Origin of the sequence: Enterococcus raffinosus (assembly GCF_018917525.1) — a bacterium.
GTDB classification, from domain to species: domain Bacteria; phylum Bacillota; class Bacilli; order Lactobacillales; family Enterococcaceae; genus Enterococcus_A; species Enterococcus_A raffinosus_A.
In genome coordinates, this window is sequence record NZ_JAHLOS010000001.1 from 172,825 (window position 1) to 230,495 (window position 57,671).

49 protein-coding genes, 1 riboswitch and 1 other annotated feature (2 of these 51 only partly in view) are annotated in these 57,671 nt (G+C 40.4%); of the genes, 40 read left to right on the forward strand and 9 right to left on the reverse strand.

Annotation, left to right across the window (positions count from 1 at the left end; translation table 11 throughout):
* The 4 genes from KQI58_RS00835 to KQI58_RS00850 all read left to right on the forward strand — a co-directional run.
* Positions 1 to 2,927: the 3' portion of an InlB B-repeat-containing protein gene (locus KQI58_RS00835; protein ID WP_216405630.1), read on the forward strand. Its footprint begins 6,274 nt before the window's first position; the window shows 2,927 of its 9,201 coding nt (coding positions 6,275-9,201); the start codon falls outside the window, past its left edge; it ends in the stop codon at positions 2,925 to 2,927.
* Between the two features lie 75 nt (positions 2,928 to 3,002).
* Positions 3,003 to 3,137 carry a DUF3789 domain-containing protein gene (locus tag KQI58_RS00840; protein WP_216405632.1) on the forward strand — a complete coding sequence of 45 codons (135 nt, stop codon included), beginning with the start codon at positions 3,003 to 3,005 and terminating at the stop codon, positions 3,135 to 3,137.
* A gap of 507 nt (positions 3,138 to 3,644) precedes the next feature.
* Positions 3,645 to 5,066, forward strand: coding sequence for an immunoglobulin-like domain-containing protein (locus KQI58_RS00845; RefSeq protein WP_216405634.1), 1,422 nt, complete (start codon positions 3,645 to 3,647; stop codon positions 5,064 to 5,066).
* Between the two features lie 188 nt (positions 5,067 to 5,254).
* On the forward strand, positions 5,255 to 7,027 hold the full coding sequence (locus KQI58_RS00850; protein WP_216405636.1) for a hypothetical protein: 1,773 nt from the start codon (positions 5,255 to 5,257) through the stop codon (positions 7,025 to 7,027).
* 200 nt (positions 7,028 to 7,227) lie between these two features.
* On the opposite strand, the gene KQI58_RS00855 is transcribed toward KQI58_RS00850, so the two are convergent.
* Positions 7,228 to 8,124 carry a LysR family transcriptional regulator gene (locus KQI58_RS00855; protein ID WP_216405638.1) on the reverse strand — a complete coding sequence of 299 codons (897 nt, stop codon included), beginning with the start codon at positions 8,122 to 8,124 and terminating at the stop codon, positions 7,228 to 7,230.
* Positions 8,125 to 8,359: 235 nt separating this feature from the next.
* On the opposite strand from KQI58_RS00855, the gene KQI58_RS00860 reads away from it, so the two are divergent.
* The 7 genes from KQI58_RS00860 to aroD all read left to right on the forward strand — a co-directional run bounded on the left by KQI58_RS00860 (position 8,360) and on the right by aroD (position 17,885).
* On the forward strand, positions 8,360 to 9,589 hold the full coding sequence (locus KQI58_RS00860; protein ID WP_216405640.1) for an MFS transporter: 1,230 nt from the start codon (positions 8,360 to 8,362) through the stop codon (positions 9,587 to 9,589).
* A gap of 23 nt (positions 9,590 to 9,612) precedes the next feature.
* Positions 9,613 to 10,788, forward strand: coding sequence for a Gfo/Idh/MocA family protein (locus KQI58_RS00865; RefSeq protein ID WP_216405643.1), 1,176 nt, complete (start codon positions 9,613 to 9,615; stop codon positions 10,786 to 10,788).
* A gap of 155 nt (positions 10,789 to 10,943) precedes the next feature.
* Complete coding sequence (locus tag KQI58_RS00870; RefSeq protein ID WP_216405644.1) at positions 10,944 to 12,257, forward strand: citrate transporter; 1,314 nt, start codon at positions 10,944 to 10,946, stop codon at positions 12,255 to 12,257.
* Between the two features lie 17 nt (positions 12,258 to 12,274).
* Positions 12,275 to 14,398 (forward strand): hydantoinase/oxoprolinase family protein, encoded by a 2,124-nt coding sequence (locus KQI58_RS00875; protein ID WP_216405646.1) that lies wholly within the window; start codon positions 12,275 to 12,277, stop codon positions 14,396 to 14,398.
* Entirely contained in the window at positions 14,376 to 15,023 is a 648-nt protein-coding gene (locus tag KQI58_RS00880) for a hypothetical protein (protein WP_216405648.1), read from the forward strand. The genes KQI58_RS00875 and KQI58_RS00880 overlap by 23 nt, the downstream gene beginning before the upstream one ends.
* A 23-nt stretch (positions 15,024 to 15,046) precedes the next feature.
* Positions 15,047 to 17,104, forward strand: coding sequence for an FAD-dependent oxidoreductase (locus tag KQI58_RS00885; RefSeq protein WP_216405650.1), 2,058 nt, complete (start codon positions 15,047 to 15,049; stop codon positions 17,102 to 17,104).
* A 34-nt stretch (positions 17,105 to 17,138) separates the two neighbouring features.
* Entirely contained in the window at positions 17,139 to 17,885 is a 747-nt protein-coding gene (aroD, locus tag KQI58_RS00890) for a type I 3-dehydroquinate dehydratase (RefSeq protein WP_016181396.1), read from the forward strand.
* A gap of 339 nt (positions 17,886 to 18,224) precedes the next feature.
* On the opposite strand, the gene KQI58_RS00895 is transcribed toward aroD, so the two are convergent.
* Complete coding sequence (locus KQI58_RS00895) at positions 18,225 to 19,124, reverse strand: oligosaccharide biosynthesis protein Alg14 (RefSeq protein ID WP_216405652.1); 900 nt, start codon at positions 19,122 to 19,124, stop codon at positions 18,225 to 18,227.
* Positions 19,125 to 19,308: 184 nt separating this feature from the next.
* Positions 19,309 to 19,839: a folate family ECF transporter S component gene (locus tag KQI58_RS00900; RefSeq protein WP_216405654.1), complete on the reverse strand. Its 531-nt coding sequence runs from the start codon at positions 19,837 to 19,839 to the stop codon at positions 19,309 to 19,311.
* A gap of 35 nt (positions 19,840 to 19,874) precedes the next feature.
* Positions 19,875 to 19,971, reverse strand: a riboswitch (THF riboswitch).
* A gap of 179 nt (positions 19,972 to 20,150) precedes the next feature.
* Here KQI58_RS00900 and KQI58_RS00905 point away from each other — a divergent pair.
* The 3 genes from KQI58_RS00905 to KQI58_RS00915 all read left to right on the forward strand — a co-directional run bounded on the left by KQI58_RS00905 (position 20,151) and on the right by KQI58_RS00915 (position 22,386).
* Complete coding sequence (locus tag KQI58_RS00905; RefSeq protein ID WP_216405656.1) at positions 20,151 to 20,873, forward strand: hypothetical protein; 723 nt, start codon at positions 20,151 to 20,153, stop codon at positions 20,871 to 20,873.
* 28 nt (positions 20,874 to 20,901) lie between these two features.
* On the forward strand, positions 20,902 to 21,630 hold the full coding sequence (locus KQI58_RS00910; protein WP_216405660.1) for a hypothetical protein: 729 nt from the start codon (positions 20,902 to 20,904) through the stop codon (positions 21,628 to 21,630).
* A gap of 240 nt (positions 21,631 to 21,870) precedes the next feature.
* Positions 21,871 to 22,386, forward strand: a complete 516-nt coding sequence (locus tag KQI58_RS00915) for a ClbS/DfsB family four-helix bundle protein (RefSeq protein WP_216405661.1) — start codon at positions 21,871 to 21,873, stop codon at positions 22,384 to 22,386.
* A 58-nt stretch (positions 22,387 to 22,444) separates the two neighbouring features.
* Here the strand turns inward: KQI58_RS00915 and KQI58_RS00920 are convergent, their stop codons facing one another.
* Positions 22,445 to 24,352 carry a M13 family metallopeptidase gene (locus tag KQI58_RS00920; protein WP_216405663.1) on the reverse strand — a complete coding sequence of 636 codons (1,908 nt, stop codon included), beginning with the start codon at positions 24,350 to 24,352 and terminating at the stop codon, positions 22,445 to 22,447.
* Between the two features lie 98 nt (positions 24,353 to 24,450).
* On the opposite strand from KQI58_RS00920, the gene KQI58_RS00925 reads away from it, so the two are divergent.
* The 7 genes from KQI58_RS00925 (at position 24,451) to lepB (ending at position 30,434) form a co-directional block, all read left to right on the forward strand.
* Complete coding sequence (locus KQI58_RS00925; RefSeq protein WP_216405665.1) at positions 24,451 to 25,002, forward strand: hypothetical protein; 552 nt, start codon at positions 24,451 to 24,453, stop codon at positions 25,000 to 25,002.
* A gap of 122 nt (positions 25,003 to 25,124) precedes the next feature.
* A complete protein-coding gene (locus KQI58_RS00930) occupies positions 25,125 to 26,096 on the forward strand; it encodes a ribose-phosphate diphosphokinase (protein ID WP_216405667.1) in 972 nt (323 codons plus the stop codon).
* A 69-nt stretch (positions 26,097 to 26,165) separates the two neighbouring features.
* On the forward strand, positions 26,166 to 27,317 hold the full coding sequence (locus KQI58_RS00935; RefSeq protein WP_216405669.1) for a cysteine desulfurase family protein: 1,152 nt from the start codon (positions 26,166 to 26,168) through the stop codon (positions 27,315 to 27,317).
* Positions 27,318 to 27,383: 66 nt separating this feature from the next.
* Complete coding sequence (locus tag KQI58_RS00940) at positions 27,384 to 27,731, forward strand: DUF1831 domain-containing protein (RefSeq protein ID WP_216405671.1); 348 nt, start codon at positions 27,384 to 27,386, stop codon at positions 27,729 to 27,731.
* A gap of 312 nt (positions 27,732 to 28,043) precedes the next feature.
* On the forward strand, positions 28,044 to 28,688 hold the full coding sequence (locus KQI58_RS00945) for a hypothetical protein (protein WP_216405673.1): 645 nt from the start codon (positions 28,044 to 28,046) through the stop codon (positions 28,686 to 28,688).
* A 447-nt stretch (positions 28,689 to 29,135) separates the two neighbouring features.
* Entirely contained in the window at positions 29,136 to 29,741 is a 606-nt protein-coding gene (locus tag KQI58_RS00950) for a metallophosphoesterase (RefSeq protein ID WP_216405675.1), read from the forward strand.
* Positions 29,742 to 29,891: 150 nt separating this feature from the next.
* Positions 29,892 to 30,434, forward strand: a complete 543-nt coding sequence (gene lepB / locus KQI58_RS00955) for a signal peptidase I (protein ID WP_216405677.1) — start codon at positions 29,892 to 29,894, stop codon at positions 30,432 to 30,434.
* A 46-nt stretch (positions 30,435 to 30,480) separates the two neighbouring features.
* Here lepB and KQI58_RS00960 read toward each other — a convergent pair whose 3' ends face one another.
* Both KQI58_RS00960 and KQI58_RS00965 read right to left on the reverse strand, forming a co-directional pair.
* Positions 30,481 to 31,857, reverse strand: a complete 1,377-nt coding sequence (locus KQI58_RS00960) for a PH domain-containing protein (protein WP_216405679.1) — start codon at positions 31,855 to 31,857, stop codon at positions 30,481 to 30,483.
* Entirely contained in the window at positions 31,857 to 32,231 is a 375-nt protein-coding gene (locus KQI58_RS00965) for a GntR family transcriptional regulator (protein WP_216405682.1), read from the reverse strand. Before KQI58_RS00965 ends, KQI58_RS00960 begins: the two co-directional genes overlap by 1 nt.
* 183 nt (positions 32,232 to 32,414) lie before the next feature.
* Between KQI58_RS00965 and mnmA the strand changes: the two genes are divergently transcribed.
* The 4 genes from mnmA to KQI58_RS00985 all read left to right on the forward strand — a co-directional run bounded on the left by mnmA (position 32,415) and on the right by KQI58_RS00985 (position 36,642).
* Positions 32,415 to 33,533 carry a tRNA 2-thiouridine(34) synthase MnmA gene (gene mnmA, locus KQI58_RS00970; protein WP_216405684.1) on the forward strand — a complete coding sequence of 373 codons (1,119 nt, stop codon included), beginning with the start codon at positions 32,415 to 32,417 and terminating at the stop codon, positions 33,531 to 33,533.
* A gap of 126 nt (positions 33,534 to 33,659) precedes the next feature.
* On the forward strand, positions 33,660 to 34,382 hold the full coding sequence (locus KQI58_RS00975; protein WP_216405686.1) for a LytR/AlgR family response regulator transcription factor: 723 nt from the start codon (positions 33,660 to 33,662) through the stop codon (positions 34,380 to 34,382).
* Positions 34,379 to 35,686 (forward strand): sensor histidine kinase, encoded by a 1,308-nt coding sequence (locus KQI58_RS00980; RefSeq protein WP_216405688.1) that lies wholly within the window; start codon positions 34,379 to 34,381, stop codon positions 35,684 to 35,686. Before KQI58_RS00975 ends, KQI58_RS00980 begins: the two co-directional genes overlap by 4 nt.
* Before the next feature lie 113 nt (positions 35,687 to 35,799).
* Positions 35,800 to 36,642, forward strand: coding sequence for a CPBP family intramembrane glutamic endopeptidase (locus tag KQI58_RS00985; protein WP_216405691.1), 843 nt, complete (start codon positions 35,800 to 35,802; stop codon positions 36,640 to 36,642).
* A 44-nt stretch (positions 36,643 to 36,686) separates the two neighbouring features.
* Here KQI58_RS00985 and KQI58_RS00990 read toward each other — a convergent pair whose 3' ends face one another.
* Entirely contained in the window at positions 36,687 to 36,935 is a 249-nt protein-coding gene (locus tag KQI58_RS00990) for a hypothetical protein (RefSeq protein ID WP_253295712.1), read from the reverse strand.
* Between the two features lie 60 nt (positions 36,936 to 36,995).
* Positions 36,996 to 38,243 carry a multidrug efflux MFS transporter gene (locus KQI58_RS00995; protein ID WP_216405693.1) on the reverse strand — a complete coding sequence of 416 codons (1,248 nt, stop codon included), beginning with the start codon at positions 38,241 to 38,243 and terminating at the stop codon, positions 36,996 to 36,998.
* Positions 38,244 to 38,615: 372 nt separating this feature from the next.
* Here KQI58_RS00995 and KQI58_RS01000 point away from each other — a divergent pair, with 372 nt between their 5' ends.
* Both KQI58_RS01000 and KQI58_RS01005 read left to right on the forward strand, forming a co-directional pair.
* Positions 38,616 to 38,987, forward strand: coding sequence for a DUF1033 family protein (locus KQI58_RS01000; protein WP_216405695.1), 372 nt, complete (start codon positions 38,616 to 38,618; stop codon positions 38,985 to 38,987).
* Positions 38,926 to 41,001, forward strand: coding sequence for a DNA topoisomerase III (locus KQI58_RS01005; protein ID WP_216405696.1), 2,076 nt, complete (start codon positions 38,926 to 38,928; stop codon positions 40,999 to 41,001). Before KQI58_RS01000 ends, KQI58_RS01005 begins: the two co-directional genes overlap by 62 nt.
* Before the next feature lie 41 nt (positions 41,002 to 41,042).
* Here the strand turns inward: KQI58_RS01005 and KQI58_RS01010 are convergent, their stop codons facing one another.
* On the reverse strand, positions 41,043 to 41,987 hold the full coding sequence (locus KQI58_RS01010) for a ketopantoate reductase family protein (protein WP_216405698.1): 945 nt from the start codon (positions 41,985 to 41,987) through the stop codon (positions 41,043 to 41,045).
* A gap of 144 nt (positions 41,988 to 42,131) precedes the next feature.
* Between KQI58_RS01010 and KQI58_RS01015 the strand changes: the two genes are divergently transcribed.
* The 13 genes from KQI58_RS01015 to KQI58_RS01075 form a co-directional block, all read left to right on the forward strand.
* Positions 42,132 to 42,626, forward strand: coding sequence for a TetR/AcrR family transcriptional regulator (locus KQI58_RS01015; protein WP_216405700.1), 495 nt, complete (start codon positions 42,132 to 42,134; stop codon positions 42,624 to 42,626).
* A gap of 94 nt (positions 42,627 to 42,720) precedes the next feature.
* Positions 42,721 to 45,399, forward strand: coding sequence for a sigma 54-interacting transcriptional regulator (locus tag KQI58_RS01020; RefSeq protein ID WP_216405702.1), 2,679 nt, complete (start codon positions 42,721 to 42,723; stop codon positions 45,397 to 45,399).
* Positions 45,400 to 45,519: 120 nt separating this feature from the next.
* Positions 45,520 to 45,837 (forward strand): PTS sugar transporter subunit IIB, encoded by a 318-nt coding sequence (locus tag KQI58_RS01025; RefSeq protein ID WP_016181419.1) that lies wholly within the window; start codon positions 45,520 to 45,522, stop codon positions 45,835 to 45,837.
* A gap of 23 nt (positions 45,838 to 45,860) precedes the next feature.
* Positions 45,861 to 46,190 carry a PTS lactose/cellobiose transporter subunit IIA gene (locus KQI58_RS01030; RefSeq protein WP_253295713.1) on the forward strand — a complete coding sequence of 110 codons (330 nt, stop codon included), beginning with the start codon at positions 45,861 to 45,863 and terminating at the stop codon, positions 46,188 to 46,190.
* A gap of 11 nt (positions 46,191 to 46,201) precedes the next feature.
* On the forward strand, positions 46,202 to 47,344 hold the full coding sequence (locus KQI58_RS01035; protein ID WP_216405705.1) for a GNAT family N-acetyltransferase: 1,143 nt from the start codon (positions 46,202 to 46,204) through the stop codon (positions 47,342 to 47,344).
* A gap of 18 nt (positions 47,345 to 47,362) precedes the next feature.
* On the forward strand, positions 47,363 to 48,619 hold the full coding sequence (locus KQI58_RS01040; RefSeq protein ID WP_137439774.1) for a PTS sugar transporter subunit IIC: 1,257 nt from the start codon (positions 47,363 to 47,365) through the stop codon (positions 48,617 to 48,619).
* An 85-nt stretch (positions 48,620 to 48,704) separates the two neighbouring features.
* On the forward strand, positions 48,705 to 50,093 hold the full coding sequence (locus tag KQI58_RS01045; RefSeq protein ID WP_216405707.1) for a glycoside hydrolase family 1 protein: 1,389 nt from the start codon (positions 48,705 to 48,707) through the stop codon (positions 50,091 to 50,093).
* A gap of 18 nt (positions 50,094 to 50,111) precedes the next feature.
* Positions 50,112 to 51,203: a DUF871 domain-containing protein gene (locus KQI58_RS01050; protein WP_216405708.1), complete on the forward strand. Its 1,092-nt coding sequence runs from the start codon at positions 50,112 to 50,114 to the stop codon at positions 51,201 to 51,203.
* Between the two features lie 80 nt (positions 51,204 to 51,283).
* Positions 51,284 to 51,509 (forward strand) — a binding site (T-box leader).
* A 200-nt stretch (positions 51,510 to 51,709) separates the two neighbouring features.
* Entirely contained in the window at positions 51,710 to 52,351 is a 642-nt protein-coding gene (locus tag KQI58_RS01055) for an amino acid ABC transporter permease (RefSeq protein WP_216405710.1), read from the forward strand.
* Between the two features lie 14 nt (positions 52,352 to 52,365).
* Positions 52,366 to 53,001: an amino acid ABC transporter ATP-binding protein gene (locus KQI58_RS01060; protein ID WP_216405712.1), complete on the forward strand. Its 636-nt coding sequence runs from the start codon at positions 52,366 to 52,368 to the stop codon at positions 52,999 to 53,001.
* Positions 53,002 to 53,025: 24 nt separating this feature from the next.
* Entirely contained in the window at positions 53,026 to 53,853 is an 828-nt protein-coding gene (locus tag KQI58_RS01065; RefSeq protein ID WP_216405715.1) for an amino acid ABC transporter substrate-binding protein, read from the forward strand.
* 106 nt (positions 53,854 to 53,959) lie between these two features.
* Positions 53,960 to 56,371, forward strand: a complete 2,412-nt coding sequence (locus KQI58_RS01070; RefSeq protein ID WP_216405717.1) for a DNA translocase FtsK — start codon at positions 53,960 to 53,962, stop codon at positions 56,369 to 56,371.
* A gap of 296 nt (positions 56,372 to 56,667) precedes the next feature.
* Positions 56,668 to 57,671: the 5' portion of a BglG family transcription antiterminator gene (locus KQI58_RS01075; protein ID WP_216405718.1), read on the forward strand. It continues 943 nt past the right edge of the window; the window shows 1,004 of its 1,947 coding nt (coding positions 1-1,004); its start codon is at positions 56,668 to 56,670; its stop codon lies beyond the right edge, outside the window.

A 57,671-nucleotide genomic window follows, 5' to 3' on the forward strand; every position in this document is an offset into this window, starting at 1 on the left:
GCTGGTCAACCACAGCGGCAGGAGCAGCAAGTTATGCAGACAAAGCTTCTGTATCCAATTTAACAGCAGATGTCAATGGTGAAGTAGAACTCTTCGCTGTATGGAAAGCAGAGGAACAAACGATCCAGTTTGATGTCAATGGCGGTGATGTCACAAGTAAGCCGAATGATATTAAGAAAGACACTGCAAATACCGTTGACCTAAGCAAGGTGAAGGCACCAACTCGCACTGGTTATACCTTCAAGCATTGGTATAAACAAGGTGATGACAGTAAAGCGGATGTGGGCAATTCAGTAACGATGCCAGCAGGCGGACTGACCCTAGTCGCAGAATGGGAAGCGAATAGTTACAAGGTTTCCTTCAATAATAACGGCGGAACTGGAACAATGTTAGATCAAGACTTCACCTATGACACGGAGCAAACCTTAACAACCAATAGGTTTAGTCGAGTGGGTTATGCCTTCCAAGGGTGGACTACCAGCAGTGTCGGCTTTAAAGAATATGATGACGGAGAAAACGTTGAGAATCTTACCGCTGAGGCGAATGGTATGGTGACGCTCTACGCGGTATGGAAAGCAGAGGAACAAATGATCCAATTTGATGTCAATGGTGGGGATGTTTCAAGTAAGCCAGATGATATCAAAAAAGATACAAATACAACAGTTGATTTAAGAGATGTAGAGAAACCGACTCGTACGGGTTATAGCTTCAAGCATTGGTACAAACAAGGGGACGCAAGTGAAACAAATATAGGTGCTTCGATCAAGATGCCGGCAGGTGGACTGACCTTAGTTGCCAAGTGGGAAGCCAACAGCTACAAAGTTTCCTTCGATAATAATGGCGGTACGGGTACGATGACGAATCAAAACTTCAAGTATGACACGGTTCAAAACTTGAAGGCGAATACCTTTACCAAAGACGGCTACAGCTTCCAAGGCTGGTCTAAGACGAAGACGGGTGCGTATGCGTACCTTGATAGCGCGTCTGTCAAGAATCTGACCGATGAGCAGGATGGTACGGTAACACTTTATGCAGTCTGGAAGGCAGACAGCCAAGTGGTCCAATTCGATGTGAATGGCGGCGATATCTCGACTAATCCAGGCAATATCAGCGGTGATACTGACAGTACGGTGGATCTGAAGGATGTCACAGCACCGACGAGGACAGGTTATACCTTCAAGCATTGGTATAAACAAGACGACACGGATAAGACGGCAGTCGGTAATTCGATCAAGATGCCAGCGGGCGGCGTGACGTTAGTCGCTGAATGGCAAGCGAATATCTACACGATCAACTTCCACAAAAATGGCGGAACAGGCTCGATGACTGCTCAAAGCTTTAAATACGATGAAAGCAAGAAACTGACGAAGAACAGCTTTGAAAAAGACGGCTATACCTTTGTCGGCTGGGCAACGGCTGCAAATGGTTCATCTACCTACACCGATGAAGAAATTGTGTCAAATCTGACGGACCAAAAAGCTGGAACGATCGATCTGTATGCCCTATGGTCAGCAAGTGCCCAAGTCATCCAATTCGACGTGAATGGCGGCGATGTTACTTCGAAACCGGGTAATATCACAGGTGATACGGATGATGTGATCAGTCTGAGTGGCGTAGCGGCACCGACACGGACAGGCTACACCTTCAAGCACTGGTATAAAAAAGGCGATGCAGCAAAAGCAGATGTCGGAACTTCAGTGACGATGCCGGCAAAAGGCATGACCTTAGTCGCTGAATGGAAAGCAAATACCTATAAAGTCAAGTTCAATGCCAATGGCGGAACGAAAACGATGAGTGATCAAGCCTTTGTATATGATACCGCTCAGACTTTGAGTGGAAATCAATTTGAACGTCCAGGCTACAGCTTCGCTGGCTGGGCAACTACAGCGACAGGCGCAGCAAGCTATGCAGACAAAGCTACTGTTTCAAACTTAACTGCGGATGCTGATGGTGAAGTGGAACTTTTCGCTGTTTGGAAAGCTGATAAGCAAACGATACAATTTGATGTAAATGGGGGCAATGCTTCATCTAAGCCTGTAGACATTTTTTCAGAGACAGATAGTAATGTTGATTTGACAAAAGTCAGTGCACCAACACGTACGGGCTACACATTTGGTCATTGGTATAGACAAAATGATACAACGAAATCACCAGTCTTTGGAAATATTGCAATGCCAGCAGGCGGAATGCGCTTAGTTGCAGACTGGAAGGCAAATAACTACACGGTACAGTTTGATGCAAACGGCGGTAGTGGAACAATGAACGATCAATCTTTTGTTTATGATATTGAGCAAAGATTAACAGTTAATAGCTTCTCTCGGCCAAATTATGATTTTGTTGGTTGGTCAAACCGGAAGAATGGTCCAATTTCTTTCACTAATAAAGAAATTGTCAAGAATTTGACGACTATTGAAGATGGAAGTCAAACCTTATATGCGATTTGGAAGTTGCAAGAAAGTGTTATTACTTTTGATGTCAATGGTGGTGATGAAAAGAGCAGGCCGGAGGATATTCGCGCACAGATTGGAACAACTGTAAGCTTGAAGCAGGTTAAGACTCCTACTCGTTCTGGTTATACATTTACTGGCTGGTATATTGGGACAACCAAAGTTGGTGATTCTGTCGAAATGACTGAGAACGGTATGAAACTGGTCGCACATTGGTCACCGAATGATGTGAATGCTCCTGATGAAAGAGGTACTGGTTCAGGAAATGGATCTGGGACTAGTACGAAGACGAACAATGCGAATGTTTTGGCAAAATCTGGAGTAAGTGGCAAAGCGACTTCAACTAATACTAAAGCCTTACCACATACCAACGATACACCAACGATTGGGATGTCAGTAGTCGGAGGACTGTTTACTTTATTGGCATTTTTTGGTTTCAAAAAGAAAAAAGAGGATGACTCTGAAACAGAATCTGAATAATTTAAATTAAACGGAGAAAGGATCACGAGCTTAGCTAGCGATAGGTAAGCTTGTGGATTCTTTTGGAGGAAAAGTATGAGTATTGTAATTGGCCTTTTGCTATTTCTATTTGGTGGATTTGTGGGTGTGGCAGTAATGAGCATAGTGCAGATTGGTGCTGCTGCAGACAGAGACGCAAGTAGCTTACATGATTTATCGAAGAAAGAGTAAAATTTAATTAAAATGATAATTCAAAAGAATATTGACCTTTATTTCTGAGGATTTCGGTCCTTTTAAACTTGAATAAATACAAAGGGGAAAACTATGGATATAACTTTTTTTACAATTGTTCTAGGTATAGCGATAGGATTAGCTGATACTATTCCGATGATAAAGCAAAAGATAAATATTTATTACACTGTTTCGGCATTTCTATTTCATTTGATTATGCCAACTATTGTCAATAATGTGCTCGTCAAAAACGCATGGTGGCAATCTACCATTCTTTATTTTGTGCTAACTTTGCCATTGTCTATACTTGTTTTTAAGAACGATAAAAAGGACTCTGTCATTATGACAGTGACATCCATTGTTGTTGGAAGCATAGTTGGCTTGATACTAATGTAGTTGAAAACCTAGTAAGAGAACATAGTGAACAAATCATTTAAGAAACTATTTTAGCTGAATAGTGATTTTTCAAGAAAATACTGATGTAATCAAAAAGGAGAATGAAGAAAAATGAAAAAGTGTAAATTTTTGGCTTCGATAGCTTTCCTAGCAATCATGGTGGGAGTATATCCAAGTCAAAGCAACTTGGCTGCAGAAAGTGAAACTGTGCAAGGCAGTACTGCTGAATCAAGAGTATTAGAGTCTAATAGCGGGAACATAAAGAGTAATATTAAAGAAAATAATCAGTTACTTCCTAAAATTATTGGGGCCAAGGATAAAACAATAAAAATAAATCAAAAGTTTAATCCTAAAGAGAGTATCACAGCGTTTGATCCTAAAGACGGTGATTTGACGGATAAGATTCAAATATCTGGTATCGTTGATACTAGTAAAACAGGGAAATATAAATTGACTTATTCAGTAGTAAATTCACAAGGAGAAAAAGCTCTGCAAAAAATTACTATTGATGTTCAGGCGGATGAGAGTCCGAAATATCGGGTAGAGATCACCGATTTTTCACTTCCATTGAAGTCAAATTTCAGTAAAGAGATCCAAAAGCGAGTGGTGATCAAGGATAATTATAACAAAACGATTGAAAATAAAGGAATTAAAGTATCTGTAGAGGAAAATACTCAGTATAACGAATTGGGTATTTTACCAGTGAATTTTTTAGTGAACATGGTTGATGGAACGATTTTAGAAGGTAAAGTAAATATTACAATTTATAGTGGAATTCGTATTGTCGAACCAAGAGTTGGCTATACCCATACTGGTTCTATTTATGAAGATGCGATTGATTTCATGAAGTATATTGAGGCCTATGAAATTGATGGTCAAGGGAATGAAAAGCGATTAGGTGCTTATGATGCGGATACTAAGTTTGGAATCAAAATTGTCAAATCGGATCTAGATGTTTCGGTGGCAGGTAAGTATGCGATCGTATACCAAGTAATTAACTCATTGGGTGAAATAGTTAACCATACCTCTTATGTCACTGTGGTGAAAGAGAAAAAAGAAGATGTGCCTCCAATGATTCAGGCGGAAGATCACGTGCTTTATGTAGGAGATGTTTTGACTAAAGAAATCGTGTTAGGTTGGACGAAAACAACGGATGCGGACAAGTTGATTTTTGAAGTTGTCGATGATCAAATTCCAACAACACAAGTAACTAATCGTTTAACAAAAGCTGGAGAGTATAAAATACGATATATGGCTTCGAGAATGGAGGAAGAATCGCAATCGGAACTAACGGCGGAAAAGGTCATTACTCTGATAGTGAAAGAAAAAGAAACAACGTCAAATACACAAAAAAAGCTCCCGAACAGTAACGCTAATAACGCAAAGAAAACCATACCAACCTCAGCAACCCAAGCAAAAACACTACCCAAAACAGGTTCGGAAAAAGCTAATTTTAATTTGATCTTCGTTGGAGCAGTCATGGTTAGTATTGTATTTATCTATGTGATCAAGAGAAAGCGCATGATTGAATAAAAAACTATACTTTCTAATTAGACTAAATTTGATTAACTTTGTAAAAAAGTATGTTGTTCAAAAAAATAAATGTAGTATAAAGATAAAAAATACGAACTTTGAGAAATCTGGGCGTGAAAATTATATCACTTAAAGTTTCAATTGTGAAATAAAGTACAATGCTTTGCTACCTAAGGGGGTCTTATATTATGGAAGGAAATTTAAAGCTTGATAGTAATTCCTATTTTTATAAAATTGATCGACAGCTTTCAAAGAGACAAATAACTCAGATTGCGGGCGAAGTATCGCAAAAGAAAATTGGCAGATTTAAGTGTCGTATAAAAGGACAAAAAAAGAAGATAAATGATCAAGAGGTAAGGTATTCTTTATTTGTATTTGAATTATCCAAAGAACCGGCATTTTTAGTGGGGAGTATTTTAAGAGAGACCAACTTTGGTTATTTATTGATGGTTGAATACGATGGCTATTTAGTTGTCAACTCAAAATATGCCGTGGGGTTGCGGCGAGCATTGGAAAGTGTCGTCGAGCAGATTGAGTATGAAAAGCTCTCTGGATTTTTGATTACAGATGAGACCATTTTTAAGCGTTTCTCACTGAAAAATACCAATATCTCATCCTATAATACATCAATCAGAAAACGAACAGTGGAAGCCCATAATTTGGCGGATTCATTTACTCCATTAAGCGCCAGTAAGCAACTAGTTCGCTCATTGAAAATCAGGAATGAGGATGAAAAGGACTATTCTATAAGTTTGGGAACATCAAGGGTAGCTGTACCAGGGAAAAAAGTTATGTTCTCGGAATTTTGTATATGGGCGATCAACATAATAGAAAAATTGAAGGCCTATCTCCCTAGCAATAATTATATGCAAAGCTTTGCACTTCCAGTGGATACAATAAAGCTGGAAAATCTGACACCAACAACAATCATGATTGATTTTTCTTCTGTAATAGATTGTATCAATGAGTGCGATTGTATTACCTACTCAAAAGATCCTTCAAAAGAGAAAACGATCGATAAGAACATTGTGGCGAGGATATTCAAAGATGATAACTGCCAATCCTTTGAGCTATCGGTTGACCCAAACAATCAAAAACTTTATTTAGTAGATAATACTTACATAAATGATTTCTATGTAAAGAAAAACAAAAAGAGTATAAAGGTGATTTCAAAAAAATTACATGACCTATATTTTCACTTTGAAGATGAATCTATTAGTTTTTTTGATGTTATAAATGATTCAAGACAAATCCTGATTAATTTCTCAGATATAGAGTATGCATATACTCAAAATGAGCTTTTTTATGATCATCAACTGGAAAAAGCCACACAATCATTTTTATCCATATTTCGTCCTTATAAAGAATTAACAAGAACGGTTAGTGAAAAAGGTAGCTTTTCAGAAAAAAGTAAGAAGTTTAAAAAGAACACACTATTTTCATTTATTGAGAACACCTTTGGTGACGATGATTATTTGATTTGTGATGATTTAGGTCATGAAGTGGCTGATTATATTTCTGTTACAGAAAATGAAACGATAAATTTCTATCATGCGAAAAGCGATCATAAGAAAAAATTGTCTGCTTCTGCCTTTCATGTAGTGGTTAGTCAAGCGTTGAAAAACTTAGGAAACATTGTCAATGTAGAAAAAATGGACTTGAAAAATAAGGAAGCTATTTGGGAAAGTTATTATTCAAATACCAAGATTAGCAGAATAACGACCAAGATAGATGGAGGAGATGCTTCTAAGGCTGTCGATATGCTTAAAACAACTTCTTTTGCATCCAGTTCAACAAAACGAGTTTGGTTGGTCGTTGATTTCATTTCAAAAGCAGAGTTAATTAATCAATTAAAAAAAGGGCCCAATAAAAGAACAATACAAATCATTTGGCTATTATCTAGTTTCGTAAATGACTGCCGAGAAGTGGGTGTGCAACCAAGAATTGCATGTAAACCTTAACGAAAAGGATTATCTGTTAATTTCAATAAGTGCTAAAATTCAATTTGAAATCGTTTTCTATTTGGTTTATAATAAAAAATTTGTAAAAAAAAGTGATCATTAATTCGAACCAAAAACATTTCATTTTTCTGCGTATTTTAGAGTAAAAAAGTAATGCCATAGAACAGCCGATTCCTTTCGTGGATCGGCTGTTTTCCCTACTATTTAGGCTCTGGCAGCAGCTTCTCTTGGAATTCTTTATTTATCAGAAAACGCTCAAATTCCAATGCCGCTGAGGTCAACAGCGCATCTTTCTTTTTCGCGAGATAGACAGACCGGAACTGCGGTTCTTCTAATTGTAAAACTTGAACATCATGAAATTCCAGCAAATTATTGAAGGGTAAAATGGCAACGCCGATATCGATGGAGACGAGTCCTGCCAATGCTTGATCTTCTTCTACGCGGCAGGAGATTTTCAGCGGCAGATGATGCTTTTCAAAGAGCTTTTCCATGTAATAGGTTTTATCGAGGGATAAGATCATGGAGAAGGCTGACAGCTCCTTTAATGAGACTGTCTTTTTTGATGCGAGCGGATTGCTATTGGCAACGATTGCTACCAACGGCTGATCCAGTATATGTGTGAACTCGATTTCAGGCTCGTCCTTCAAAAAGGAGCACAAGGCAAAATCGCAGGTCTCGTTCTTAACATTTTCGAGCAGTCTCGGACTATTTCCTTGCCAAAATTTAAATTTGAAATTTTGGCGATGGCTATCACTGCGGAATTGCTGCAGGAGCTGTGGAATAATCTCAGGTCCTAAGGTGAAAATGAAGCCTAGATCGATACTTCCTGAATAGGGATCAACTAAATCACGAACAGACTTCGTTCCGGCAGCTATTTTTTCGAGTCCTTGTTGGACACTTTCATAGTAAATTTTCCCAATTTTGGTTAAATGGATGTTTCGTCCATGGTGTCTGAATAAGACAACCCCGAGCTCTTCTTCTAAGCGTTTGATCGTACGACTGAGTGTCGGTTGAGCAATCCCCAGCTCATCGGCTGTTTTTCCATAATGCTCTAACTCTGCCAAGCGACAGAAGGCTTCTAGATTTTTGATATTCAACAGGTTCTCCTCCAAAACTTCTTTTTACAATTGTATCATTTTTCACACGCTGATATATGACTTTTTTGTTATGAATAATGGGGAGAATTGAGATTGTTTCTATCATGGATTCGTTTTATAGTGGTTTTGGAAAGAAAAGCGCTTTTTTATCCAGACACATTACTGACAGTTTTGTTATGTAAACGATTAATTTTATATCTTATTGTGAAGTAAAACACAATAATGGAGGTAGAAAATGAAGAATAAGTATTTTTTGACTGCTGTCTGCATGTATTTGAACTATATAGTGATCGGCGTAAGTGTCATTATTCTTTCAATGAATATGGATGCCCTGATGGAGCAGTTTGGAACGGACAGAACCGGCTTTGGCTTGGTGGTTTCCGGTATCGGTATCGGTAAATTTATTGTTTTATTCATCTCAGGGGTGCTTTCTGATAAGTTTGGACGAAAGCCGTTCATTCTCATTGGGATGGTGGGTTTCATTGTTTATTTCATGGGGATTTTGTTCAGTCCAAGTGTGCCAGTCGCGTTGTTCTTTGCGGTATTGGCAGGGATGTGTAATTCCTTCATTGATGCGGGGACCTATCCTGCGCTGATGGAGATTTTTCCAACATCAGCAGGAACAGCCAATTTGGCAATCAAGTTCTTTTCCGCGGCGGGGCAATTTATTATGCCGTTTATATTTAGCTTTATTATCCAGAGAAATCTGAATTATAGCCTGTCCTTTTATATTGTGATCGGCTATCTTGTTTTGAATATTGTCTTTATGTTTACCCGTGGCTTTCCGGCATTGTCTACCAAATCGGGTGCAGCAGAAAAAGAAGTCAAACGGACATTTTATGAAAAACCGAAGATGGCAATCGAGGGTGTCTGTCTTATCTTAATGGGCTTTACCTCAACGACGATCTTTACAGTGGTGCAGGTCTGGATGGCGAAGGTGGCTGAGGAGTATGCAGGCATGAGTGTTGCGGCTGCATCCAAAATGTTGACCTATTTTAGTTTGGGTGTCGTGATTGGTGTCTTCGTTACTGGTTATTTGGTAAGAGATCGTGTTCGTCCGATTGTCATTTGCTTGATCTATCCGTTGATTACGATGGTTTGCTTGATCGCCTTGACGATTGCTCCATCACCGCTCTTGTGTTTTATCACTGTTATGGTGACTGGATTCACAAGCGGTATGTTGCAATTAGGATTGACAACAATGGCTGAGCTTTTCCCAGGAAGCAAAGGGAAGATCACCGGCATGGTTTATAGTCTGAATTCGATTGCCGTATTTTCAGCACCTGTTATTACAGGTTGGCTGGCTAATACGAATACGATGAATACGATGGTTTATAATGCGGCGGTATCTGGACTGGCATTTGTTCTGGCACTGATCGTATTTGTCAGATATAAAAAAGTTTTTGGTCCAGAAGCCTTTATCAGTATGAAGGAAATCACTAATTTAGCAGAAGCAAGTAAATAATTCGAGTTGAGGAGAATGAATAGATGAAAAAAGTAAGAGCAGCGATTATCGGCGCAGGATTTGCGGGGAACTTCCATACAAATGCCTACACAAGAGTGAGTGGTGTGGACTTCAAAATCAAATATGTTTATGACATGGTTGAAGAAAAGGCAGTCGCGTTATGTAAAAAATGGGACATTATTGAACAAGTCGCTAAAACCTATGAAGAAATCCTTGAAGATCCGGAAATTGATGTAATCGATATTATCACACCGCCAGTGACTCACTTGGATCTTGCCTATCAAGCGTTGGAGGCTGGAAAGCATGTCATTTGTGAAAAACCATTGACTGGTTATTTCGGTGAAGAGGGCGAGGAAGAGCCGATTGGTTTAACTGTTCCAAAAGCAAAAATGTACGAAAGTCTTCTAAAGGATATCGATGAATGTCGGACAAAATTTGAAGCCTCAGATGTGTTGTTCATGTACGCAGAGAATTATGTGTACTCACCAAACATTTTACGCTCAGCTGAAATCATTGAAGCGAAGAAAAGCAAGATCATGTATATGAAGGGAGAAGAAAGTATTCGTTCATCCACTTCTCCAGCTTCTGCTCACTGGTCATTAGCAGGCGGCGGTTCTCTGATTCGTCTAGGCAGTCATCCAATCGGCGGCATGCTTTTCTTAAAAGAACGGGAAGCGAAGGCACGTGGGGAAGAAATTGGGATTCAAAGTGTAACAGCAGAGACTGCAAGATTAGCGCCGAACTTGAACGAGCATGACAAACGCTATTTCCCAGCGAAGTCAGTCGATACGGAAGATTTCGCGACGATCATTATTACGTTTACTGATGGGACAAAAGCTATCTCTATTTCCAACGACAATACACTGGGTGGTGTGAAAAACTACGTAGAAGTGTACACGAATGATAGCGCCTTAGTTAATACGATCACACCTGCGGACAACTTATCGACCTATTTCCTTGATGAGGATGGCTTAGAGGATGTCTATGTTTCTGAACAGCTGCAGGAGAAGCTTGGCTGGAACAAGGTCTTTGTTTCAGAAGAAACTTTGAGAGGCTATCTGAATCAGTTCCAAGATTTTGTTGATGCAGTTGCAGAAAATCGTGAACCTTTGTCCGGTTTGGATCTAGCTTATGATACGATTAAAGTAATCTATGCTGCGTACTTGTCAGCAGAAGAAGGCCGTAGAGTCGATTTCTGATCGATTAAGTACGGTGCATTTAAATAAAAATAAGTGAATTACAAGGAATTGGGGCAGAATAATCGATTATTTTGTGCCAATTCCAGTCAGTTTTAAGAAGTGACTGTGTAAGAGCCTGAGGAGAGAAACAGGGCTTAGGAGTAAGGGGGAGAATGATGTCTTTTGTAAGTGGATTGATTTTGGTGTTGTCATTTGTTGGGTTGGTCGTGTATTCGATCAAAGGCCACAACTTGATGATCGGCTTTATTTTGATGGCGACGTTATGGACGATTGTTCCAATCATCAATCAGCTGGCAGCGGGAAGCAGTGTTTCAGTTGCTGTCGATATGCTGCAGGCGGTCTATCAACGAGCACCGGAGAGTTGGGGTGGTGTCTTAGTCAATATCTTTTTTGGTGCTTGGTTTGGCCGAGTACTTTTAGATACTGAGATTGCTTCGACGATCATCCGAAAATCCGTTGAGCTTGGAGGAGATAATTCTGCACTTATTCTTGTTCTGGTAAGCCTGATCACTGGTATCATTTTTACTTCTTTGACCGGTGCCGGTCCCGTTATTTCGATTGCGGTAGTGGTTCTGCCGATACTATTCTCTATTGGTATTCCAAAGGGGATCGCCTTGTTTTCCTATACTGGCTCAGTTGCCGCAGGAATTTTCTTGAATCCAATCAACTTTACACAATACCGGGCTTTTTTTAACACGGGGGAATCTGCTTATACATACTCAGATTACTTTCCGTTTGGGATTACAGCATTTGCTGTCATGCTGGTGATCATAGCGATATTTTCACTGATCTACATGAAACGGGAAGCGAAGTTCTTCAACTGGGAAGCGACAGCAGCAGCTCCGACAGTTAAAAATGCGCCAAATCTTGCGTTAGTTACACCATTTTTGCCAGTGATCGGAGTGATTCTTTTAAGGTTGCCGATGATCCTGTGCTTTATTCTTAGCGGTTTATTTGCTTTAGTTGTATGTCATGAGCTGACCGCTGATTTTCGTTCCATTAGCCGAATGTTGACCAAGCAGTATGCGGATGCTGTTAAAGATACGGCATCGCTAGTCGGTTTTTGGTTATGCTTAGCCATGTTTAATGCGGCGGCATCCTTTGCCGGCCCATATTTTCAATCAATGTTGGGTGGAGTCATTCCTCAATCGACACTGCTATTGTGTCTACTGTTTATTTTCCTATCATCGTTTACCTGGTTTCGTGGTCCGATGAATCTGGTGGGGAGCGGGGCAGCGATCCTTGCTGTCGTCAGTCAGCAAAATGCCGGCTGGTCTGTTGAATTTCTTTATCCGCTATTTATTTCGATTCTGATCGGTATGGGACATTTCGATATCACGACCTCATGGGTTTCATGGGGGCTGGGGTATGCTCAGATCGAAAGTAAAAGCTATATGAAAATGGCTTTTGTTCCGGGAATCGTTATTTGTATCGTATTGGAGCTGCTGACCTATTTCTGGTTCGGCTAAGAAGGTGAGGAAGACAGATGGAGAAAAGAAAAATTCGAGTAGGCATCGACGTTGGTGGTACACATACCAAGGCGGTGGCGATCGATAACCAAACAAAGCAGATCATCGGGAAATCTTCTGTAAAAACGACACATGATTCACAGGCTGGGGTTGCGGATGGCGTCGTTGCTTCTTTTCTAAAATGTTTAGAAGAACATGATATTTCAGCAGACGAGGTTGTTTTTGTCGCACACAGTACTACACAGGCGACCAATGCACTTTTGGAAGGCGATGTGGCGAAGGTCGGAGTTATTGCGACAGCTAGAGGCAGCTTTGAAGCCTTCTTGACAAAACGTCAGACTAGCTTGAATCGTTTGGAATTGGGAACTGGGCGTGAGATTCAAATCAGCAGCCGTTTCATTCATAAAAAGAAGCTTAGTGAGGAGCGGATTGCTCAGGCAATCGATGAGCTTTGTGCAGAAGGGTGTCAGGTGTTTGTCACGAGCGGCGCATTTGGTGTCGATGATTTGGATTCTGAACGACAAATCAACAATGTCCTGCATGCAAAAGGGCTGAAGGCGACGATGGCTTCGGAAATCACCAAGCTTTATGGATTATCTCGTCGAACACGGACAGCGGTCATCAATGGGTCCATTTTACCGAAAATGCTGGAAACAGCCGATTCTACCGAAACTGGCGTGAAGGGGACAGGCGTTGACGTTCCTTTGATGATCATGCGAGGTGACGGCGGTGTGATGGATGTTAAGGAAATGAAGAAACGTCCGGTATTGACTATGCTTTCTGGACCGGCTGCGAGTGTGATGGGGGCGTTGATCTATTTGAGGGCCTCGAATGGGATTTACTTTGAAGTCGGCGGAACCTCTACCAATATCGGTGTGATCAAGGATGGTCGTCCGGTGATTGATTATTCTCAGATCAATGGACGCAGTACCTACATCAGTTCATTGGATGTGCGAGTGTTGGGCGTTGCTGGAGGCAGTATGGTTCGTGTCGGACAGCATAAGCTGATCGATGTTGGTCCACGCAGCGCGCATATCGGAGGAATGGACTATGCCGTGTTTACCCCCGAAGAAGAAATCGTTGATCCGCAGTTAGAGTTTTTTGCACCAAGGACAGGTGATTCGGCAGATTACGTGGCGATTCGACTGAAAAACGGTAAGCGCGTGACGTTGACGAATACCTGTGCGGCAAATGTGCTTGGTTTAGTTAAGGAAGAGCATTTTTCTTACGGAAATGTAGCCGCTGCTCGCAAGGCGATGGCTCCATTGGCTGAGTATTTAAACTTAAGCATTGAGGAGACTGCTACGGCTATTCTCGAAAAGGCTTTTGAGAAAATCGAACCAGTAATCATGGGACTTGCTCGTAAGTATAAACTGGAGAAGGAACAATTATCGTTAGTAGGTGTCGGCGGCGGTGCCTCCTCTTTATTAAGCTACTGTGCGGAAAAGATGGAACTGAACTATAGCATCCCTGAAAATGCAGAGGTGATCTCTTCGATTGGCGTTGCGCTCTCGATGGTACAGGACGTGGTTGAACGAATTATCCCTAATCCATCGAAACAGGAGATTCAACAAATTCGCAACGAAGCGTTGAACAAGGCCATCGAAAGTGGTGCCGTTAAGGAAACTGTCGAGGTGCATATCAATATTGATTCTCAAACGCAGAAGGTCACAGCGATGGCTACCGGCTCTACCGAAGTACAGACCTGTGATTTATCGAAGCAGTGTACTCTGGAGGAAGCGCGGGACATTGCTGAAAATGACTTTAGAAGTACAGAGGAAAGTGTTGAGCTATTAGCGGAAAACAGTCATTTCTATATTTTCGGGAAAAAGGAAGCCACTGGAAAAGCAATCAGAGTGATCGACAATAAAGGCTTTATTAAGGTGCAGCGTGGGAATGCTCAAATCATCAAGACGTCTATTCAAAATTACCTAGAAGCCTTGCGCACCTTATGGGAAGATATGGCGAATTATAAATCAGACTTGATCGTTCGACCGGATTTTTATATTTGTGCCGGTGCAAGATTGATGGATTTTGCGACACAGGATTTTTCACAGCTGATGATGCTGGTGGATTTGGACATGGCGAGTATTCAGACAGACGAGGAGTTGTTGATTATTGCATGCAACCAACAGTATTGATGCCATAAAGCTAGAAGCAGATGATCGATTTTTAGCTTACTTGGAATTGCGTAAAGATCCCTTTTTTCATAAGATTCCTACAGAAAAGATCCGCTACTATATTGATGGTGCGCTTTCATATGGTAAGCAGCTGGCTGTGACGGCTGATTTTGTAGAGTCAAGCGAGCTGTGTGACCGCTTAGGTGTCACGGTAATAAAGGATTCAACTAGCAAGACAGGAAGCATTCGCGGGACCTTGGAGCTTGTTAAAAACAAGAAGACCATTCGAATTTATCATCAGTCATTGAGGCAGGTAACTTATGATCACAATGTATCGCTGACGCAGCTAGAAGAGGCTGTCTTGCTGCATGAATTATTTCACCTGTTGGAAGAGCAGACTCGATCTACGACAGAGCAATTGGAACGAGTTGAGACGGTGCAGTTTTTAGGCTTTAGAAGAACAGCAGCTGTGCGACAGACACGAGAAATAGCCGCTCATGCCTTTGTTAAGGAACGAATGCAGCTCGCCTTTCTCCCGAATTATTGGGATTACTCGTGGGATGTGAAGGATACACGCGTGAGCTTGTTAGCGATAGAAGAAGAGTTTCGCTCTGTTATGGAGAAGTCAGTTGCAGGTTTGGAATAGAAAGAGAGTTAAGGAGAGATCGTATGAACGAGAAATATAAAAAAATTTTTGAGCCGCTGACTATCAAGCGGATGACAGTGAAAAACAGAGTCGTGATGCCGCCGATGGGTACAAATTTTGCGAATATGGATGGAACTTTCTGTATTCCTCATTTAGCGTATTATGAACAACGAGCTAAGGGCGGCGTTGGACTGATTACCTTAGAAAATGCTTGTATTGACTATCCGATGGGAACGAATGGCGCCCGTCAGCTGCGGATGGACAACGATCAGTATATTTCTGGCCTGTGGAACTTTAATGAACGGATGCATGCTTATGGTGCGGCAACTTCTGTGCAGCTTAATCATGCAGGAGCTTCTGCGTATGGCCTGCGACTGGAAGGGAATCAGCCAGTTTCGGCTTCGGATGTCCCCAGTAAAAAGGGCAATCCAGTGCCGCGTCCACTGACTACAGAAGAAATTTATGACATTATCGATAAATATGCTGAAGCGGCAGACCGTGCACAGCGTTCAGGCTTCGACTGTGTTGAAATCCATGCAGGGCATTCCTATTTACTTAGTCAATTCTTATCGCCGATTTACAATAAACGTACGGATGAGTTTGGCGGCTCTCCTGAAAATCGTGCGCGTCTGACTTGTTTGGTTCTGGACGCGGTGCGTAAAAGTGTTGGTCCACAATTTCCGATCGCCTTACGTTTCAGTGCGGATGAACTGCTTCCGGGAGGCAACTCTGTTCAAGATACCTTGGAAATTTTGGATTATTTTGTAGATAAAGTGGATATCTTAAATGTGTCAGCGGCTTTGAATGACAGCCTGCAATACCAAATCGATAAGATGAATCTAGCAGACGGTTGGCGAAGCTTTATGGCGAAGGAAGTCAAAGAACGTTATCCAGAAAAAGTGGTTATGACTTCAGGAAATATCCGTGACCCGAAACAAGCAACGGCAATTCTTGAAAATGGGGAAGCCGATCTACTGGCGATGGGCCGTGGATTGATTGCAGAACCGAATTGGGTCAACAAGGTAGCCGCAGGTAAGGAAGAATTACTTAGAAAATGTATTTCCTGCAATATTGGCTGTGCCGATCATCGCATCGCGAAAGCACGTCCTATTCGCTGTACAGTCAATCCAGATTTACATTATGAGGATCAATACAAGCTGCGACCAGTAAAAAATCCAACTAAAATGGTGGTGATTGGTGGCGGAACGGCAGGATTGGAAGCTGCTGCAACAGCCGCTGAAGTCGGTGTTTCCGTTGAACTGTTTGAGGCAAAGGATTACTTGGGAGGACTAGGCCAAGAGATTTCTCGCTTACCGGATAAAAAAAGGATCAATGATTTTATCAACTATCAAATCAATCGCTGTCAAGAGCTGCCGAATCTAACAATTCATAAGAATCGATTATTCAAGCCAGCGGATCTGGAATCTATCAAGCCGGATATTATTGTCAATGCCACTGGAGCGAAACCACTGCTGCCGCCAATTAACGGCCTACATGAAGAGCTGTCAAAAGCGGATCGCAAAGTATTCTCAATTTTTGATCTCCTGAATGGTATGGAGAAGTTTCAAGAATTCGAAGGAAAAGAGATTGTCGTGATCGGTGGTGGGGCAGTTGGACTGGATGTTGTGGAATATTATGCAGAACGTGGTGCCGCGAAGGTCAGTATCGTTGAAATGCAACGAGAATTAGGAAAAGATCTGGATCTGATCACGAAGCTGGCAATGATGGAAATTGTTGAAAAGTATAAGGTAAATGTTTATACTTCTACAAAACTAACACAGGTTAACAAGTCTGACTTTCTGGTTGAAGATGAGAACGGTTGTATGATAAATTTGAATTTTGATTTGGGCTTTATCTGTCTTGGAATGCGTGCTGATGCACCGTTGCTGCCAGAATTACAGGCGTATGCACTAGCAGAGGATATTCCATTAGTAAACATAGGAGATAGTAAGGTCGCACGAAGAATCATCGAAGGAACTCGAGAAGCCAGAGATATCTTAAAGACGATTGAACTTCTGGAGGATAAGAGAACAAAACAAACGTTGTTACAACAGCAGACCGTAACGGCTGTTTATCAGTAGGATAGAATGAATGTTGAGATTAGGAGAGATGTGAATGAAAACTGTAACGATTGATACGGTCACATTAGGTGAAGGAAAACCGAAAATCATTGTACCTCTAGTAGGTAGAACAAAAGAAGAAATCATTCAGGAAGCAGAATTTGTTGCGACGGTCGATTGCGATATCGTTGAGTGGCGGATTGATTTCTATGAGGACATCTTGGATTTTTCCGCTGCGGCTCAATTTTCAAAGCAGGTTAAGAAAATTTTGAATAAGCCGTTATTAGTAACATTTAGAACAAAGCAAGAGGGCGGTGAGCTGGCTCTTTCGGATGAGAAGTATTTTGAGATGTATCGTGTATTATTGAATGAAGGCAGCTTTGACCTATTGGATGTGGAATTATTCATGCCAGCGGTAGGTGTAGGCCAAACAATTGAACTAGCTCATGAAAAAAATAAAAAAATCATTATGTGCAACCATGACTTCGATAAGACACCAGCAAAAGAAGTAATAATTGAGCGTCTATGCAAAATGCAGGAGCTGGGTGCAGATATCTGTAAGATCGCAGTGATGCCGCAAACAACTGCCGATGTGATCACCCTGCTGGATGCGACACAAGAAATGTATCATAAACATGCTGATCGTCCGTTAATTACCATGTCGATGGGTAGTTTAGGTGTAGTCAGTCGCGTATCCGGTGCAACGTTTGGCTCATCAGCAACATTCGGCGCAGCGAAAAAGGCCTCAGCTCCAGGACAGGTATCTGTTGATGAGCTGCGCTCGATTTTAGAAGTGTTATAAAAGAAATCGATGATGGAAATCGCGAGTAAACTAGTAGAAAGCGAGATTGCTCCCTTTTATAAGTCTTTTTCTTATAGAAGGTTTTACTGTTAACTATCAAAAATACTGCAAATAAACACGGAGCTGATCTGAAAGTCTTTTAGTCTTTCGGATCAGCTCCTATTTACGAGTAAATGGCGGCATATTAGTAGCGACTAAGGAAATAAGCCATAAAAATTTGAGAAGCGCTGACCAGGACCATCCGACATCAGTTCCTATGTCACTGATTTTCTTGACAAGTTTCGGAATTTCCTTCTTATTCTTGAAATTGACCTGCCTCTTGAAATGAGCAACAAAGTGCTACAGCGCACTTGCATGCCTCATCAGCTCAGGATAATATTCGAATTCTTCAAACAGTTTTGGATCGTAGTCTACAAAGCGTTTGACCCAATTTTTTGCTTCAAAGAAATCAAGTAGCACTTGATCGGCAGGCTGGTAGGGAATATTCAAGAAAGCGGTCAATTGGCTAAGATCTGTCTCAATCATAAAGACGTTTCTCGGATCGTAAAGTCGGTAGAATGGCAGCATCTCATTTGCAGTGATCAGCTTCTTCTGTAGGAAAAGCGATTCAAAGGTTCGAAGAGTGACGCCATATTGACCGGCTCGCAGAATTTCCAAAATGCCATTACTGCGCTTAACTAAGTTTAAATAATCACTGTAGGGCAAATAACCATCCTGTTCATTTCCGCGCTTAGGCAGAATATGATAGAAGGTAGATAGACCTAATGATTCGAAGCGATTCTTAAGGTCCATTGCCTGCTGTTTGCGTCCATTGTCATTGGCACCAAAAAAGATATCGTAATCGGTCTCGTTAAGTGGCTCGCCAACGGACTGTGTGTAAAAGGAACTATTGTGCTTCAAACCTAGATCCCGTGCCTCTAATGGATCGAAATGATAGATTTCATTGATCGCAGGTTCCTTTTGTGCAGCATTCAATTTGCGATAGTGCTCTAATTTGAAGTGATTCCAGAAGAACAGGACAATTTTTGCTTTGGTGAAGGGCCGTATTCTTGCTGCCATTTCAGGTTTAAAGCCGAAATCTAAAAATATAATTAATTGAAAATCTTTCAAGTATTGGCGTAAATAGTCGTTGCTTGCTGTTAACAGTTCTTTTCCTGAACAAACACTCATTTCAGAGATGGCAGGGAAAAAGTACAGTGAACGGTCTTTAGGGACGATCAAAACATCAGAATTTTTCATTTTTCTCCCAGCTTTCATATTAAATTTTTCTCATCATAGCGCTTTATATAACCGTTTACGATTTTTATGCTTGAGAAAAACAACACAAAAATAGAGACCGTCCATGGGATAAGACAGTCTCTAAAGGGATATATGCTGTGAAGTGCATAACTACTTTCACACAAACGTAATAATTTGTAAATAATTAGTGTGCACGATTGAATCGTGCAATCCATTGTTTATAGGGTAATACGCCACCTAAGAAATAGGTAATGATCGCTTGGATCGGAATCCAAATTGCTGTTTTGATCAAGCGAGGTGCCCAGATTAACCAACTATTCAGTGGAACATGATACATCATGGCTAACCATAATGGCGTTAGAATCAGGTTAATCACGATTGTTGTTACTAACACTGACTGAATCGAGTTTTTCCAAGTAATTTCTTTCTTATAGAAAAAGTATCCGTAGATAGCTCCTTCAAGAAAGGCATTGATGGTAAAACCAATGAAAAAAGGTGCTTTTGCAAATAGCGACATTCCAACAAAATCAGCGATAACAGAGCCGATTCCAGTCCAAAATGGACCGAAGAGCATTCCCATAATAATCTCTGGGATGAAGGTAAAGCTGACTTTAAGAAATTGTGTCTCGATTCCTAGTATCCGAGACAGGGTGACCATCATGGCAATCAGTAGTGCCATAGTTGTGATGCTTCTAGCATCAAGGTGTTTTTTCATTTCTAGCATCTCCTTATAGAGCTGCTACATCTGCATGCAGCGAATGCGAAAATAAAACCGCAGACCAAGTCTTTCGTCCAGAGGACAACATCCCATCCCTCCAGCACTTAACGCTTTATTTTCTACTCTGATTTATTTTTGGGGAAGTCCCCGCAAAAATACTAGCACAGATTTGAAAAGGAAACAATCTTTTCATTTCCCACAAAAAGAAATCTAGATCTTTTTTTTTATAAATAATCTTGGGTAAATTTCTGCCCCATTTAGAGGTATTATAGAGTAAAAGAATTTCTAAGTGAAAGAGAGAAACTTGAATGACAGTGAAACCTTTAAGCGAACGTCAGTTATTTCAGATGAAGCGTGTGAACCTTGAGAAAAGAATCACGCACTATTATTCAGAGACATGGGATTCAGAAGCGGTGATCGAATACGGTATGGCGATTTTAGTTTTAAATGCGATCACGATGACTAATTATTCCTTTGTCTGCAAAGACTTAATCAAAGAAATTTTCTTAACAAGCGAACCAACAGATAAAATGCGTAATTTTTGTCTATATTTTTACGACTTCTTTGAATATAATGAATGGGAAAACATACGGGATCGATTGTTTAAAAGTCGTGCCGAATTTTCAGAGTGGACACGAATGATTCGACCTGAAACGAAATATGTCCGAGCCGCCTCTGCTCCCACGAATAAAAAAAAGGATTGGCTCTATGAGAACTATTGGATTGAGGAAGAAAATCGTCCTGAGAAGGAACGATATAGTTATGCGTACCACACAGTTTTCAGAGACGAACATGGCAAAAAGCATAAACTAAAATTTCAAAATGCAGATATTAGTATACCGAGAAAGAAATTATTGGAACTGCTAGAGATACTGACAAAGCTGACAATCTTTGAAAAAAATGGTGTTCGCAGATTTGCTGAAGTTGTGTTTCCTGAATGTCGCGGCTCAAGAAGGACTACTTATTATATTGACGAAGATGATGATGTTGATTTTCTTCAACGTAAGCGTTGCGAGAGCGAAACACTGTAGTATTTTGTAAAAAGAAAGGAGAATAACCGTGCAGCCGTTACAAGAACGACAGTTATTTCAAATGAAAAGAGAATCTTTAGAAACGAGAATCCGTCAATATTACGAAGATACACAAAATTCAGATGTGGTGATTGAGTATGGGATGGCGCTTCTTGTGCGTAACGCGATGATGATGGAGGATTATTCCCTCATGTGTAAGGATTTGATTCGCGAGATTTTCTTAACCTGCGGGCCAAATGAAAGAATGCGGGAATTTTGTTTATATTTTTACGATTATTTTGAATACAGTGAGTGGGAGATCGTGCGAAGTCGTTTATTTAAGAGTCGAGCGGCATTTTCTGAATTGACGCGTTTAGTTCGTCCAGATATGAAATACTTTCGTGTAGCCTCAACACCTACCTTTGATAAATTTGACGAAGTCTTGACCTATGCGATAAAGAATTGGCCTGAGGAATCTCGTGTGAAGGCATTTAAGGAAAAGGAGAATTTTTATTTTTCCTTCAAAGCAGTTTATGAGGATGACAATGGCAAAAAGCACAAGCTGACCTTTAGTAAAAATGCGGACATCTGCAAGTCTGGGGAGGAACTATTCACATTGTTGGAAATTTTAACAAGACTGACGATTTTTCAAAAAGACGGGGTTCGTCGCTTTAGAGATATCGTTGAGACTGAATGTGAATCGATCGTTAGCAAAGAGATGATCAATCATTCGAAGCAGAAAAAGGGGCAGGAACTAAGAAAAAGCTTGATCAAATAGCTTTATAAAATGGTTAATGCTTTGAAGGGTCTAATTGGAACCTTCATCTTCTTTAAACGGTTTTAAAAAAGAGAATAAAGACAACACGCTCTGGCAGGAAATGCTGGGGCTTTTTTGATAGTTAAGCAAACATAACGAGAAACCTAAGCAAACATGACGAGTTACCGAAAATGGCTCCCTTGAGATGCTAAATTATGAGTATAGCAGATAGTTAACATAAAGAAAGGGAGCGTGTAAACCATGCAAGAATATACTAGTAAAGAAGCCTTTATTGCAGAAATTGAAAAAAGAGCGGAATTGTTTATCAAAGAATACGCGGATATTAAAGAAGAGGACAAGGATGTGCGGTTTGATGAAGCGGAGCGTACACCTTATGAAATTCTTGCCTATCAACTTGGTTGGTTAGCCTTGATTCAAGATTGGGAAGAAACCGAAAGCGCCGGGCAAACAGTAGCAATGCCAGCGCCAGGAATCAAATGGAATCAGATGGGTCCTTTACATGAACAGTTTTATGCGGATTATCAAGGAAAAAGTCTGGCTGAACTGATCCAGCTTTTCCGGCAAGCGGTAGAGAAGAATAACCAATGGCTCGCTAGTTTGGATGACGATGTGCTGTTCAAGCCTGGCGGTAGAAAGTGGGCACAATCAACCGCTTCTAATTGGCCAGTCTGGAAGTGGGTGCATATCAATACCGTTGCACCATTCAAGTCATTTCGGACGAAGGTTCGTAAGTGGAAAAAGCTGCGAACGGCATAGTGTAGAAAAAACGGTCGAAGAATTTCTTCGACCGTTTCGTTGGCTATAAAAAGTAATATTACCAAATACTTACCCGTTTTTCAGGAGCTAAGTACATCGGATCGTTTGGTTGAATGTCAAAGGTTTGGTAGAAGTCTGCCAGATTTTTTACTTGGACATTGGCCCGTAGTTTATTTGGTGCATGGACATCAATTGATAGGAGCAGTTGAGTATATTCCTGACGCGCCTTCATCCGCCAAATTGTCGCCCAGTTGATGAAGAAGCCTTCAAGATCCACGTCGCTGTCTTTTTTTGCGGCCTCTAAAGCACAGCTCAGACCACCGGCGTCAGCAATGTTTTCCGAGACTGTCAGCTTGCCGTTGACCTTTCCGCCAGCAATTTCTAAGCCATCGAACTCCGCGACCATTTGATCTGCCAATTCTTGGAAATGTTTTTGATCTTCTTCTGTCCACCAATTATTTAGATTTCCATATTCGTCAAAAAGTGAACCATTGTTGTCAAAGGCATGAGAAATTTCATGAGCGATTACAGCCCCGATACCGCCAAAGTTCTCACTGCTAGATTGTTCCAAGCTGTAGAATGGTGCTTGAAGGATCGCAGCTGGAAAAACAATGATATTACGGAATGGATGATAATAAGCGTTGACCGTATCAGCGCTCATTTCCCATTCATCACGCTCAACAGGCTGATTCCATTTTTTGTAATCTTCTTTGCGTTTCAAATGACTGAAGTGCAAGGCATTACTTAGAAGTGTCCCGCCTTCTTTTGCTGTTGTCACTTTGAATTGGGTATAAATTGCTGGGATTTTTTCAGGATACCCTACATGAATCCCTAAGGCCTTCAATTTAACGATGGCTTTTTCACGTGTGGCTTCACTAAGCCAGGTGTTGCTGCTTAAGCGTTCTTGATAGATACTTACCATGCGTTGGACCATTTGTTCAACATCTTTCTTGGCTTGTTCACCGAAGTATTTCTTTCCATAATAATCGCCAACAATTTGATCAAAGCGGCCTGATGCTAGATAGAAGGCCGCTTTTTCCTGTGGACGAGCTTCAGGTGCACCGGAAAGTGCCCGACTGTAAGTTCCGCCAACTTGACGAAATTCTTCACTAAGGTAACCGCTCAAGGCATTCAGCGTCATGACCAGCATCCAGCTTTTCATTTGTTGGAAGGTTTCCGGATTGACTAACTCATCAAGTTTTTCGAAAAATGCCGGCTCGGTCACAATAATCTTTTCTGGAACTTCGCCGATTAAGCCGATTAATAAGTTTTTCAAATCAAGGTATTGGCTATGCTGGATAAATTCTTCGCCGCTTTCAGGGTTATACATTTTGCTGTAGTCGGCATTTTCTTCGGCACTTTTTACGTGAGGCGCCAACAATTTATCGTATTGAAGTGCTTCATCTGTGATTTTTTCGGCTGTTGCAGCATCATAACCAGCCAAGTCGAATAATTTCAGCGTCATTTCCTTAAAGATCGTCAAAAGCTGCGGCGCTTGCGGATGATCTACTTCGTAATAGGTTTTATCTGGTAGGATCAAGCTAGGTGCACCAGCAAATAAAGCATTGATCTTGGTATTCTTCATATCCGCGTCTACATCTACGCCAAAGGGTAAAGGCAGCCCATCAAGAACCCAGCTAGTCAATTGCTCTGACAAAGTATTCAAATCTTTTAATGCTTCTACTTGATGAAGTAGGGGAAGCATAGGTTCCGCACCGTCCTGATCGCGTTTTTGATAATCATTCGCTAGATTGAAGTAGGCGATGTATTCCTTCATTAAATCATTTGGAATCAAGGAAGAATCCTCGCTCATTTTCTTTGTATCGGTGATTAATAGATCATCGATGCCATCCACAAGATCCTGAAAGCCGCCTGTCGCCGGTTTATCTGCGGGGATTGTTGCTTCTTCGATCCATTCACCATTGACTGCTTCATATAAATCTTCTTTGATTTTTGTTTTGTCCAAAATAGTGTCCTCCATCTTTTTTCTAGTTCTTTCCGTTATAATCCATTATGATATATCTTGAGAAGATACACAAAAGAAAATGATTTGGTGGTGAAAAAATGAGTTATCCAATCAATCAGTGGATCGAGTTAGAGAGCTTTGAAACCTATCGTGACTGGAAGACACCGCGAGGATTTTTGTGCGGTACCTATGCTAGTAGTGTATTGCTGGCTTATTGGCAGGATCAGCTCGATGCAGACTGTTTGCCAAATGGCCTACGAGAAAAGAACAGTACTCAGAACGAAGAGCTCGTTCATGCGCTACAGCCTTTATTACAACCGATCGATTTTCCGACAGTTCCACTACAGATTTCTTTGGGCTTGAATCGTTTCTTTCGCCGTTATCGGATTCCTTATCGAGCAAGAGGCACCGTCGCGGGGTCTTGGCAGCGGGTGACTAAACGAATCTTAGCTGGAGAGCCGGTCATGATTGGTCTTTTACAGCTGCTCGGCAGCAGCTATAAAAATCATTGGGTCGTGGTTCATGGCTTTATGGAGAATTCGGAAGGACAAAAATTTTATAAGATTCATGATAATTGGGGAAAGAGTGACGCTGTGATTCCGGCGGAGTGGGGAAACGGCACGATTTCACTAGTAGCTCAGAAAAAATAGCGATGGGGTACTGCTCAAAATCCGAACAATCAGTTGTTCCCTTCGTAATGAAAAAGTAAAATCTACAGCAAATAACTCAAAATATGTTAAACTGGTGGTACAAAAATACTTGGAGGGACACCATGTCAGAAGAAAGTAAGGATAAGTTTAAAATTTTTAGTCTTAATGGGAACCGCCCGTTGGCTGAAAAAATCGCCGATGTCTGTGGCGTACCGTTGGGAAAAAGTACGGTCAAGCAGTTCAGTGATGGAGAAATCTCGATCAATTTAGAAGAGACCGTTCGGGGATTCGATGTCTATTTAATCCAATCCACCAACGAACCGGTAAATGATTATTATTTAGAGTTATTGATCATGATCGATGCATTGAAGCGAGCGAGCGCGAAAACGATCAATGTTGTATTGCCATATTATGGCTATGCTAGACAGGATCGTACAGCTAAACCGCATGAACCGATCACAGCGAAATTGATTGCGAATTTACTTTCAGACGCAGGTGCAACAAGAGTTTTGACCCTTGATCTACACACTGTGCAAGTCCAAGGCTTCTTCGATATTCCAGTTGATAATTTATTCACGATGCCGTTATTTGCGCATTACTATCGCCGCCGTGGAATGGTAGGGGATGATTATGTCGTGGTTTCTCCAAAAAATAGCGGTGTTCAAAGAGCCCGCAGCTTGGCAGAATATTTAGATACAGCAATCGCGATCGTGGATGTTGCCGAAGAAGGCAATCCAGATTCTGGATATGTGATTGGAGATGTGGAAGGTCGCTGCTGCATTATGGTAGATGACATTTTGAATACTGGAGAAGTTTTCTCCAACGCTTCAAAGACTTTGAAGAAGGCAGGCGCGAAGGAAGTTGTTGCTTGTGCCTCCCATGGTTTGTTATCACCTCCAGCAAAAGAAAATTTAGATGCTGCTGACATCAAAGATATTTGTATTACAGATTCTGTACTAACTGGGCCTGAGCGCCATCCTAAAAAATTGTCGATCATCAGTTGTTCAGATTTGATGGGTGAAGCAGTGAAACGAATTCATGAAAATGAATCGGTCAGCCCGTTATTTACGATGGAACAAAAAGACTTTGAGTAAAAGGGCAGCGCTGCCCTTTTCTTTTTTTAGATAAAAATAGAGTTTACAGAGGGAAAGGTTCGAAAGTTTGTGGAAAATATATATTTAGATCATGCGGCAACGAGCCCGATGCATCCAGAAGTAGTTGCAACGATGACAGAGATTATGTCAGAAACATTTGGTAATCCATCAAGCGTCCATTTGTTTGGTCGGCAGGCTGCCGGGAAATTAGAAATGGCCAGAGAAGTCATCGGTAAAAGTCTCGGCGTGAAATATCATGAGATCATCTTTAATAGTGGTGGAACAGAAGGCGATAATACCGCAATTTTGGAAACTGCCTTCGGTCGTCAAAATGAAGGTCGTCATTTAATTACAACGCAGATCGAACATCCGGCAGTAATCAACACGATGAAATATTTGGAAACACAAGGCTTTGAAGTAACGTATTTACCAGTTGATCGCAAAGGAAATATTTCTTTGGAGGATTTAGATGCCAGCCTGCGTGCAGATACAATCTTAGTTTCGATTATGTACGGCAATAATGAAATTGGTAATTTAATGCCTATCAAGGAAATTGGTGAACGCTTGAAGGATCATCCAGCGTATTTCCATACCGATGCGGTTCAAGCGTATGGCAATCAATTTATTCGTCCTCATGAATTAGGCATTGATTTTCTAAGCATCTCTGCTCACAAGATCAATGGACCAAAGGGCGTCGGTTTCTTGTTCAAAAGCGATAATGCCCAATTAGCTCCCCTATTGCGTGGTGGCGAGCAAGAAGAAAAACGTCGTGCGGGAACGGAAAATTTAGCAGGTATTTGCGGAATGGCAAAGGCGGTTGAACTATTAACAGAAGATGAACGGGAAAAACGTCGTGAATTGTATGAGCAGTTCACCCAAAAAGTCTTGACGACATTAGATGAAGCAGGCGTCGACTATCATGTGAATGGCGATTTAGACAATAAATTGCCGCATGTCTTGAATCTGCGATTTACTGGAATCAATAATGATCTCTTGCTGATGAAGTTAGACCTGCGAGGCATTGCGGTCTCCACTGGCTCAGCTTGTACAGCAGGAACGATCGATCCCTCCCATGTCTTAGAAGCGATGTATGGGAAAAACGCTCCGGAAATAAGAGAATCCGTCCGCGTCAGCTTTGGGTATGGTAATACAATGGAGCAAGTCGAGTATTTCGCAGAGCAGCTTGTGACTAGTTTGCAGGAACTGACTAAGAAGAAATAATCTGGATTGAAATGCGTGATACTTATCTTTATAATTGAAAGTGAAAGAAAAAGATGAGGTGAGTATATGGCATTTACAAAGACAGCGACAATTAAGGGATCAAAATATCAATATGCATTAGCGCCTACTGCTAAAAAGTATACACTGCGTGACAACGGCTTTACTGAAACGAGTTCAGGCAATTTTCAATTAATTCGTCCATTACAAGCAACTCCCCAAAGTAAAGAGGGCTTCAAGCTGAAAATTACAGTGGCGAAGGATATTAGTACCATGAAGATGTCAGTAACAACAGCGAATGGACTAAAATCTGTGGATATTTTCAAAGATGCAAAACAAGAAATGGTCCAAGAAAAATTCTACTTCCTGATGGATGGAATGATTGATCGCGGATTGTTTGTTAAAGAAGAAATTTAATCATAGAGCGGGTCTTATCGGACAAGATAGGACCTGTTTTTTTGTCGATTTTTTCAGTTTGAGCAGCTGAGAAAAAATTTTTGGTTCCTAGTTGGACTGAACAAAGAAATAGAAACGCTTGTTATTTAATCGTTAAAAATAATGGTATTATTTTTGATCAAGGCTTAATTCAAAAGGTTATCGATTATAATCCAACTTCTTTTTTAGTATATTTACCTTTTTTTCTGAATCTTTTTAACGCTAAGAAGCTTCAAATTAAGAAGATTATGGTACACTGATAGTAAGAATATTGTTGGAAATGAAGGTGAGAAGTTGGTTCACAAGATACAAACGATCGAGCATCACAAGATTATTTCTGATTTCCGTCTCTTGTCGGGGCTGACCGTCTCAATAGAAGACTGCGCCAACCTGACAAAAGAGTTAAAAAAATATGGTGTAGAGGATTACTATATTAGTGATTATGAAGGAAATAGTTATCTAACGCGTTATGTTGACTACTTTATTGATGGAATTCCTTGCTTGAAATATAAGAAACATTACTTGATTCCTTTGATTTTTCGTGACATGCCCGACACACAAAAGATGTTCCGCGATAACTATCGCTGGGAAGCTTTTTTTATTCTGTTAGATTGGTATCTGAAATACAATCCTGAAAAGGTTATCATTCAATGTAAAAAGAAAAAAAGGAAAATGGAAGTCATTGATACAGCTTTTTTGATCTTCCGTTTATGGGAGATTTGTGACGGGGCAGCATTTCCGATTGCGAATCTCAACAATTTGTCCGAATTTGAACGTTGGAATCAGATCTTTCATTTGATTGATACCGGAAAATCCTTTAAGCGAACAAAGGAGTTCGATCCAACTAAAGTAGAAGATCTAACACAATTAGAGGCGGTTATTACGATCATCAAAATGAAATATCGATCACTTTTACAAAAACAAGGCTACCAGGTATAAACTGGCGGTCTTGTTTTTGCGAGTCCAACTTTTCACAGTTTACTTTGTTCGAGGAAAATAAAGATTATTTGATAAGGTAAGTTACGCGAACTTTAGTTGGATCGTATGCGAAGCGATAATGAAGTAATTTTTCTGCTTTTTGGAAAAATTATTCTTTAGAAGGAGTTAGCTGTCAGTTACACTTTTTGTAGTTTGTATTAGTTGGAGAGTAAAATAATGGATTTAGAATAAATTATTTCACCAGATGTTTAGTGCAATGATAGGCGTGATGAGAATAGAACTAACTTTTTTGCTTTTTGAAAAAGTTAATCCCATTATTCGAGTTAGCTACGAGTCCAACTTTTTGCAGTTTGCTTAGTCAGTCACCTTTTTCGCAATCAGCGCATTTTTTTGGTAGAGGTGGTAAAATAAAGATATGTATCAGAATTCGTTTTGTAGGTGATTAGAATGAAATATTTTATATCAGATACCCATTATTTTCATGAAAATCTTTTAGGCGATAATGACTTTGCGCCGCGCTTATTTGATTCTGTCGAGGAAATGAATCAGCAAATGATTACTGCTTGGAACGATGTTGTAAATGAGAAGGATACAGTTTATCATTTAGGCGATGTCGCGATGCATCCATTATATGAAAAGGGCTTTACAGATATTTTGGAGCAATTAGTGCAGTTAAAAGGAAAAATTGTATTTATCAAAGGGAACCATGACTCACGGACTTTTTTTAGATATTTAGCAGCCCATGATCCAAAGCTTGAGAACGGCGAGAACAAATTTGAGTTTCATGATGTTGGGGCGATCGTTAAATTTAATCATCATCAATATTATTTGACCCATTATCCGATGCTTCTTGGAAAGACTTTAAACATCCGCAACCTTCATGGTCACATTCATAACTATAGTATGCCGATTGCTGAAGATATTAATGTTGGAGTCGATGCACCGGAGCGCGGCTTTTTGAAAAATCCATTGCCTTTCGGGACACCAATCTCAGAGAATCTGATTGATGAGATCGCGGATTACAAAGAAGCAGAGATAAAAAAATTAAAATAGGCCTAGGCATCGAGAAATCGATGTCTTTTTTTCTACGCCTATCCTGATAGTCAATAAATGCTTAAAAAGTCAATGGGCTGTTTCCATGACGGAGCTGCTATGGTAAATTAAATATAAGATGACATGAGATATTTAATAAGGGGGCAAGAAATGAAGGCGAAGGAAATTGTGAAAACGATTCTTTTATATGTTGTGATGATTGGTGCAGTAATCGCGTTGCGGCATTACGTGTTTACGCCTGTGGAGGCGATTGGAGATTCAATGAAGCCTAACCTAAATGATGGTGAGCGGATGTTTGGATTGAAACACGCGGAGATCAATCGATTTGATGTGGTAACTTTTCCAGCACCGGATGACCCGGGTGCTGATTATGTTAAACGAGTGATTGGCTTACCTGGAGATACAGTCGCTTACAAAGACGATCAGCTTTACATTAATGGAAAGAAATATGATGAGCCATATTTAGAAGAGTATAAAGGTAAACTGACGGATGGACAGCCATTGACCTTTGATTTTGATCTGCAAAGTTTATTTGGTTACGAGAAGGTTCCTGATGGTCAATTATTTGTTTTAGGAGATAATCGACGTATCTCAAAAGATGGACGAATCATCGGAATGATCGATCAAAAGGATATTTTGACTAATGTAAAATTTGTTTTCTGGCCAATCAATCGAATCGGCGTCGTTGAATAAAAAAACTGATCCCACTTCCTGTTATTGGAGTGGGATCAGTTTTTGTTTATTGATGGTTCTTTACCTTCAGATAGAGCTGTTGGGTAGCAGTAGGATCTGTGTTGGTATAATAGTAATCTCGATTTTTTGTCTGAATTTGTAAAATTGGCTTTGATTGATGATCTACGAAAAGAGAAGCGGATTTTCCAGCAACCTTGAAGCTGCCGATGGCGTAATTCTCTGTTGCCAATCCGTTCACTTTCATACCAACACGTGGTAAGCGTTCAATCAGAGTTACCTTTTCCATATCCTTGTAGGGAATTTTTCGTTCCCGGTAGATGGGACCATCCAGAATGAGACTTTCTTGCTTTACTTCATAGGTTAACGGATCTGGATGATAGTCTAAAATGTATAAAGGAACAACTGTGATTACCATAGCGCCTATCAATACTATAGGCAGTAGGCCGATAAATATTTTTCCACCAATTCGTGCTAAATTCACTGTGATATTTAAACCAATACGGTCAGGAACCATTAGGCGACGATCATCAGGGTTGTAATAAATTCCATAACGCCAATAATAGTCATCGCCTGCATAGCGAAAGCTGGGCGTTTGAGTCAATAACTGATCCTGTTTGTTACGCAAACGGATCAGCCACCACAGGGTAAAGCCGCAGAAAAGGAAAATCGCCAGAAACTCAATAAACGTTAATAGGTTAAAGAGGCGCGGACTAGATTCCAAAGTAATCAAAGGCAGATAAATAATCAACAGAACAATGAAACTCGTACCTGTAATAAATGCTGACCAGTAAAATTTTGTCAAATCATTGTATTGACGATTGATAATTGAATCATTGGTCAAAGCTCTAACAGGCAGTCGGCTGATTGCCCACCAACCTGCCAGAAACAAAAGTAAGACAAATACGTTTGTGACGAATAGAATCCAAGTCAGACTTCCCATTTCTCGCTGGTGAAGAAGTACTGTCAATAAAATCAGGAGTACAAATGAAAGAACAAACCACCAAGGAGAAACAAGCTTTTGGTTTTTCTCAAGTACAAGCTTAGCATCAACTTGGATCGGCTGCTGGGTTAATTGCCAGTCATTCTCTACGATCAATTGATGACCTTTACGGATATAGCGGATTTGCAATAAGTAGCCCGCACCGATCGTGATATAAAGAAGAATGAAAAAGAGCAGCATAAAAATGGAATCCTTCATAGGGATCAACAAGCTTAAGTCTAAGATAGTCAATAGAAACGCCAGTTGAAATTGACGCTTTCGATAATTTCGTCTGAAAGCTAGTACTAGCGGATCATTGATTTTATCAGCGGGAAAGGTGTTTTCCACGATGACATAATTGTGGGGCTTAGCGGCTAAAGAATTTGTAAACGCCATGATAAAGTTACAAGAAATTAATATGATCAAAATGATAGGAGATAACATTAGCGTTCATCCTTTCCAAAACTCGTCAAAATCTGTTGAACTTTTTCCCGGACCGCTTTTTCATCGGCTTCAGCCAAATAAAGTTCTGCCAATAGTAACGTTAAATTTTCTTCGTTAGTCTTTTTTGTAGTAACAGGCAGTGGCGCTACCAACGTTCCTTTACGACGATCGGTAATCAAGTAGCCTTCTTCCCGGAGTAGCTGGTAGCCTTTTGAAACAGTCATTGTATTTACCCCTAGTTCATCCGCGAATTGCCGAACTGTCGGCAATTGTTCGTTAGGCTGTAACTCTCCCCGAGCGATACCAATAATGATTTGTTTACGTAGTTGCAAATAAATAGGTTCTTCCGAATGAGGATCAATTTCTAGAATCATTTACTCGCCCTCCTTTGTATTATCTATATTAATACAAACAATACAAAAGGGCAAATAATTATTTTTCTAAAGAATTATCTATCGAAAATTTAAGATTTATGTTGTATAATTCGTCATACTGAAAAGTTGCGACCTTCAAATCGTAGAGTTTTCGGAAATCTATTTTGAAATGATGGTGATACTGTGTCTAACAGCAACACAAGAGTCGTCGTGGGAATGAGCGGCGGCGTCGATTCATCTGTAACTGCTTTGTTGTTAAAGGAGCAAGGCTATGATGTAGTCGGCATTTTTATGAAAAATTGGGACGACACCGATGAAAATGGTGTTTGTACCGCGACAGAAGATTATAAGGACGTGGCGAAAGTCGCTGCCCAAATCGGGATTCCTTATTATTCTGTCAACTTTGAGAAGGAATATTGGGATCGAGTCTTTGAATATTTCTTAGCGGAATACCGTGCAGGCCGCACGCCAAACCCAGATGTCATGTGTAACAAGGAAATCAAATTCAAAGCTTTCTTGGATTACGCGATGGAACTAGGTGCGGATTATGTGGCAACCGGACATTACGCTCAAGTCGAAAAAGACGAAAACGGTGTGGTTCATATGCTGCGTGGTGTGGACAACAACAAGGATCAAACCTATTTCTTGAGTCAACTTTCGCAAGAACAACTAGCAAAGACTATGTTTCCTTTAGGCGGTATGCAAAAACCAGAAGTTCGCGCAATCGCTGAACGGGCTGGCCTAGCCACTGCCAAGAAAAAAGATTCAACCGGTGTTTGCTTTATCGGTGAAAAGAATTTCAAACAATTCTTAAGCAATTACTTGCCAGCGAAAAAAGGCAAGATGGTCACGCTAGATGGAGAAGAAAAAGGCACACACGATGGATTGATGTACTACACAATCGGCCAACGTCAAGGTTTAGGTATCGGCGGCGGCGGAAAAACCAACGATCCGTGGTTTGTTGTTGGTAAAGATTTATCTACCAATACATTATATGTTGGTCAAGGCTTCCATCATGAAGCTCTATATGCGACAAGCTTGGATGCCAGTGAAATTCACTTCACAACGAATGAAGATCGACCAAAGGAATTCAAATGCACAGCGAAATTCCGTTACCGTCAGCAAGACGTACCAGTAACGGTTCGTTTATTGGATGACGATCGTGCAGAAGTAATCTTTGATGATCCTGTTCGTGCAATCACTCCAGGACAAGCGGTCGTATTCTACGACGGCATGGAATGTCTCGGTGGCGGATTGATCGATCATGCTTATCAAGAAACAAAAGAATTACAATATATTTAATCAGTAAAACTGCAACCACTTTTTATAAAGGTGGCGGCAGTTTTTTTTGTTATAGTTCTTGTTTATTGGAAATAGATGCATGATACTTAATAAAAGGCTTTTAATCAAGGTAAGATGGAGGGAGTCATGAATATAGCTGTCTGTGATGATAATCCAAAAATAGTTGGTCAGATCGAAAAACTGCTGTTTGCTTTTTTTGAAAATGATCCAAACCAGTTCAACTACGAAGCATTTTTATCCGGTGAATCCTTGCTAGACCATTTAAAGAAAGAAGCAGATGTTTTTCAAATCTATTTACTTGATGTAGAAATGGAAGTGTTGGATGGTTTTGAGGTGGCGCGCTTTATTCGAGAAAAGGATCAAGAAGCGATTATTATTTTTATTACAAGTCATGTGGAATGGATGCCGGAGGCGTTTGAGGTCAACGCCTTTCATTATTTAATTAAGCCGATCGATGAATTAAAGGTCAAACAGGTTTTGACAAAAGCGATGGAACAGCTTTCTTTGCGAAAAATGATTCTTCAATTTACGATTCAGAAGAAAGTTCATACAGTTTATTTAGGGAATGTAGAATACTTTGAGAGCATGAAGCGGAAAATAATCCTTCATTTGAAAAATGGAGATGAGCATGAATACTATGGAACGATGAAGGAGGTTATTGATAAAGTATCACCGCAACTTTTCACTCAAATACATCACTCCTTTGTGATCAACATGGATTATGTGCAAACGAAAAGCGGTGAAACAATCGTCATGCAATCCGGACGAGAGATCGCGATCACGAAAAAGTTTCACAAATCCTTTCAAAGCGCCTATCGTAATTATGTGATGATGAGGACCAAAATATGAATCTTTCCGGACTGTTCGAACTTATCAAATCAGTCAATGACATTTTTATCGTTAGTGTCTTCTTTTCCTGCTATTTAACTGCTCGTTCTCTGGAATACTGGAAACAGAATAAATTAAGAGGGAGTTTGGCAATATTTACGGTGATAATAGCTTACTTAATCAGAAATATCAGTCCGATGTATCTGTCATTTGGCTCATTTTACATGCTGGTTAATGTCCTTACCTATGTGTTCTTGATGTATAGTATTGGTTATTTCTTTTTTGAAGGAAGACCGGCAACGAAGTTTTTGCTGATTTTTCTTTCAATGATGATTCTCCTGCTATTTGATTTTCTAGTCTATTTGATCATTGACGGATTGTTTGGTGTAAATTATTTCGATTCAAAACAATTGTCCTATGCCTATGGTGGGACGTTTGCCAGTCAATTTTTCCAATTGATCGCGGTTTTTCTATTACGAGCAAAGCGCAAAGCTCCATTAGCTCTTCAAGGAAAAAATAGTTTTTACTTGTTACAGGTTATAATTCCCTTTATGACTAGTCTCTTTTTTATTATTTATCCGGTCTTTGTTGAACAAAAAACACAGGATGATGATGCTCGCTTTTTTCTAGTCGTTTTACTATTTGCAGTGATCAATTTGGTTCACTTTATTATTCTTGAAATCCATCAGAAGTTGGAAAAAGAAAATTACGAGAATCTTTTCTTAGTTCAGGAGTTCGCTCACCGGGAAGAATACTATCAGCAGATGGAGAATCATCAAACAAAAATTCGTGCGCTTCGTCATGATTTAAAAAATCAGTTGCTGACCTTAGTGACGGATGCTGCGCATTCGGAATCAGAGATTGAACAGTTATTGGAAGAAGTGATCAAAGAGGAAGCCTATCAGTTTACTCAAAATAGTGGAATTAACCAGTTACTTAGTAACAAATACCAACGCGCTATCGAAAGTGACATCCAAATGACTGTTGAAGTAAAGGTACCGACTGAAATGAATTTTGAGCTGCGTGATTTGGGTGCGCTAATTGGTAACGCAGTGGATAATGCGATTGAGGCATGTCAACGATGCCCAGCTGATCGCTGGATTGATTTGAAGTTAATCTACTTTAACCATATGTTGGTACTAGAGATTGAAAATGCCACAGCTGAACAAGTTACGGATTTTAAAACGCAAAAGAAAAAAGCCTTAGAACATGGCTTTGGAGTAAAAAGTATTCAGACGATTACCGATAAATATCATGGAGATATGCTCTATGAAGCCAAAGAGAAGTCTTTTCGATTGGAATTATCGATCTGGGAGTCTAGCTAAGAACCAGTTGTTACAAGAAAAAGGGTCAAACGTTACAATTTGTCAAAAGAGCTCATTTTTCCTTCTATACTAAAGTCAGTTAATAGATGACACGAAAATAGGAGGAAGTAAAAATGATGAATAATAAAGTAGATGGCTATAACCCGGGGAAATTTTTTGGTTGGGTGTTTTTGATTACGTGGGGGAGTTGGTTGATTGCAGCTTATCTAAGCTATAACCATCCAGATCCGGATTTCTATTCGATCTTTTTGATCCCAGGATTATTCGCACCCGTTTTGGTTACCACCGCTTTTATCGCTATGCCGAAGAATCGTCAAATCAGAAAGGACTTTTTCCAACGGTTGTTTGATGTGAAGAAAGTTAATCTGGCACCATTGGTTAAGATATGCTTGATCATGGGTTCATCAGTAGTATTAGCCATCTTCATTTCGATCTTATTTGGCGGCTCGCTTGATCAATTGCAGCTCTCTGAAGACTTCAAATTCTCTGCAGGTTCGATTCCGGTATTGTTGGTGATGGTGATTGCGCCGATTTTGGAAGAAATCGGTTGGCGCGGCTATGGGGTTGATGCGTTATTAAATCGGTTCAGCTTACTGACAGGTTCTTTAATATTTGGTTGCTTATGGTCGTTCTGGCATTTGCCTTTGATGTTTGTAAAAAACTATTCAATGAATCTATTACTGCAAGAAAATGTTTGGTTTGCGTTGAATTATTTTGCAAGTATCATTCCATTGGGGATCATTTTGAATTGGCTCTATGTAAAAAGCAATCGCAGTACAATGGCATTGATCGTTTTTCATATCTTTTTAAATTTCATGCAAACATCCACGCAAATGACCGAGTGGACAAGCTGTATTCAGACAGTCATTATCATTAGCATTGCCGGGTTGATCGTTGTGAAGAACAAGGACTTGTTCTTTCCTAATTTGCAGGTCTATTCAGAACTTGAAGCTTAATAAAAAGCAGTCATCGTCGATATTTTGACGGTGACTGCTTTTTATTAAGCAAGGCTTTGAGCGAAATGTGCCATTGCAACTTTGACTTCATTCAGTTTTTCAGGTTTGATCAAAGGAAAAAGTTTTTCTTGGAGCTGTTTAAATTCTTCCAAGCTTAGTGCATTAGTCTCTTGATCCGCAAAGCTTTTGACCAAGATTTCCTTTGCTTCCTCTTCTTTACCTTCAATTGTGTTGTTAAGGAAAAAATCGAGAAATTTTAATTGTCCCTCAAGCATGTTGTTCACTTCTTTCATTCATATTCTTTCTTAGTATAGAAAACTACTTAAAAAGTTGCCATCAATAAGTCTTGGAAATTAATGCGTTTGCTGACTTTGACGCAGCTTATCGCTGATTTCTTTTGTATTACGATGTACCAATAGAAAGTTGGTCAACACAAGTGCTGAGGTCGAAATAAAGACCCCGCGATAACCAAAGATTGAAGAAACACTGGAGCCGATCATTGGCCCAACGACATTCCCGGCTGCTTGAAAGGATTGATTGTAACTGAAAATTCTTCCAGCAGCTTCCTGTGGTGAATATTTTGTAATTAGAGCTTGGACCGCGGGTAATAGACAGGCATCAGAAATCCCGACTAAGAAGCGCAGAAAAGCTAACTGCCAGACATTTGTAACGATTGACATAGGTAAGAAGACCAGCATCGCAAAAATCAAACCGATCCCTAGAATCTTTTCACTTCCGATTTTATCACCTAGTCGACCAAAGCGAGGGGCTGCGATCAAGGTTGCGATCCCTGGAATTGAAGCGATAATCCCGCTGACTAGCGTAACATTGCCATGATTATGCATCAATTGTCTAATATAAAGACTAATAATTGGACTGATCGAATTATTTGACGCTTGAATGATCAGGGTGGTAATGAACATACCGATCACGACATGCGGATATTTCAAACTATGAAAGATTTCTTTTGCAGGAAGCATGTCCTTTTTCTCAACGGGAGTAAATTCTTCATGAACAAAAAAGAGACTAAGCAAGAAGACTAAAAATAGAATACTGCCGGTGATAAAGAAGGTTAAACGATAACCGAAAATTGAGGCAGTGACACCGCCAACTAATGGACCGAGTAAGTTTCCGGTAACAGCACCAGTTGCTAAAGTGCCGAGTACTTGTCCACTTTTTTCTCGTGGAGTTCCAGTTGCGACTAAGGCAGTTGCGTTACTGATATAACCAGAAAAGACCCCTTGAAGTAAGCGCAAACCAATCAGCTGATAAACATTTCCAACCAGTCCCATCAAACTAATGACGATTGCCATTCCAAGAGAAGCACGCAGCAGCATCAACTTGCGTCCTTTTTGGTCAGCCAAACGCCCCCATAAAGGTGAAACAATCGCAGTGACCAAAAACGTTGAAGAAAAAGTAATCCCGCTCCAAAAGTTTAATTGCTGGTTACTGTAGCTTCCTAATGAGTCTATGTACAAGGACATAAACGGCATGACCAAGCTAAAACCGATGCCAGCCATAAATGTGCCAAACCATAAAACAATCAAATTCTTTTGCCAAGTGGGTCGGGGTTGAAATAATGAATTTTTGATTTTACTCAAACTAAAAATGCCTTCTTTCAATTTTATGAAACGTGTTGTTTACTAAGAATTATAGTATGAATTTTTCTGATGTAAAAATTCAAAAGATTTTCACAAGTTGTCCAGTTTATCAATCTGTTCCATTTAAAATAGAAAATAAACTGACAACAGCGAAAAACTGAACAGACGAAACCGTTTTTCATTATAACTCTCTTAGGGACCATGTAAAATCCTACCGCTTTGTGTTACGATAGAATTAAGAAAAAAGCAATATTTTTCTGAAAAGGAAGCGTAGAGAGTGGACTTTTTTAAGATCCTGTATCGGTTGGAAACATTTTTCTTGAATTTTTATTTCATGATACTTATGATTGAGATGGAAAGAAGGGTAGCGGGATGTATCAAGTAATAACAATGTATGGAGATAATGAACCTTGGTGGTTCTTTGAAGAATGGCAAGATGATATTCAAGAGACCGCGACTTTTGAAGATTTTGACGCGGCTGTAGCATATTATGAACATCGTTGGAGTGAGCTCCAAAAAACCAATACATATAGTAATGCGAAACATAATTTTTTAAGTGCATTTTGGAAAGACCAAGACGAACGCTGGTGTGAAGAGTGTGATGATTATTTGCAGCAGTATTGGGGTCTTGCGTTATTAAAAGACGAGCAGCCGTTGACGGTTGACAGCAGAAAGGAATTTTATGAAACAGCTAATTATAGCGGAAAAGCCAAGCGTTGCAAGAGACTTGAGCAAGGTGCTTAACGCTAATCAAAAGAATAAAAATTATTTTGAAGGACCCAACGTTATTGTGACTTGGGCCCTTGGTCATTTATTGAGCTTAAAAATGCCCGAGGATTTGAATAAGGAATGGCAAAGCTGGCAGATGGAAACACTGCCGATGATTCCTAAATATATTGGGATCAAACCACTGCCAAAGACGCGTGGACAACTGAAGTCGATTCAACAGCTGGCGAAACGAAAAGATATCTCAGAGGCGGTCATAGCTACAGATGCTGGCCGTGAAGGTGAGCTGGTTGCTCGTTGGATCTTAGAGTATGTAAGATTCGAGAAGCCTGTTAAGCGGCTATGGATTTCCTCGCAAACGACTAAAGCGATCAAGGATGGCTTCAAAAATCTAAAACCAGCTAAAGAGTATGACAACTTGTACTACTCTGCTTTGGCTCGCGCCAAGGCAGACTGGCTCGTAGGGTTAAATGTTACTCGCGCACTAACGGTTAAATACGAAGATAGTTTATCCGCCGGTCGGGTACAAACGCCAACGCTTGCCATGGTTCGTACACAAGAAAAGAAAATTGAAAAATTCCGTCCGCAAAACTATTTTGTCATTTCGTTAGAAGTCGACGGTCAGAAAGCGAAACTCAATCAAAAGAATCCCTATGGCATCACGGAACGTGAAGCTGCGGAAAAACTAGTCAAAGAGCTGTCACAGCAAAAAGGAACAGTGACTGACATTACGGAAAAAGAAAAAACAGAACCCGCACCATTACCTTATGATCTAACTGAAATTCAGCGGGAAGCCAATGCCCGCTATCAATTTTCAGCGAAGAAAACTTTATCTCTGGTTCAAAGTTTATATGAGACGCATAAGATCGTGACCTATCCGCGGACGGACAGCAAATATCTAACCAATGATATGAAGGCGACGATGAAGGAACGGTTGCAAGCAGTTAGTGATTTTGCGCCCGAGGTTAAAACCTACATTAAAAATGGGGCACAAGTGAAGCAAAAACGTGTCTTCCAAGATAGCAAAGTGACAGATCATCATGCCTTGATCCCAACGGAACAGCGTCCACGTTTTGAAAAACTATCTACTGACGAACAACGAATCTACAATATGATCGTGACGCGATTCTTAGGATTATTTGCGGATGCCCATAAGGAGACCCAGCAAAAGGTAACGGTAACTTTCCAAAAAGAAACCTTCACCTTCCGTCAAAGCAAGGTTTTAGTGGCTGGCTGGAAACCGGCAGAAGAAGCAAAAAAAGCCATTCAATGGACAGAAGGCATGAAGGTCGTGCCGAACTTTACGATTGAAAAAGCCTTGACAACACCGCCGAAACCTTTGAATGAAGGCACGCTATTGGGTCAGATGGAAAAGCACAGCTTGGGAACACCAGCGACTCGAGCAGAGATCATCGAAAAGTTGATCAAATCAGAGTTGATGGAACGAACCAACACGGGATTAGTGGTTTCACCAAAAGGAAAGCAATTGCTTGAGTTAGTGAATCCATCTCTAGTAACTCCAGAGCTGACGGAGAAATGGGAAACTCAACTAGAAGCGATCGCCAACGGGAAATACAGCAGTAAGCAATTCCTGCAAGAAATCGAAGCGGATACGAAGAAGCTAGTCAGTGAAGTCAAACACAGTGATAAAAAGTATCAGGATTTCTCCATTACGGCGAAGAAGTGCCCAGAATGTGGTTCACCATTACGAGAAAAGAATACCCGCGATGGAAAAATTTACATTTGTACTAATCCAGAGTGTAATTATCGTCGCCGTAAAGATCCAAAAGTCTCCAATCATCGCTGCCCGCAATGTCATCGTAAAATGGAGATTATTGATGGGAAGAACGGCTCTTACTTCCGTTGTAAATATGACGGCACGACAGAGAAGATGCTAGATAAGAAGGAACGCTCAAAGAAAATGACGAAGCACGAAGAACGTCGTTTGTTGAAGAAGATCAATGATCAGGAAGAACCGCAAGAAAGTCCATTAGCTGCGGCACTAAAAGCAGCAATGAAAGACCAAGACTAAATGCAAGCCGCCAAGTTAATGATCTTGGCGGCTTTACTCATTTATGAAGCTGAGGATATTTGTCCTTGGCTTTTTTCGTATTTATCTTTTGCTGCCTGCAGTACCGAGTCAAGCTGCGGACTAGTCCTAATCTGATAATGTTCAAAAGCGGCTATCAATTCATAAACTTCTTTGAAATTTCCCTGCACCATTTTGCTGATCGGCAGACGGTAATAGAGTGAGTAAAAAAGTTTGGCAAGAGCAGGACGTTGAAACAAATTATTTTGTGCTTTAGGTAGGATTTCCCTGCCATTTGCTGCTAAAAGTTCCACGCTTTCTTTTAACGCATGGGCAAGTGTTGATAGATCCGCTTTCTTTCGAATAGTTGCAGCGGAAAAATCGTAAAGGTACTCAAACGAATTTTGGACCATGACCATCGTCGCATGGCTTTTTAGCCAATCATCCATCTTTGCTTCATAGCTCCAAGCATAATTTGTTCCATTAAAGGCTTCATCCAAAGTTTGTGTAAGTTTGAAATCAGTGTGTAACGAGCCGACTTTCATTTGCCCTTTTCCAAAACGCAGCACGGTGATTCCATTGTCAGTATTCATTCCGCCAGTCAGCTGAAAGCCGAAGTAAATGTTTTTTGGTTGTTTGCTTTTTTGCTGTAACTCTTTTTCTAATCCTGCGGCGTCAATCTGATTGCCAATGAAAAGAATCGTTGAGCTGCAATTTTTGGCCAACGGTTCAATGATTGTCGGAAAATCGCTATACTTCATCGTAACAAAAATCAAATCATAATGATCCAGCGGCTGAAGCGTTTCGATTACCTGCACTGTGTCCTTCGTTTGCTTACGTTGAAGGGAATGGTGCAATATTAATCCATTGGTTAGTAACTCCTTTTTTCTTTTGCCTCGTGCTAAGAGTGTGACCTGATTGTTTCCTTTAATAAGCGAGTGGGCGAGATAGCTTCCTTGAATGCCTGCACCGTAAACGAGTATTTTCATATCTTCATTCCTTCCAAAATCAACAGGTGTTGATTAATCAACTTGTGTACACTATAATAAGATGGCTATACAGAAGTTTCAATCAACAAAGAGTCCTATGTGTTGATAATTGAACAGAAAACAATAAATGATTGGAGTATAATGATGGATCGACGAAAACGCAAGACCCAAAACGCAATCACAGCAGTTTTCTATCAGCTTTTAATGAAAAAAAGCTATGAAGAAATATCAGTCAGCCAGATTTGCCAGGAGGCTGATATTAATCGTGGCACCTTCTACCTTCATTTTATTGATAAGGATGACCTGCTAGAGAAAAGTATTGCTGATGAGATGCAGGAATTATTCAATTATTGTGATCGAAATGAAGCGGCAAGCAATCAACAGAAATTGGAGAAGACCTTTGAGTATGTCACAAAACATCGTGATCATCTGCAGCGACTTTTCAGTGCCGATAAGCAAGGGTTCTTCGCTCAGTTTCAAATCAATTATTTAATGGAGCAGCTGACCGATCAATCTCAGTTGACGAGTGTTTTCTTTGCTCATGGAATTGTTGGTTTGATGGAGCATTACTTAATGAATGATATTTCTGAAAAGGAAATCGCACAGGAATTAGATAAAATTACCGATTCATTTCGTTAGAGAGAACTATTTTTTTTCAAAAATAATTAGTAGATATTCAAAAAGAAAAGGTTTACAATATAAATGGTTTATACCACTTTCGGGAGGGATTTTTTTGAAATCAAGAAAAGATGAAGTACTAGAAGCATTGAGAGCAAATCCTAACGAACAGACGGCACAAGAATTGGCAGATCAAATGGGGGTCGACCGGACAAATGTCAGCCGCTATTTAAATGAACTAACTAAAGACGGAACAGTCAAAAAAATCGACGGACGCCCAGTGAAATTCCAAATTGCTACAGTCTCTACAGAGAAACATATTAATTTTGATAATTTAATAGGTCGCGAGGATTCCTTAAAGAGTCAGATTCAAAAATCAAAAGCGGCTATTTTATACCCGCCCCGGGGATTGCATACGATTATTTTTGGCGAGACTGGGACGGGGAAGACCATGTTTGCGGAATGTATGTATCGTTTTGCTGTTTCAGCTAAGGTACTAGATGAAAGTGCGCCATTCATTACCTTTAACTGTGCTGATTATGCGCAAAATCCGCAGCTGCTTTACGGTCACATTTTTGGTGTGAAGCGAGGAGCCTTCACTGGCGCAGAAGAAACGAGAGTAGGGCTGATGGAACAAGCGGATGGGGGTATTTTATTCCTGGATGAAATTCATCGCTTGCCTCCAGAAGGACAAGAGATGCTTTTTACTTTTATTGATAAGGGTACTTTCCGTTCATTGGGAGACGGAGAAGAAAAACAAGCCTCAGTACAGATTATTGGAGCAACCACAGAAACGAGTTCAATGTTCTTGTCAACGTTTAACCGACGTATCCCAATGCAGATTGAGTTGCCCTCTTTAGCAGAGCGCTCTTTAGATGAACGCTTAGCAATCATCAAAGAGTTTCTTCAGCAGGAAGCGAATCGTCTGATGCAGGAGATTGCGATTGATAAGCGTAGTCTGTTAGCGTTTCTTCTATATAATGCAGAGGGAAATATCGGTCAGCTAAAACGTGACTTAAAATTAGTCTGCGCCAAAGCCTTTCTTCACCATCAAACCAATAGCGAATCAGAAAAATTGATGATCGTAGAAGAAGACTTGCCGTTGGTCGTACAAAAAGGCTTGCTGCGCATGAATGAGGTTCAAGACAAGTTAATGCCCTTCATGGATAAACGAAATCTTTATTTGACTTTGAAGCCAGGGACTGAAGAAGTTGTTTGGGGACAAGACCCAAATAAGGACATGGAAGTTTATCATTCAATTACTTATAAATTGGAAAAACTTGGTCGTGAGAATCTATCTGAGATTGATTTGGAAGAATTGATTTCCGATGATGTTGATCAATACTTTGAAACCTATGTCGAAGAGCTTTCTCACAGCAACGCTTATCGGGAAATCATTTCGGATGAGCTATGGAAGCTGGTAAATGATCTTTATGATTTTGCGTCAGTACAGATGAACCGGGAATACGATGAGAAGGTTCGCTTTGCTTTTGCTCTGCATATCAATTCAACGATCGAGCGGATTCGCGGCAATCAATTTATTTCACATCCAAATTTGAATGGCATCCGCCGCAATTATTCGAAAGAGTTCCAGCTGGCGATTGAAATTTCAAATCGTATCGAGGAAGCCTACAATATTATGATTCCATTGGATGAGATCGGTTTTATCACGATGTTCTTGACCATGGATAATCAAGAGGTTCAGAAGGTCGACGAACGGCAAGTAGCTGTATTGGTGGTCATGCATGGAAAATCAACAGCTTCCAGCATGCTGGAGACGGTGCAGGAGCTGTTGGGAACCACTAATGGTATTGCCTTCAATATGCCGCTGACTTTACGAACAGAAGCCATGTATGGTCAGATTAAAAATTATATTCAAGGCAAACAAGAGGAATTTTCAGAAGGAATCATTTTACTGACGGATATGGGTTCGCCGAATAACTTCGGAAATCTGATTTTCCATGAAATGGGGATTCGCACACGGGTAATTTCAATGGCAAGCACGATGCTGGTACTGGAAAGTTTGCGGTTAGCGACACTCGGTCGTTCGTTAGAAGAAATTTATACAAGTGTTATCTCCATGTTCCAGACAATGGTTCGCCTGGAAGAACCTACCCAAAAGGATGAAAAGAAAGTGATTATCGTCGCCTGCTTTACTGGTGAAGGTGTCTCTAAGCGGTTAAATGAGGTCGTTTCGCAAATCGTCAATCTGGAGGAATTTGAGATCATTCAAATGCAATCCTTAGAACGAGAAAGCTTCAAGCATCGAATCGATCAATTGATTACACATAAGGATATCGTAGCGATCGTTGGTACGATGGAGATCCATTACCAAAAGATTCCATTTATTCCAGCAATGAATCTCTTCAAACGCGATAAGATCTTGGAGTTTCAAGATTTATTGGGAAGTACAATCACACTGCCAGAAATGGTCGATTCATTAACTAAGAACTTTTCGCCAGAGTTAGATGTCAAAACTTTGTTCTTATTAATCGATGATGTATTGCAGCTGATCCGTAAAGATCAGGAATTGATTATTGAGAACACAGCGATGCAGGCTTTAAGTGTTCATATTGCCTTTTTAGTAGATAAGATCAAAAAAGGCGAGGAACGTCCGCTATTTGAGAATGTAAAATATTTCCATCAGCAGCATCGTTTGCGGTTTAATCAAACGGCTGCTAACCTATCATTGATTGAAAAACAATTCGGTGTCCGTTTTACAGAAGACGACATCGCTTACATCGTTAAGACGCTTGAAGATAACCGAATCGAACTAGGATTGCACAGTGTGTAATCCTAGTTTTTTTGTGTGTAAGATGAAAACCTTATCACCACGCCTTCTGTGCAGCGAAAAAGTTGGCACGCGAATTGCTTTATATAAAGTGTACAATAAAAAAATTAGGGAGTGTCAGATATGAAAAGAATTATGTTAGTTTGTGCAGCAGGAATGAGCACTAGTTTATTAGTTACAAAAATGGAAAAAGCCGCTGAAGCTCAAGGATTAGAATCAGATATTTTCGCAGTTTCAGCTTCGGAAGCGGATGCAAAATTAGAAGATGCCAGCAAACCAGTAGATGTTTTACTATTAGGCCCACAAGTTCGTTTTATGAAGAGCCAATTTGAAACAAAATTAGCCGATAAAGGTATCCCAGTTGACGTTATTGATATGAAGGATTACGGCATGATGAATGGCGAGGCTGTTTTAGGTACTGCATTGAGCCTAATGAAGTAAGAAATTAAAGGGGAGCTAAGCAAATGAGCGAAACAATGAGTCAGGAACAATTAGAAGCAGTAATGGGCTTGATCATCAACGCCGGCAACGCGAAAAGCGATGCAATGGAAGCGATTCAAGCAGCTAAAGAGGGGAACTTTGCTTTGGCACAGGAAAAGCTTGAGGCAGCCGATCAAGCCTTAGTAGAAGCACATCATTCTCAAACAGGGCTGTTGACTGAAGAAGCTAGTGGAAATCCAATGACCGTGACACTTTTGGCTGTTCATAGTCAAGATCATTTAATGACTAGTATTACTTTTAACGACATGGCAAAAGAAGTCGTAGATTTATACAAACGTTTGGGTAACGAATAGGAAGTGATCCCGTGAAATTAGCTCGTGATCATGAATCGTTGAAAGCGATCACAGGTTTAATTGAATACGCTTTTAGGAAACAACAACCAATCATCGATGATCCGCTTTTCTTATCACGTTATGAACATGCTGATAGTTATGGCATGTATCACGAAGGTGAATTGACAAGTTTAGTCATGGCGAATCATTTTGAAATCCAACTTTTTGATGAAAGAGTTAAAATGGCCGGTGTTGGTTATGTCGGCAGTTATCCAGAATATCGAGGTCAAGGTGGCGTCAGCAATATCATGCCCGAACTCTTGGCGGATCTTTATGAACAAGGTGTGGCGGTTTCTCAGCTTGCTCCATTTTCTGAAGGTTTTTATCGTCAATTTGGATACGAGCCGACTAGCCGTAGAAAAATCTATCGCATTCCAGCACTAGCCTTTAATTATTTGCCAAGTGAACGAAGGGGGAATGTTAAACGCGGAACCTGGCAGCAGATGAAGCTGGTGATCCAATCGATTTATCAGCGCTTATTGATGCAACAACAAGTCGGAACAGTGGTACGTGAAGACTGGTGGTGGGAACGACTAGATCATTATTATCCACACCGTTTTTATGCCGTTGCTTACGATGATGCTGGTGAAGCGAAGGGGTACATTATTTATCGAATGCAAGGCAGCACACTGGTAGTAGACGAGCTTGCTTATGAAAACGAACTCGCACTGCGAAAATTATTAACGTACTTAAAATCCCATGTCTCATCATTTGAAGAATTTCTTTATTATGCACCTGTCCATGAACTGATTGAAAAATGTTTTCGTGAACAAGAGCAGCTTAAAATTACTCTAGAACCTTATATGATGAGTCGAATTATCGACATTAAGCAATTATTACCGAAACTTCCAATAAACCAAAAAGAAATTATTTTAGAAGTAACTGAAGATAAGGAATGTCCTTGGAATGTTGGTAGCTGGCTAGTCAGCCAGGGGACTTGTCAAAAAGTACAAGAAGCAGGCGACATCAAAGCGTCCATTCATGGGTGGAGCGAATTATTACTGGGAGAATTGACTTTAGCTGAAGGGATCTTTCTTGGTAAAGTCACAGCTGCGAAAGGGTTCACGGCTGAAATTTTTCCAAAAGGTCGACAAAGTTTTTATGATTATTTTTAAATAGGGGGAAATACAAAAATGGATAAATTTATCAATTTTATGGAGAAACACTTTATCCCACATGCATCAAAGATCGGTAATCAACGTCATTTGATCGCAATTCGGGATGCCTTTACAGTAACCATGCCGTTAATGATTTTAGGGGCTTTAGCGGTAATGTTGAACAACTTGCCAATTCCAGCCTTCCAAAACTTCATGAGCGGTATTTTCGGCGGAGATTCTTGGACAGGCTTTGGTGGAGCTGTTTGGAACGGAACTTTTGGTGTTCTATCAGTTTTCATCGCTTTTCTAGTAGCTTATAACTTAGCTCATCACTATGGTAAAGATCCAATCGGTACTGGTGTAGTATCCGTTGCTTCTTTCTTCACTTTAGGAGCGGCAACTAGCGGAATGAACTCTTCTGGTTTGTTCGTAGCATTGATCGTCGGTATCGTAGTTGCAGAAATCTTCACTCGTTTAGTTGGTAATGAAAAATTAGTCGTTAAAATGCCAGAAGGCGTGCCACCAGCAGTTGCTCGTTCATTCGCATCTTTATTCCCAGCCATGATCACTGTTTCAATCTTTGGTTTGATCGCAGCGATTATTGCCGGATTTGGTGTGGAAGATATGTTCGCTGAATTCTATGCATTGGTTCAAGAACCATTCATGGGCTTGGCTAACTCATACGGTTCAGCATTATTGATTGCCTTCATCACACCATTCTTATGGTTCTTTGGACTACATGGTGCCAACATGATTGACCCATTCATGCAAGCAATCAACGCACCTGCAATTGAAGCAAACAATGCTGCTCTTTCAGCTGGAAAAGCTGCTCCTTATATCGTTAATAAACCATTCATCGATTCATTCGTAAACATGGGTGGTACTGGGGTAACGATTGGTCTAATCATTGCTATCTATTTAGTTGGACGTAAGAACAAACCATTTATGGTTGTAAACAATTTGGCTGCTGCTCCTGGTATTTTCAACATTAATGAACCATTGATGTTCGGTCTACCATTGGTATTGAACCCAATTATGTTTATTCCATTCATTTTGACACCAATGGTTTGTGTGTCAACAGCGTACTTTGCAACCAGCTTTGGCTGGGTACCGGCAGCAACAGTTATGCCACCATGGGTAACACCACCAATCATTGGCGGATTCTTGGCAACTCAAAGCTTCTCAGGTGCAATTTTAGCTGCTGTTAACTTAGTTATCTCTATCGTTATGTACGTACCATTTGTATCATTAGCAACAAGACAAGAGCTTAAAAAAGTAGCAGAAGCACAATAATTTATTCAAAGGGGGTGCGGATCACTGGATTCCACCCCTTTTAATATTGCAAAACAACTAATTTTTAGAATGAGGTAGATCTACAATGAAAACTTTCCCAAAGAATTTTTGGTGGGGGGCTGCAACATCTGGCCCACAAAGTGAAGGACGCTTTAACAAAAAACATGCCAATGTCTTCGATTATCACTTCGAGATCGAACCCGAAAAATTCCACAATCATGTTGGACCAGACGTCGCTTCCAACTTTTATAACAGCTACAAAGAAGATATCCAAATGATGCGTTCTATCGGTATGAATAGTTTACGGACAAGTATTCAATGGAGTCGTCTGATTGATGATCTAGAAACGAATACAGTCAATCAGGATGCTGTGGACTTTTACAATAATGTGATTGATGCGATGCTTGCTGAAGGAATGACTCCAGTCATGAATCTGCACCATTTTGATTTACCAGTAGAATTGTTTGATAAATATGGCGGCTGGGAATCGAAAAAAGTGGTCGATCTATATGTTGGTTTTGCAGAAAAATGTTTTGAACTGTTTGGCGATCGGGTAAAATTCTGGACCACTCATAATGAACCGATGGTGGTAGTGGAGGGTGAATACTTATTCCAATTTCATTATCCTAATATCGTTGATGGAAAAAAAGCGGTGCAAGTTGCTTACAATTTAAATTTGGCCTCTGCCAAAGCCATTCAAGCATTTCGCAAACTGAACATCGATGGAGCGCAGATCGGAACAATTTTAAATCTTACGCCTACGTATGCGGCCTCTGATGCACCGGAAGATCAGGAAGCAGCGCGGATTGCTGAACTGTGGAACAACAAAATGTTCCTAGAACCAGCGATTTATGGACATTTTCCAGCTGAATTGGAAGAGCTATTAACGAACGATAAAGTTCTATGGGAAACTACCGAAGAAGAAAAAGAAATTTTGAAAAACAATACGGTCGATTTCTTGGGTGTGAACTTCTACCATCCAAATCGCGTGAAGGCTCCTGATGTGGCGCCGAATTCGGTGGGTGAATGGATGCCAGACCGTTATTATGATGCGTATGATATGCCAGGTCGCCGTGTGAACCTAGATCGCGGGTGGGAAATTTATCCAAAAGCGCTTTATGATATCGCAGTGAACATCAAAGAAAATTATAAAAACATTCCGTGGTACGTATCTGAAAATGGTATGGGTGTTTCGAACGAGGAGCGCTTCAAAAATGCTGATGGCATGATCGAAGATGATTATCGGATTGATTTTGTGCAGGAACATTTGGAATGGCTGCATAAAGGGATCGAAGAAGGTTCCAATTGCTTTGGTTACCATATGTGGACGCCAATTGATTGCTGGTCTTGGTTGAACTCATACAAGAACCGCTATGGTTTCATTTCAAACAATATTCATACACAAATTAAAACAGTTAAGAAATCCGGTTATTGGTTCAAAGAAGTAACCGAAAGAAATGGTTTAGAAGATTAACCGAGGAGGGAAAAATTAGTGAAACGTGAACTAGGTATTTCAGTCTATCCCGATCATAGTGATCCTCAGGCGGATCGTGATTATATCAAGAAAGCAGCTGAGCTTGGCTATACGCGGATTTTTATGAGCATGCTGGAAGTGACTGAAGGCAAAGAAAAGGTCAGCGAGAAATTCGGCAGCATCATTCATTACGCGAAGGATCTTGGCTTTGAAACAGTCTTGGATATTGCCCCATCAATTTTCGATGATTTAGGCATTTCATACGATGATTTAAGCTTCTTCGCGGAGCTTGGTGCTGAAGGGATTCGTTTAGATGAAGGCTTTGATGGCAACAAAGAAGCGATGTTGAGCTTCAATCCTGAAGGCTTGGCAATCGAATTGAACATGAGTAACAATGTGGCTTATCTTGATAATATTTTGTCTTACGAAGCCAATGAACCATTTATTTATGGCTGTCACAATTTTTATCCTCAAGAGGGTTCGGCATTGCCATATGATTTCTTCATTAGCTGCAGTGAGCGCTTCAAGGGTCATGGCATTAAAACAGCGGCATTTGTTACCAGCCATGAGGCAGAATATGGTCCGTGGGATGTGAATGATGGGTTGCCAACTTTGGAGATGCATCGCCATTTACCAATTGATTTGCAGGCGCGTCATATGTTCGCGACAGGGCTGATTGATACCGTGATTATTGGAAATGCCTATGCATCAGATGAGGAACTAGAAAAAGTAGCGGCTGTGGATCGTTACAAAGTAAGCTTAGGGATCGAATTTGTACCAGAAGCAACGGAGATCGAGCGTAAGATCGTCGCTGATCCAAAACATTTCCGTCGTGGGGATATTACTTCTACCGCTGTTCGTTCAACCATGGTTCGGGTGAAATACGCAGATGTCGCAAATCCAGTTCATGATAATACCCAAGAATTTCAGGTGGGTGATGTCGTAGTTGGTAATGATGAATTCGGCAAATACAAAAATGAATTGCAGATCGTCCTAGAACCTCATAGCGATTCACGAAAAAATTTAGTCGGCAGGATTCCGCATGAAGAACTGATTATGCTGGATTTCTTGAAGCCGTGGGCGAAGTTTCAGTTTGTTCCTAAAAACTAAATTTGAGACGGATGATAAAAAGATGAAGGTTCGTTATTGACAAACCCTGAAAAGGCGTGTAAAGTATGACTCAACTTAATCAAACGACAATGAAAAGAAGAGTAGCAGTTCATTTGTTCTCAGAGAGTCTCTGGTAGGTGAGAAGAGACAGCAATGTTTTGTGAACCACATCTTTGAGTCGATCAGTTGAATCTAGTAGGCTGGTCCGGGAGCGCCCGTTATAGCAGAGGTCAGATTGACCAGTTGAGATCGCTTGTTGTGAGACGGCGATGAAAAAAGGTGGAACCACGTAATTACGTCCTTTAGTCCTAGCGACTAAAGGACTTTTTTTATTTTCACCTGCTGAGAATGCTGACCTGTAGAGGTTCTTTTTGCGAGAAAGGAACAAAGATGAGGTGGAACCGCGTATTCAACGCCCTCTGGTAGAGATACCAGAGGGCGTTAGTTGTTTTTTGAGAAAGATTCGAAAGGCCGTGCAACTTTCGAAAAAATGGAGGGATATTGGGATGAATTATTTGATCGACGTCATGCCGCAATTATTACAAGGGGCAACGACAACACTGAAATTATTTGCTTTTACGATACTGGGCTCATTGCCGCTGGGGATTTTATTATCCTTCGGGCTAGCAAGCAAGTTTAAACCACTACAATGGATCTTACGTTTTTATGTTTGGATCATGCGAGGAACTCCTTTGCTATTACAATTGATTTTTGTCTTTTATGGATTGCCGTTAGTTGGAATTATTTTTGATCGTTTTGACGCGGCACTGTTCGCCTTCGTATTGAACTATGCCGCATATTACGCAGAAATCTTCCGCGGTGGGATTCAATCAATTCCTGTTGGACAATATGAAGCATCAAAGGTGATCGGGTTAACGTCGGTTCAAACGATCACGCGAATCATTATTCCTCAGGTCGTAAAAATTGTTTTACCTTCTGTAGGGAATGAAGTGATCAATCTGGTTAAGGATACTTCACTTGTGTATATTCTAGGCTTATCAGACGTGATGCGTGCCGGGAAAATTGCGATGGAGCGTGACACTACCTTACTTCCGTTATTCGGTGTAGCAATCATTTACTTAGCGCTGACCGGTGTGACCTCAGTTATCTTGAAACAGCTAGAAAATCGTTTGAATTATTATCGTTAGGCAGGTGGAAAAAAATGATTGAATTGAAAAATGTAAACAAATCCTTTGGCAGTAAAAAAGTGATCAATAATTTGGACTTAGTCATTCCGGATGGACAAATTTTAGCGATCGTTGGTCCATCTGGGGGAGGTAAAACAACGCTACTAAGAACCTTGGCTGGATTAGAAACGGCTGACAGCGGGACGTTTTTATTAGATGGAGATCCCTTTGATCCAACTTCTTCGAAACAACAGGAGCAGGTCGTTGGCGTGGTTTTCCAAGATTTCCAATTATTTCCGCATTTGAGTGTGATGGATAATATCACGATCGGTCCTCGGTTAGTTTTAAAACAGGACAAAGAAACGTATACCGATAAGGCGAACCACTTAGCGAAATTATTGGATATCGAAGAATTATTAAACAATTATCCTTACCAGTTGTCTGGCGGACAGAAGCAACGTTTGGCGATTGCTCGGGCGATGGCGATGAACCCTAAGGTATTGGCATACGATGAACCAACAAGTGCATTAGATCCTGCGTTGCGCCAGCAAGTAGCGAGCTTGATTTTAGAATTAAAAGCAGACGGTGTGACTCAGATCGTTGTAACCCATGATTTAGATTTTGCTGAGGAAATTGGTGACAAGGTATTGAAGGTAGAACCTATCAAATAAAAAACGACATTAGGAGGAGTTAATATGAAATTGAAAAAATTGGTTTTGGGAATGGTAGCTGTCTTGACTTTAGTAAGTTTAGCCGCGTGTGGAAAGAAAGAAGCCAGCGGTGACGACAGCTGGAAAACCATTGAGAAGGATAAAAAGGTAACGATTGGTTTAGATGATACGTTTGTACCAATGGGCTTCAAGGATGAAGATGGAAAAATCGTTGGTTTTGATATTGATTTAGCCAAAGCGGTTTTTGATCAATATGATATCAAAGCGGATTTTCAACCAATTGATTGGTCAATGAAGGAAAATGAATTGGACAACGGTACGATTGATTTAATCTGGAATGGCTATACTGTTACGAAATCGCGAGAAAAGAAAGTGCTTTTCTCTGATCCTTATGCGCAAAACGAACAAGTCTTGGTTACAAAAAAAGACAGCGGGATCACTAAAGCTGCAGATATGAAAGACAAAGTCTTAGGTGCTCAAGAAGGTTCTTCTGGCTATGAAGCCTTTAACAATGAGACAAAAACCTTGAAGGACATCGTTAAGGAAAACGATGCAACCTTGTATGCTAGCTTCAATGAAGCAATGATTGATTTGGAAAATGGCCGGATCGACGGAGTGTTGATTGATAAGGTTTATGCGGATTACTACTTGAAGAAGGCGAATAAATTAGATGACTACAACATCTTCAGCGTTGGTTTCAAGAATGAAAACTTTGCAGTTGGCGCACGTAAAGGCGATAAGGAATTAGTAAGCAAAATCAACAGTGCCTTCAAAGAACTGCAAGACAACGGCAAATATGCTGAAATCTCTAAGAAGTGGTTTGGTGAAGAATGGTCTTTACCAAAAGAGTAATCAGAACGTCCCCTTAAATTTTAATTAACCAAAAAGAAAAGGCGAGCAAAACTTTTGTTCGCCTTCTTTTTTTTGTATAATGGTACAGAATGGAAAGAGGGATAACATGGCGCAAAAAAAGCGTACAAAGAAAAAAAGAAAAACGAAAAAGCAAAAACAACTACAAGAACAGCGCCTGATCATTGGACTTGGGCTTTTATTTATTTTATTCACAGTCTTTGCCATATTTAAATTAGGGTTCTTAGGAAATTTAATCGCGAATGTATTACGCTTGATTGGCGGCAATACCTATCAGTTTCTAGCATTGCTATTAGGCTTTTACGGAGCGTTGCTTGTAGCGAAGAACACCAAGCTGCGGATAACCAAACCACGACGTTGGATCGGTATTGGTGTTTTCTATTTAGGGATTTTATTGATTCTCCATGCCCGTTTGTTTATGAAAGTGGAGAGCCAAGATCCTAATATTTTGAAGACGACTTGGGATCTTTTGATGGTCGACTTTTTAGGAAATCAAATCACCCAAAATGTTGGCGGCGGGATGCTTGGAGCGGCACTTTATAATTTGACGCACTTTTTAGTGTCGCAAGTCGGTAGTTATTTGATCGCTGTTTTACTATTGATTCTTGGTGTTTTCTTATTCAGTCTCTTAGAATTTAACCAAGTAACCGATTATTTGGCTCACCTTGTTGATACTGTGCGGGAGAAATTCTCTGAATCAGACGAGAAAAAAGCCCAAAAAGCGGCTAAAAAGGAAGAACGGCAAGCTCAGAGAGCACAAGCGAAAGCGGAAAAACAAGCTGCCGAAAAGGCTAAGAAGGAAGCAGAACAAGCCGAGCGTGAAAAAAATAAAGTCCGCTCTTTGACACCAGGTGAACAGCTGGCGAAAGAAAGCCAAGAGCGTCTGGAGAAAGAGCCTGAGCAAATGACTTTGGTGCCAATCGAAGGCTTCCAAGAGAATTTGGAGCCTCTGGCATCAACCGCTCCATCAGCTTCAACTAAAAGAACAGAGTTTGAGGAAGAAGAGCTGGATGATCCCGGTGATTTAGAATTCGAGATCAGCGCAGAACCTGAAGATCATGATTATCAATTACCACCTTCAACACTGCTCGATTCAATTCCAGCGGCAGACCAAAGTGATGAATACAAGAAAATCGAACAAAATATCAAAGTGCTGGAAAAAACCTTCAACAGCTTTGGTGTGGATGCAAAAGTTGTCAAAGCCAGCTTAGGCCCATCCGTTACGAAATTTGAAGTACAGCCTGCTGTTGGTGTGAAGGTCAGCAAAATCGTTAATCTAACCGATGATATTGCTTTGGCATTGGCGGCGAAGGATGTACGGATGGAAGCACCGATTCCAGGGAAATCATTGATCGGTATCGAAGTACCAAATAGCACGATCAGTATGGTTTCCTTCCGAGACATTATTGAAGCCCAACCAAATCATCCCGATAAACTACTGGAAGTACCGTTAGGTCGAGATATTTCAGGGATGGTTCAAACCGCCGACTTGTCTAAAATGCCTCACTTATTAGTAGCAGGATCAACTGGTAGTGGGAAGTCCGTTTCTATCAATGGGATCATCACCAGTATCCTGATGCGGGCAAAACCGAATGAAGTCAAATTAATGATGATCGACCCGAAAATGGTGGAGCTGAATGTCTATAATGGTATTCCACATTTACTGACCCCTGTGGTAACCAACCCACGAAAAGCGGCACAAGCCTTACAAAAGGTTGTTCAGGAAATGGAAGAACGATACGAAAAATTTGCGGCAACGGGCGTACGGAATATTTCCGGCTTCAATGAATTAGTGATCCAGAAAAATTTGGAAGATGGACAAAATCGTCCAATCTTACCTTTCATCGTAGTTATCGTGGATGAGTTGGCTGACTTAATGATGGTGGCAAGTAATGAAGTCGAAGATGCCATCACTCGTTTAGCTCAAATGGCTCGTGCGGCAGGAATCCATATGATTCTTGCCACCCAACGTCCAAGTGTTGACGTTATTACCGGGATCATTAAAGCCAATGTGCCATCACGAATCGCCTTTGCTGTATCTAGTGGTACAGACTCTCGGACGATTATTGATAGTAACGGAGCTGAAAAACTTCTCGGTCGCGGAGATATGCTATTCCTCCCAATGGGTGAAAATAAACCGATCCGTGTCCAAGGAGCGTTCATCTCTGATCACGAAGTAGAACGAGTAGTAGAGTTCGTTTCTGATCAACAGGAAGCCCATTATGAAGAAAAAATGATGCCAACAGAAGAAACCTCTTCGTCACCGTCAGATACACCGCAGGACGATTTATATGAAGAGGCCAAAGCATTAGTAGTCGAGATGCAGACAGCCAGCATTTCCTTGCTGCAACGACGTTTTCGTATTGGGTATAATCGAGCGGCTCGTATTGTAGATGAACTAGAAGAACGTGGAGTTATCGGTCCTTCAACTGGTAGTAAACCACGAGAGGTCCTCTTACAAAAAGCAGAAGAGGAACCGGAAAATCCTTTAGATGAATAGCAAAAGCTTTGCCAAATGATTTTGGCAAAGCTTTTTTTCTTTGCACATATGTGCAGATTGATTTAAGATTTCACCTGTCCTAAATTTTCCATTCTTAAGTTACAACCTTTTTTCTACGTGCATAGAAGTGCGTCATTGCTAGCTTTTTCATAAAAATGGTATTCGTTCTTTTAATTGTAAGGGAGTAAACGAATCGATTTCAACATTAATGTGTAACGTGTATGTGTTATACAATAGAAAAACCCTGTGCTATCTTTTTGTTAGATTGATAAGCGCTTACAATTGGAGGAATAAAAATGAAGGGATTGAATCAACGACAGAAAAAATTAATCCATTTGCTTGTACAGAATGAAAACTATTTGCCAGTGGCTTTTTATTCCGAGAAATTAGGAAAATCAAGTCGAACCATTTATTCTGATTTGGAAAAGATTCAGGTCTTTTTAACAAAGGAACCACTGATTTTAGAAAAAAAGCCGCGAGTGGGGATTCAATTACAAGGAACCATTTCGAACAAAATGCAGCTTTTGGAAAAAATCAAAGACAAGGCAAACGAAGGAACTGTTGAAACACAGGAGCGGCAATGGCAAATCGCTAAGCGTCTTTTGATCGATGATGAAACAGTGACCCAACAGAAGCTTGCTCAACAATTTCATGTGAGTCCAAGCTCGATTGCAAGTGATTTAGAGAAAACGATTGAGCGGTATTGTATCAACCTTATCGCTTCAAAGCGCGGAACGAACGTTACCGGCAGCGAAGAAGAGATTCAAAACGGTATTTTTCGTTTTTGCGAAGATTACCTGGATTCCCATGGAGTCGATACTGAGGATTTGTTTTATAAAGCAACGCAGGAGATTTTGTTTCAAGTATTTCCCCAAAAAATAGTTAAGGCAGTATTTGCTCAGTTAGAAATTATGAAGAATCAAACAGAATTTTATTTCTCGGCTCATTATCTGAAATCGTTACTCATTCGTTTGTTGGTATTCTGTTTCCGCTTAAGTAAGCAAAAGCATATCGAAGAAAAAGAATTTCTATTTGATCAAATCAAAATGATCGATACGTATTTGATTGCGAATGAGTTATTGGTTAATATTGCGAAGAAAACGGCACTTGATTATAACGAAGACGATATTTCTTACATAAATCGTCAACTAGTCGGTTATGGGGTGAAGCCTACCACAAAAGAACCAGAAAGCTACGAAAAGTATGCTGTGACGATCCATAAAATTTTAAAAAGTATGAGTGAGATCATGCAGGTTGATTTTTTAGCGGATCATCAATTAGCAGAACGCTTTACGAGTCA

What these genes read in the sequence shown, in the direction of transcription:
- KQI58_RS00990 (WP_253295712.1), bottom strand. Translation starts at nt 36,935, where the DNA reads ATGAAAGAAGTGAACAACATGCTTGAGGGACAATTAAAATTTCTCGAT.
- KQI58_RS00930 (WP_216405667.1), top strand. Translation starts at nt 25,125, where the DNA reads ATGTCAGAAGAAAGTAAGGATAAGTTTAAAATTTTTAGTCTTAATGGG.
- KQI58_RS01005 (WP_216405696.1), top strand. Translation starts at nt 38,926, where the DNA reads ATGAAACAGCTAATTATAGCGGAAAAGCCAAGCGTTGCAAGAGACTTG.
- lepB (WP_216405677.1), top strand. Translation starts at nt 29,892, where the DNA reads ATGAAGGCGAAGGAAATTGTGAAAACGATTCTTTTATATGTTGTGATG.
- KQI58_RS01010 (WP_216405698.1), bottom strand. Translation starts at nt 41,987, where the DNA reads ATGAAAATACTCGTTTACGGTGCAGGCATTCAAGGAAGCTATCTCGCC.
- KQI58_RS00950 (WP_216405675.1), top strand. Translation starts at nt 29,136, where the DNA reads ATGAAATATTTTATATCAGATACCCATTATTTTCATGAAAATCTTTTA.
- KQI58_RS00985 (WP_216405691.1), top strand. Translation starts at nt 35,800, where the DNA reads ATGATGAATAATAAAGTAGATGGCTATAACCCGGGGAAATTTTTTGGT.
- KQI58_RS00860 (WP_216405640.1), top strand. Translation starts at nt 8,360, where the DNA reads ATGAAGAATAAGTATTTTTTGACTGCTGTCTGCATGTATTTGAACTAT.
- KQI58_RS00905 (WP_216405656.1), top strand. Translation starts at nt 20,151, where the DNA reads ATGACAGTGAAACCTTTAAGCGAACGTCAGTTATTTCAGATGAAGCGT.
- KQI58_RS00915 (WP_216405661.1), top strand. Translation starts at nt 21,871, where the DNA reads ATGCAAGAATATACTAGTAAAGAAGCCTTTATTGCAGAAATTGAAAAA.
- KQI58_RS00925 (WP_216405665.1), top strand. Translation starts at nt 24,451, where the DNA reads ATGAGTTATCCAATCAATCAGTGGATCGAGTTAGAGAGCTTTGAAACC.
- KQI58_RS01025 (WP_016181419.1), top strand. Translation starts at nt 45,520, where the DNA reads ATGAAAAGAATTATGTTAGTTTGTGCAGCAGGAATGAGCACTAGTTTA.
- KQI58_RS00875 (WP_216405646.1), top strand. Translation starts at nt 12,275, where the DNA reads ATGGAGAAAAGAAAAATTCGAGTAGGCATCGACGTTGGTGGTACACAT.
- KQI58_RS00960 (WP_216405679.1), bottom strand. Translation starts at nt 31,857, where the DNA reads ATGTTATCTCCTATCATTTTGATCATATTAATTTCTTGTAACTTTATC.
- KQI58_RS01040 (WP_137439774.1), top strand. Translation starts at nt 47,363, where the DNA reads ATGGATAAATTTATCAATTTTATGGAGAAACACTTTATCCCACATGCA.
- KQI58_RS00895 (WP_216405652.1), bottom strand. Translation starts at nt 19,124, where the DNA reads ATGAAAAATTCTGATGTTTTGATCGTCCCTAAAGACCGTTCACTGTAC.
- KQI58_RS00940 (WP_216405671.1), top strand. Translation starts at nt 27,384, where the DNA reads ATGGCATTTACAAAGACAGCGACAATTAAGGGATCAAAATATCAATAT.
- KQI58_RS00845 (WP_216405634.1), top strand. Translation starts at nt 3,645, where the DNA reads ATGAAAAAGTGTAAATTTTTGGCTTCGATAGCTTTCCTAGCAATCATG.
- KQI58_RS01030 (WP_253295713.1), top strand. Translation starts at nt 45,861, where the DNA reads ATGAGCGAAACAATGAGTCAGGAACAATTAGAAGCAGTAATGGGCTTG.
- KQI58_RS01060 (WP_216405712.1), top strand. Translation starts at nt 52,366, where the DNA reads ATGATTGAATTGAAAAATGTAAACAAATCCTTTGGCAGTAAAAAAGTG.
- KQI58_RS01045 (WP_216405707.1), top strand. Translation starts at nt 48,705, where the DNA reads ATGAAAACTTTCCCAAAGAATTTTTGGTGGGGGGCTGCAACATCTGGC.
- KQI58_RS00980 (WP_216405688.1), top strand. Translation starts at nt 34,379, where the DNA reads ATGAATCTTTCCGGACTGTTCGAACTTATCAAATCAGTCAATGACATT.
- KQI58_RS00965 (WP_216405682.1), bottom strand. Translation starts at nt 32,231, where the DNA reads ATGATTCTAGAAATTGATCCTCATTCGGAAGAACCTATTTATTTGCAA.
- KQI58_RS01015 (WP_216405700.1), top strand. Translation starts at nt 42,132, where the DNA reads ATGGATCGACGAAAACGCAAGACCCAAAACGCAATCACAGCAGTTTTC.
- KQI58_RS00885 (WP_216405650.1), top strand. Translation starts at nt 15,047, where the DNA reads ATGAACGAGAAATATAAAAAAATTTTTGAGCCGCTGACTATCAAGCGG.
- KQI58_RS01000 (WP_216405695.1), top strand. Translation starts at nt 38,616, where the DNA reads ATGTATCAAGTAATAACAATGTATGGAGATAATGAACCTTGGTGGTTC.
- KQI58_RS00840 (WP_216405632.1), top strand. Translation starts at nt 3,003, where the DNA reads ATGAGTATTGTAATTGGCCTTTTGCTATTTCTATTTGGTGGATTTGTG.
- KQI58_RS00900 (WP_216405654.1), bottom strand. Translation starts at nt 19,839, where the DNA reads ATGAAAAAACACCTTGATGCTAGAAGCATCACAACTATGGCACTACTG.
- KQI58_RS00865 (WP_216405643.1), top strand. Translation starts at nt 9,613, where the DNA reads ATGAAAAAAGTAAGAGCAGCGATTATCGGCGCAGGATTTGCGGGGAAC.
- KQI58_RS00975 (WP_216405686.1), top strand. Translation starts at nt 33,660, where the DNA reads ATGAATATAGCTGTCTGTGATGATAATCCAAAAATAGTTGGTCAGATC.
- KQI58_RS01065 (WP_216405715.1), top strand. Translation starts at nt 53,026, where the DNA reads ATGAAATTGAAAAAATTGGTTTTGGGAATGGTAGCTGTCTTGACTTTA.
- KQI58_RS01055 (WP_216405710.1), top strand. Translation starts at nt 51,710, where the DNA reads ATGAATTATTTGATCGACGTCATGCCGCAATTATTACAAGGGGCAACG.
- KQI58_RS01070 (WP_216405717.1), top strand. Translation starts at nt 53,960, where the DNA reads ATGGCGCAAAAAAAGCGTACAAAGAAAAAAAGAAAAACGAAAAAGCAA.
- aroD (WP_016181396.1), top strand. Translation starts at nt 17,139, where the DNA reads ATGAAAACTGTAACGATTGATACGGTCACATTAGGTGAAGGAAAACCG.
- KQI58_RS00850 (WP_216405636.1), top strand. Translation starts at nt 5,255, where the DNA reads ATGGAAGGAAATTTAAAGCTTGATAGTAATTCCTATTTTTATAAAATT.
- KQI58_RS00870 (WP_216405644.1), top strand. Translation starts at nt 10,944, where the DNA reads ATGTCTTTTGTAAGTGGATTGATTTTGGTGTTGTCATTTGTTGGGTTG.